Here is a 54,099-nt window from a genome sequence, read left to right on the forward strand (position 1 = left end):
TTCGGCATCGATGCGCTGGTCGCCCTGCTTGATCAGGATGCTGGCGCGCAGGTAGCACGCATTGCGGTTTTCGCGGCGATTGTTGAGCATTCACGCTTCCCTTCTGGATCGGACCCCGAGGGCTATCCTGCCCTCGGATGCGCATGGCCTTTCAGGTCATGCGGACTTCTTTTCGCGCAGCACGGTGTCGAGCGCCGCGCGCATTTCCGCGAGCTGCGCCCGGAGCCGGGCGGTTTCCGCCTCGATCTCCAGCATGCGCATGCGGATCTCGGTGCCGATCTCGTCCGGCGCGGCCGCCGGGCCGGCCTGAACGGGCTGGACCAGGAAGGCCACGCCGATCTCCGCCCCGTGCCGCCACACCATCCGCGCGCGGTGGTGGACGTTACGCTGCGGAATCGACAGCTCGAAATGCTCGGGCACCGTCACCGAGACCGGCGCCTCGATCCGCGCGCCGGTCTCCGACAGGTCGCGGATCGTGCATTCCGTGCGCGAGGCGCCGTTGGAGTGCAGAATCTCGCCGCGCAGGAAGCTGCGCACCCGGCTGCTTCGGCGACGATCATTCGGCAACGACATCGGTGGCACTCGCTCATGGCGCGCGAACCGGAATGATCCGCGCGACATTGATGCGTTATAGCGCCGAGGAATTAACGCTTCCTCGCGGCGATTCTCGAGGCTTCGGGATTTTGCGCGAATCCCGCCGGCGGGCGTCAGCGCCGCGGGCGCCGCTGCACCTGCTCGCGATGGATGAGATAGATGCCCGAGGCGATGACGATCGCCCCGCCGGCCAGCGTCCAGGAATCGGGCAGGTCGCCGAAGACGAAATAGCCAAGCGCCGTCATCCAGATGATCTGGGTATAGAGGAAGGGCGCGAGGATCCCCGCCGGCGCGTGCCGATGCGCGAGGATCAGCAGCCAATGGCCGAGCGCGCCCCAGAACCCCATCGCCAGCATCAGCGCCAGCGTCAGCGCCGTTGGTTCGGCATGCCAGGTGAAGGGCATCACCGGCGTCAGGATGATGATGCCGGCGAGGCCGGAATAGAACATCGTCGTCTCGGAGGAATCGTGCCGGGCCAGGAGCCGCGTCATCAGCGAATAGGCGACATAGCAGCCGACGCCCAGGAAGGAGAAGATCGCCGCCCAATGGATGCCGCCGGCGCCGGGCCGCGTCACCAGCACCACGCCGAGGAAACCGACGCCGATCGCCGCCAGCCGGCGTGGCCCCACCCATTCGCCCAGCAGCGGTCCCGCGATCAGCGCCACGAGCAGCGGCTGGAGGAACATGATCGTCATGGTCTGGGTGAGCTGCAGATATTGCAGGGCGAGGAAGTTGAGCGCCGTGGAGGCGAACAGCACCAGCGAGCGGCTCGCCTGCATCCAGGGCCGCCGCGTCGTCGTCAGCCCCGGCCGCGTCCAGGGATTGAGCAGCAATGTCACGAACAGGATGCTCGACACATAGCGCGCCCAGGTCGTCTCCAGCACGCCGATATGCGGGGTCAGCCATTTCGCGGTCGCATCGAGCCCGGCGAAACAGGCATAGGCGCCGATGATCAGCGCGATGGCAACGAGGCGCTTGCGGCTATCCTCCGCCGGCGGGGCGACAGGCGGCATCGCTCAGGCGCCGATCACACGCGCGTCATGCGCGAAGATCCAGGCATAGCGCCGGAGGAGGAGCGTGCCGGGCAGGAGACGGAGCGCGGCGTCGCGTGCCCGCCCGCCGAGCCCGGAGAGGTGATAGATCGTCCCCTGCCGTCGCGCCTCGGCCTGGATGCGCGCGGTGCGCGGGATCCGCAGCGCGTCGTAGCGGCGCAGGGCGGCGGCGATCCGGGCGCCGTCGCGCGTCGCGGGGAGGAGGGCGGCGAGCGCCGCCGCGTCCTCGATCGCCTGGCTCGCCCCTTGCGCAAGGAAAGGCAGCATCGGATGCGCCGCATCGCCGAGCAGCGTCATCCGTCCGCGCGACCAGCGCGATTCCGGCGGCCGGTCAAGCAGCGCCCAGCGGTTCCAGTGTTCGGCGGCGGCGGCGAGGTCGCGCAGGCGCGGAGCGAGGCCGCGCATCCGGCTCGTGATCACGTCCGGGTTTCCGGGGGCGGACCAGCCCTCTTCGCGCCATTCATCCTCGATGATCGCGACGAGATTGACGAATTCCCCGCCGCAGACCGGGTAATGCACCACATGCACCCCCGCGCCGAGCCAGAGATGGACCTCGGCCTCGCGGGCGAAGATCGGCGCCTGCGCGCGCGGCACCAGGGTTCGCCAGGCGGTCCTGCCCGAATAGCGCGACGGGCCGGGCAGCCCCGCGATCCGCCGCCCGCGCGACCACAGCCCGTCGGCGGCGACGAGCAGATCGGCCGCGATCGGCAGGGCCGCGCCGGCACCATCCTCGAAAAGCCCGGTGACGGCCTCGCCGCTCTCGCGGAGATCGGCCAACGCAAGCCCGAGCCGGATCGTGATGGCGGGGTTCGCCGCCGCCCGGCGCAGCAGCGCGCGCTGGAGATCGGCGCGGTGGGCGACCAGGAAGGGCGCGCCGAACTGCGCCGCCGCCGAGGCCCCCAGCGGGGTGCGGCTCAGCCGATCGCCGGTCTCGCCGTTGCGGATGCAGAGCGCTGCCGGTTCGACCGCCAGATTGTCGAGCGCGTCGAGAATGCCGAGCGGTCCGAGCAGGCGCGTCGCGTTGGGGGCGAGCTGGAGCCCGGCGCCGACCTCCTGGAGACGGGGTTCGCGATCCGCTAGCGTCACTTGCCACCCGGCCTCGGCGAGTGTGAGTGCCGCCGTCAGGCCCCCGATGCCGGCGCCAGCGATCAGGGCGTGCGGCGTCCCGTTCTCTCTCTGCGCGTGCGGTTCCGGGTCCTCGGGCATGGGCGAGGTCGTGGCGTCAGGCGGCTTCGGTCCAGAGCGCGTCGGCCGGCGCGCAGATCGCGGTCCGCAGGGCCGGGTCGTAGCGGTAGAGCGTCGAGCAATAGGGGCAGATGATCTCGTCGCCGCTGCCCATGTCGAGATAGACATGCGGATGATCGAACGGCGGCTTCGCGCCGATGCACATGAACTCCCGGGCATGGACCCGAATGCTCTGAAGCCCCGCCGAATTCTGGAAATGGGGGATCGAACCCGCGGCCATCACCTCGCTCCTCTCAACCCTGAAGCTGGATATGCGCGCCGAAACGGCCCGCTTCGCCTGAATAGCCCTCCCTCCGGGGGCTTCCAAGGAAAATCCTGGGCGCGGCGCGCTTTTTCAGCGTCCGCTGGCACCCGGCGGCTTGCATCCTGCGACGCGGCGCGGCAAGGGGCGGGGATGGTCGATCTTCCCGCCTCCGGTCCCGATCCCCTCGCGCGCGCCAGCTTCACGCATGACGACCTGCGCCTGAGCTATCTCGATTGCTCGAATCGCGACGGACACCGTACGCCGGTGCTGCTGATTCACGGCTTCGCCTCCTCGATTGCCGTCAACTGGGTCGGTTCAGGGTGGACGAGCATGCTGCTCGAGGCCGGGTATCGCGTCATCGCGATCGAGAATCGCGGTCACGGCGCCTCGGACAAGCCGCGCGACCCGGCGAGCTACCACACGTTGCGGATGGTGGAGGATGCGCGGGCGCTGCTGGATCATCTCGGCGTGCCGCGCGCCTTCGTCGCCGGCTATTCGATGGGGGCGCGCATCGCCGCCTTTCTCGCGCTGCACCACCCGCGCCGCGTCGCGGGGCTGGCGCTCGGCGGGCTCGGCCTGCATCTCGTGGACGGGGTCGGCCTGCCGCTCGGCATCGCCGAGGCGCTGGAGGCGGAAAGCGGTGCCGGGATCACCGATCCGATGCAGCGCATGTTCCGCACCTTCGCCGAGGCCAACCGCCAGGACATGCTGGCGCTGGCGGCCTGCATCCGCGGCTCGCGGCAGAGCCTGACGGAGGCGGAGGTGGCGCGGATCGAGACCCCGACCATCATCGCGGTCGGCACGCGCGACCTGATCGCCGGCCCGCCGGAACCGCTCGCGGCGATGATGCCGTACGCGCGGGTCTTCCCGATCGAGAACCGCGACCACAATCCGGCGGTGGGAGATCGGAGCCATCGCGCGGCGGTGCTGGCCTTCTTCGAGGAGTTGCGGCACGCGGGCGCGATCATCGCCTGAGACGGCGGGCTTCCTGAAGCGGCCCGCAAAGCGAGAAGGATTTTCTCTCTTTACCCTGTTTCCGGCCGCCCCACTTGCCGCGGATCGCCTGCCCGCGTCATATCTGCTAGAATTCATCCGGTCTTTTCGGCCAGGGAGCCCGTTCATGCCCTCGTTTTCCGCCGAGCGCGCCGAATTTCCCGCCAAGCTCGATCCCGTCTGGGCCCGGCTGCGGCAGGAGGCGGAGGCCGTCCGCGCCGCCGAGCCCTCGCTGGCCGGGCTCGTCCTGGCGACGATCCTCCAGCAGAAGAGCCTTGAGGCGGCGGTCGCGCATCGCATCGCCGAGCGGCTCGACCATGCCGATCTCTCGGCGAGCCATATCCGCCACGCCTTCGCCGATCTTGCAGAGGCGGAGCCGGGCTATCGCGACGCCTTGCGCGCCGATATCGTCGCGGTGCTCGACCGCGATCCGGCCTGTGAGCGGGTCATCGAGCCGGTGCTCTATTTCAAGGGCTTCCACGCGATCGAGACGCACCGGCTCGCGCATTGGCTGTGGGCACGCGGACGGCAGGATTTCGCGCTCTACCTGCAATCGCGCGCCTCCTCGGTGTTCCAGACCGACATTCATCCGCAGGTGCCGATGGGGCGCGGCATCTTCCTCGATCACGCGACCGGCCTCGTCGTCGGGCAGACGGCCCGGATCGACGATGATGTCTCGATCCTCCAGGGCGTCACGCTCGGCGGTACGGGCAAGGAAGACGGCGACCGGCATCCCAAGGTGCGGCGCGGCGTGCTGATCGGCGCCGGCGCCAAGATCCTCGGCAATATCGAGATCGGCCATTGCGCGCGCGTGGCCGCCGGTTCGGTGGTGCTGAAGGCGGTGCCGCCCTGCGTGACCGTGGCAGGCGTGCCGGCGCGGATCGTCGGCGAGGCGGGCTGCGCCGAGCCCGCGCGGGCCATGGACCAGGTGATCGATCCCGGTCTTTGAGCGGGGATCGCCGCCGGCGCGGGTTGTCTCGCCCCGCGGACCATGGCAATCGAGGCCGGGGCCGCTGGCGATTCCCGGCTGGCCCGGTCAACAAAGAGGGGGCTCTCGCCATGGAAAAACCGGAACTTGCCAAGGTTGAGGCCTATCTCCGCCGGACGTTCGCCAATGCCGCGATCCGCGTCGTCGCGCGGCCGAAGAAGAAGGATTCCGCCGAGGTCTATATCGGTGAGGAGTTCATCGGCGTCGTGTCGGAAGACAACGAGGACGGCGACAAATCCTACTTCTTCGAGATGGCGATCCTCGATACCGATCTCGAATGATCATCCCCGCGCGGCGAAGCCCGCCACGAGCCGCGTCGCGCCGGCGGTGATCCGCCGCCATTCCGGCAGATCGGCGGGGGCGAAGCGCAGTTCGATCTCGAGCCCGTCCTGCCGCAGCGTCGCGCGGCAGGGTTCGGCATCGTCGAGGCTCTCGCGCGGGCACAGGGCGACGAAGATCCCGTGCCCGCCGGCGCCGAGATAGAGTTCGCGGTCCTCGTACGGCGTGCCGGGCCGGAAGCGTCGCATCACCAGCCCGCCGGGATTGGACCAGGCCTCGCGCGCGAGGAAGCGCGCATGGACATTCTGGAACAGGGTCGCGGCATCCGGCTCCGGCCCCGCCGGCCGCACCACGATGGCAAGCCGCCCCGGCTGCGGGCCATGCGCACCCGACCTGGCGGGGGAGGGGGGCGGCGCGGCGAAGTCCGCGATTCCCACCACGAGATCGAGCCGATCGAGCCGCCCGCCCGCCATCTGCGCCCGGTCGCGCATCAGCTCGCGCGGCACCGCGAGGATCCGGCCCGCGAGATCGACCCGCGCATCGCCCTCCGGCGCTGCGGGCTGGAGCGGACGTCCGGTCAGGAGCAGCGCATGGGTGCCGCCGACCAGCATGAGCAGGAGCAGGGACAGGGCAAGGCGTTTCATCGCGGGAAGCCTGCGCCGCCATGGTTAACCAAACGTAAAGAAACCGACCAATCCTGACCCATTCCGGGGCGTTTCCGTCTTGCATGACGCTTGCAGCCCGGCAAACTCGGCAGGCGTTCAAACCGCCGCCCAGGCGTATCGGGAGGATCGGACCATGTCGCCCCAGCAGATCGATTCGCTTCTCGCGCTGGCGCTCGGCTTCGCGCTGGCCGGCTTCGTCGCCGCGCTCTACCGCGCGCTGCGCGATCAGCCGCCGAGCTTCGGGCTGCTTCTCCACGGCGGCCCGGCCAGCGTCGCGGCGATTCCGCTGATCGCCGTCGCCGGGCCGGCGATCATCATGCGCAACACGCTCCGCGGCCGCAAATATGAGCGCCGCAAAGTGCATTTCGTGGCGCTCGCGACGATCATCGCCTCGTTCTGGGCGATCGGGATCGGTTTCCAGTTCCTGCGGCTTGTGGCAGGCTTCGCCCCCTGACGCAGTTCGGAGGAACCATGCCGCTCTACGCGCTCGACGGCCAGGCGCCGCACTATCCGGGAGAGGGCCGCTTCTGGGTCGCGCCCGGCGCCCATGTCATCGGCCGGGTCGTCATCGGCGAGGATGTCGGCATCTGGTTCGGCGCGGTGCTGCGCGGCGACAACGAGCCGATCGTGCTCGGCGCCGAGACCAATATCCAGGAGCATGCGATGCTCCACACCGATCTGGGCTTTCCGCTGACCCTCGGGCGCGGCTGCACGATCGGCCACGGCGCGATCCTGCATGGCTGCACGCTCGGGGATCATGTGCTCGTCGGCATGGGCGCGACCGTGCTCAACGGCGCGGTGATCGGCGCGGGCTCGCTCGTCGGCGCCGGGGCGCTGGTGACCGAGCGCAAGGAATTCCCGCCGCATTCGCTGATCGTCGGCGCACCGGCGCGCGCGGTGCGGCAGCTCGACGAGGCGGCGCTCGCCGGCCTGCGCGCGTCCGCGGCGGGCTATGCGCGCAACTGGAAGCGTTTCGCGGCGGGCCTGAAGGAAATCGCGCCCTGAAATGGGGCGGGCCGGCCCCGCGTGATCGGCGCGGAACCGGCCCTTTTCGCCTGAAGCCAGTCCAGGGGGGACGGGGTGGGGTGGGGACCTGACCAGCCCTCAGCGAAATTCCATGATGCGCCCTCAGCGTGAGGAGGCGACGTTCGGGCTGCCAACTCCGCCGAGCGACACCCATTGCGCGGGATTCTCATCCGATTGCCGCTTGATGAAGCGGTAGCCGGTATCCTTCCAGGCGAGGATCTGCCCCTCCTGGTTGTCGAGGACGAAATCGCCCCGATCGGTCTTGATCGTCAGCACCGCGTGCCCGTCGCCGCGCTTGTCGCGCACCACCGTGATCAGCAGCGCCTGCTCGGGGAACCCGGCGCGGATCAGCCGCCGCCGCTTCTCGAGCACGTAATCCTCGCAATCGCCGCGGCCATCCTCGGGATAGGACCAGAGTTCGGGCACGCCCCAATGGTCCTGATCCGTCACCGCGATGATCTCGCGGTTGACATCGGCGTTGATCTTCACGATCCGCCGCCAGCTGCCTTCGTCGAGCGCGATGGCGCGCCTGGGCAGCGTGCGGCTCACGCACTCCGCCGGATTCTCGCGGCAGAACTGCATGAAACCGATTGGCGCGGTCGTCGCCTGACCGATCGAGGCAACCTGCTGGGCGGATACTGGCGAAACGCCAAGTATTCCGGATGCCATTCCGGTTGCGAGCATTCCAAAGACGACGATGACCTTTTTATTCATCGACCCCTCCCGTTCGTCACGGAAAGAGATCGCACACGGATTTTCATATCCGGCGATTTTCGGTGCTCAGATTTTGAGGATCCGCGTAAGGTTTTTCTAAGGATGATTTTGAGGTTGAGTGCTGCGCGAACCGAACGAAAAAACCGTTAATCATTCAGTCTTTTGAAATAACAATGAAAATTTCAGGGTTCGGAGTTTTTCTCTAAAAGACGCAGCATCGCCGTTAACCTGGCTTTACTATCGGCGTTAGTCCGCCGTTCAGGCTGCCGCGAAAGGGCGTGGCGTAGTCTTGCCGCCGGACGCGAAACACCCCCGGCGAGAGGCCGGGGGCGCGAGGACGGAACGGTGCAGGGAAGCGGTTCGGGGCTCAGAGCCGGATGTCGACGTCGAACATCGCGTCGGGCACGGACCCGTGGAACTCGACCGCGATTCCGCCCTCGAAGGCGCGGACGACGCGGGCCGGCGTCGTGCCGAGCATGATCTCGTCGCCGCGCGCGAAATCACCCCGCACCGCGACCGCCGCGCCGGAGCGCGAGACATCGATCAGATGCGCGGGGATCGGCGCGGCGGGGGAGGCGAGATTGGTGACGGTGATGCGGGGGTCGCGCGGCACCACGCGGTCATGCCGCCGATCCTCCGGCAGGTTGAGGATCTCGCGGTTGGCGAGCCAGGTGAGCTGGTTCGCGAGCTTGTCGCGCTTGACGAGCGTCGTCACCATCTCGATCGCGAAGCCGCCGGGCATCAGCCGGACGACCTGCCCCTCGACGCGGCCGATCGAGTAGAAATAGCCGACGACCCGCTCGCCGATCCGCGGCGTGCAATCGGCCTCGACCACGAGAGCCTGGAGCGACGCCTCGGTCGCCGTGCCGCCATATTCGGTGCGGTTCTCGAGCATGAAGCGGCCGCCGATGGAAATCCGCACGCGCGGCGCCACGCGGCGTTCCGCGCTGAGGCGGAACAGACGCTGTGAAGCGGTCGATTCAGGCGTAATACGAAGCGCTCGCGGCATGGCTCGCCCCCGAAGGGAGATTCCTTCTCCCGCCCGAATGTCGCAGCCAGCACCGAAGGAATGGTTAACCTGGCCCGGAAGAGGCCGCGTTCCGCCAGGCGGGCGGCTACCCGATGCCGCCTATTCGGTATCCTTGCGACCGCGCATCACGATGAGATGTCCGCGCCGGCCGATCACGCTCTCCGCCATGGCGGCCGGGAGCAGTCCCGGTCCGCTCGCCGGCCGGGCGGCGCGGCCGAGCATCCGGCTGCCGGTCAGGTCGAGCCGCTCGGGGATCCGGGCGGGCTCGGCCGGCGGATCGAAGAAGGCGAGGGCGCCGATCAGCCGATCGCCGATGCCGTTGCGGTGCGAAAGCGGCAACAGCAGCAATTCGCCGGCCGCGGAATGCGCCTGGCGGCGCTCGGGCTTGGGAATGCCGCCCGCATCGCGGAAATTGAGCCAGGCCGGGCGGGGCGCGCCGGGCTTCGCGGCGCGCGGGGCATCATCCTCGGCCCGGCCGGCCTTGCGGATGCCGATCAGCATCGGCTCGCCGTCCTCGGCGGCAATCCACAAGGCGGAGAGGGCGGCGAGCTTGGTGCGGTCGGCGAAGATGTCCTCGAACGGGCGGCCGGTGAGCGATTGGCCGAGGCTGTCGACGATGCGCGAACCGGCAAGCCGGAAGCGGAACTCACCCGCCGGCCCCTCGATCAGGAACACATCGCGCAGTTCCGGCGCAATCGCGCGCGGCTCGATCTCGATGCGGCGCGGGGCGGGCCGGTCGCCGCGCAGCGTGTTCCAGTAGCGGAACAGCGCGGCTGTCGATGGGTGGCGCATGGGACCCTCCCGTCCGTTTCGGGACATGACGTCCCGGTCTGAACCAAGCGGGCGGCGCCGGGGCCGCCCATGCCGCTGCCGACGCGAAGGGCATGCCGGACGGAAGGTTAAGCGCGGGCGTCCTGTTTCTGCCGTCGCGTTAAGCTTAACCGGGGATGGAGATTGTCGCGCACGCGCCGCCATGTCATGGTCAGAACGCTCCAAGGATTTTGCGCCGCGCCCCCGCTCCGGGCGCGGCGTTTTTCTGCGCAGGGCCCGAACGCCGTCTTTGCGCCGCGTTCCCGGCCCATCCTGCATGATTGCGGAGCGCGCGCATTTCCGCGACACTCCCCCGAGCCGCCGCAGAGCGGTGGGAATGGAAACGTCCGATCAGAGCAGGAGCGCAACCATGACAGTTGCCAGAATCCTCGACGCCAAGGGCAGGGCGGTCGTCACGGCCGAGCCCACGATCAGCATGCATGCGGTGGCGCGGATGCTCGCCCAGCACCGCATCGGCGCGGTGGTCATCGTCGGGCCGGGCCAGAGCGTGGCCGGCATCCTTTCCGAGCGCGACATCGTCCGCGCCGTCTCCGAGCGGGGCACCGCCGCCCTCGACGATCCGGTGGCCGCGCATATGACGAAGCGCGTCATCACCTGCCTCGGCTCGACGCCGATCCGCGAGGTGATGAGCATCATGACCACGGGCAAGTTCCGCCACATCCCGGTGGTGCGCGACGGCCGGCTCGACGGCATGATCTCGATCGGCGATGTGGTGAAGCAGCGTCTGGCCGAGCTTGAGCACGAAAGCCAGACCCTGCGCGAATACATCACCGCGAGCTGAGCCGGCAGCTCATTCCGTCGCCGTCAGCACCGGCCGGCCGCCTTCCAGGTGCACGCGGCGATAGAAGCAGGAGGGGCGGCCGGTATGGCAGGCTGGCCCGGCCTGCGTCACGCGCAGCAGCACCGCGTCCTGATCGCAATCGACGCGCATCTCGACGAGGCGCTGCGTGTGGCCGCTGGTCTCGCCCTTGCGCCAGAGCGCGTTGCGCGAGCGCGAGAAATACCAGACATCGCCGCTTGCGAGCGTGCGCGCCAGCGCCTCGGCGTTCATATGCGCGAGCATGAGAATGTCGCCGCTCGCATGGTCGACGGTGATCGCGGTGATCAGGCCGTCCGGACCGAATTTCGGCGTGAGCGCGCGCCCCTCCTCAAGCTCCAGCTTGGTTCCGGGCGGCGCGAAGGGGGTTGTCGGGGTCCACATGCTGCCTTCTTTGGCATGTCGCCCGAGGATTTCAAGTCATGGCGGATCTGCGCGCGGTTGAGCCGGCCGCGCGCCCTATCCGCGCACGCGGTTGAGCATGGTGAAGAACCGCACCTGTTCGCTCGGATCGTCGCGGAACACGCCGGTGAACTGGCAGGTCGTGGTCGAGGCGCCGGGTTTCTGGATGCCGCGCATCGTCATGCACATATGCTCGGCCTCGATCAGCACCGCGATGCCGCGCGGGTTGAGTGCGGCATCGATCGCCTGGACGATCTCGGCGGTCATCGTCTCCTGCGTCTGGAGGCGCCGCGCGAAGATATCGACGACGCGCGCGAGCTTCGAGAGCCCGACGACGCCGCCCTCGGGGTAATAGGCGATATGCGCCACGCCGGCGAACGGCACCATGTGGTGCTCGCAATGCGAATGGAAGGGAATGTCCTTGACCAGGACCAGGTCGTCGTAGCCCTCGACATCGCGGAAGATTTTCGAGAGCGCCTCGGAGGCATCTTTCCGGTAGCCGGAAAACAGTTCCTCATAGGCCTTGGCGACGCGCTTCGGCGTTTCGAGGAGGCCCTCGCGGCTGGGATCGTCGCCCGCCCAGCGGATCAGCGTCCGCACGGCGGCCTCGGCTTCTTCGCGGCTCGGCCGCTCGATCGGGGAGTTCCCGGCGCTGCGGGCGGGAAAGGTCTTAACCACGGCATCCATGTGGTGCCTCCTTTGATGCTCAGGCGATCTACGGGCGGGGCGGCGGGCTGGATCCACCCGCCGCAGGAATTTCGCATCGGCCCATCCGGCCATATCACGGTGTCAGGTGCTGTCAGGAGCGGCGCTCTGGCCAAGCGATGCGTGAAAACCTATCTTCCTCTTCGGGTGGAGGTGCCCATGCTTGACGATGTGTATAATCGCCGCATCCTCGAACTCGCCGGCAATATCCCGCGCCTTGGCCGGCTCGCGGCGCCGGACGCGAGCGCGACCGCGCATTCGAAACTCTGCGGCTCCACCGTGACGGTGGATCTGACGATGACGGGCGATGTCGTTACCGATTTCGCCCATGAGGTGAAGGCCTGCGCGCTCGGGCAGGCCTCGTCCTCGATCATGGCCCGCAACGTGGTGGGCGCCAGCGCAGACGAATTACGCGCCATCCGCGAGGTCGTGCGCAGGATGCTGAAGGAGAACGGGCCGCCGCCGGCCGGGAAATGGGAAGACCTGCGCGTGCTCGAACCGGTGCGCGATTACCGGGCCCGGCACGCCTCCACCCTGCTGACCTTCGACGCGGTGGTGGAGGCCATCGGCAAGATCGAGGCGCAGCGGAAGCCGGCGGAGCAGGAAACGGGCGCCTTGAAATGACCCGAAGGCTGCATTACGCGGTGCGCCGTCCGCCTGGAGAACGCCCATGACACGGATTTCCGAAGGCTGGGGTGGCTTATAACCGTTGCATTCGTGGATTTCGTCCAGCTCGGCAGAGCTGAGCCCCCTTTATCCCGGATAGGGGCATTCTTGTCGTTACGCAGGCTCTGTATCCAATGGGAAGCCCTGGCGCAGACATGGAACCGGAGGAACGGCGCGTGATGCTGCGCCGGCTTTTTCTCGCGCCGGTCCATCTCTACCGCTACACGTTCTCGGCCGTTCTCGGCCGCACCTGCCGACACCTGCCCACCTGCTCGGAATACATGATCGAGGCGGTGGAACGTCACGGCATCTGGCCGGGAGGCTGGATGGGGTTTGCACGCATCTGCCGCTGCCGGCCGGGAGGCAGCGCGGGGCTCGATTTCGTCTGCGAGGAATTGCCGAAAGCGGCGCGCTGGTATACCCCGTGGCGCTATGGCCTGTGGCGGGGCACCCATGTGCCCGCGCGGCTGCGTGAGCCGGGATCGTAACCCGGCATTCACCATCCGCGCGCCACAAGCGGCCGATCGAGCCAGCAGCCTACCCGCCTTGTTCGCGGGAGTGGGCAGGAGATACGACATGACGATCACGCTCACCTTCCCCGATGGCGCGCGGCGCCCGTTTCCCAGGAATATCACCGGCAGGGAGATCGCGGGCGGCATCTCGCCCTCGCTCCTCAAGCGCACGGTCGCGATGGCGATCGACGGCGCGGTGCAGGATCTCGCCGACCCGATCGCCACCGATGCGCGCATCGAATTCCTGACCCGCGAGGACCCGCGCGCGCTGGAACTGATCCGCCACGATTGTGCGCATGTGCTGGCCGAGGCGGTGCAGGAGCTCTGGCCCGGCACGCAGGTGACGATCGGCCCGGTGATCGAGAACGGCTTCTACTACGATTTCCATCGCGAGACGCCGTTCACGCCCGAGGATTTTCCCGCCATCGAGAAGAAGATGCGCGAGATCATCGCCCGCGACACCGCCTTCACCAAGGAATTCTGGAGCCGCGAGCAGGCCAAGGATTTCTTCCGCGCCAAGGGCGAGACCTTCAAGGTCGAACTGGTGGACGCGATCCCGCCCGGCGAGGATCTGAAGATGTATCGCCAGGGCCAGTGGATCGACCTCTGCCGTGGCCCGCACATGACCTCCACCGGCAAGATCGGCAATGCCTTCAAGCTGATGAAGGTCGCCGGCGCCTATTGGCGCGGCGATTCCACCAAGCCGATGCTCACCCGCATCTACGGCACCGCCTTCGCGAAACAGGAGGAGCTTGACGCCCATCTCCGCCAGATCGAGGAGGCGGAGAAGCGCGACCATCGCAAGCTCGGCCGCGAGATGGATCTCTTCCATTTCCAGGAGGAGGGGCCGGGCACGGTCTTCTGGCATTCGAAGGGCTGGACGATGTTCCAGCAGCTCGTCGCCTATATGCGCCGCAGGCTGCGGCGCGATTACGAGGAGGTCAACGCGCCGCAGGTGCTCGACAAGAGCCTGTGGGAGACCTCCGGCCATTGGGGCTGGTATCAGGAGAACATGTTCGCGGTGAAAAGCGCGCATGCCTTCATGAACCCGCAGGACCCCGAGGCGGACCAGAAGGTGTTCGCGCTCAAGCCGATGAACTGCCCCGGCCATGTGCAGCTCTTCAAGCATGGCCTGAAATCCTATCGCGATCTGCCGATCAGGCTTGCGGAATTCGGCCTTGTGCATCGCTATGAGGCATCCGGCGCGCTGCACGGGCTGATGCGCGTGCGCGGCTTCACGCAGGACGACGCCCATGTTTTCTGCACCGATGCGCAGATGGAGGCCGAGTGCCTCAAGATCAACGATCTCATGCTCTCGGTCTATGCCGATTTCGGCTTCGAGGAGCTGGTCGTGAAGCTCTCCACCCGGCCGGAGAAGCGGGTTGGTTCCGACGCGTTGTGGGACCGCGCGGAAGCGGTGATGACGCGCGTGCTGGAGACGATCGAGGCGCAATCCGGCGGCCGGATCAGGACGGCGATCAACCCCGGCGAGGGGGCGTTCTACGGTCCGAAATTCGAATATGTCCTGCGCGATGCCATCGGTCGCGACTGGCAATGCGGCACGACGCAGGTGGATTTCAACCTGCCGGAGCGGTTCGGCGCCTTCTATATCGGCGAGGACGGCGAGAAGCATCAGCCGGTGATGATCCACCGCGCGATCTGCGGCTCGATGGAACGCTTCCTCGGGATCCTCATTGAATCCTATGCCGGGCATTTCCCGCTCTGGCTGGCCCCCGAGCAGGTCGTCGTCTGCCCGATCACCTCCGAGGCGGACGATTATGCCGAGCGGGTGACGGAAGCGCTGTTCGCGGCCGGCCTGCGCGCCCGTGCCGACCTGCGCAACGAGAAGATCAGCTACAAAGTGCGCGAGCACAGTCTCGCCAAGGTGCCGGTGATCTTCGCCGTGGGCAAGCGCGAGGCCGAGGAGAAGACGGTGACCATCCGCCGGCTCGGTTCGCAGGAGCAGAAGACGATGCCGCTCGACGCGGCGCTGGCTGCCTTGGAGAACGAGGCCGTGCCGCCGGATGTGAGGCGCGCGAAAGCGGGGTAAGCCAACGCATCGCGTAAATTCGGCGCAAGAAGATTCGCAATGATGTAACGTTGCAAGATCGCGCGCTTGTGAATTTGCCGCGACGCAAACATGGTCAGTCGAAAAGGCGCGCTACGCTTGATGCGTATCGCGCTACTTTTCTCATGCCCCGTAAACACGGGTCAATTGAGGGGAGAAGCGACGTGGCCAAGGTTTCAACGGTGTTGTTTTCGACCGCGTTGTCGGTTGGCTTCGCGACGATCGCGGCCGCCCAGGCGCCGCAATTCCCGAACATGACCTTCTTCATCACCTCGCAGCCGGGTCCGGATGGCGCGAATTTCGGCGGGATCGAGGGCGCCGACGCGCATTGCCAGCGCCTTGCGACCAATGCCGGTGCGGGGGCCAAGACCTGGCGCGCCTATCTCAGCCAGCAGGCGATGGGCGGCAAGCCTGCGATCAACGCGAGGGACCGCATCGGCAAGGGGCCGTGGGTGAACACGCGCGGCGTCACGATTGCGGCGAATGTCGCGGATCTGCATGATCCGGCCAAGGCGAACATCAATGTCGAGACCGGCATCACCGAGACCGGCCGCATGGTGATGAGCCGGCTCTTCGTGGTGAACTACCACGATATCCTCACCGGAACCCAGGCCGACGGGACCGCCTTCGCGGCCGACAAGGACATGACCTGCAACAACTGGACGAGCGGCGGCCAGGGCTCGGCGTTCGTCGGCCATCATGATCGGATGGGGCTGCGCGACGATGCGCCGTCGAAATCCTGGAACGCCTCGCATCCATCCCGTGCCTGCGACAGCACCTCGCTCCGCGCGACGGGCGGCAACGGGCTGCTTTATTGCTTCGTGGCCAACTAGGCGAATGAGGCGGAAGGGAGCTGTTCCCGTTCGCGCCGCGGCGGCGCGCGACCTTCCCGGCGCGCCGTCAGAACGCCCGGCTCTCAGAATGCCTTGAAGGTGATCACCGTCCGCGTGTCCTGGATGCCGGGCAGCACCTGCACCTTTTCGCCGACGAAATGGCCGATATCGTGGGCGTCATCGAGGTGGAACTTGGCGAGAATGTCGAAATCGCCGGCGGTCGAGTAGATTTCCGAGGCGATCTCGGCATCGGCGAGGGCGGTCGCGACCGCATAGGTCTTGCCGAGCTGGCATTTGATCTGGACGAAGAAGGTCTGCATGTCGTGATCCCTGCCGCTTCGCGGCGCTCCGGGCTGACCGCCCGGCGCGCATTCGCGCTACGGAAGGATCAGAACCAGGTTTACGGGGCCAGTAAATACCCCTCGGGCGATCGGCCGCCGCGCCCGCTTGAGCCGTAAAAGAACCGACACCCCGATTTCGCGCTCAAGAATAGCCGAGCCAATCGCGGCAGCAACTGCCTATTCCACCACGATCTCGAAATCGCGGTTGATCCCGCCCTCCACCTTCATCTGCCCGCGATAATCGCGGTCATTGTGGCGGGCGAGGACATTGTAGGTGCCCTCCGCGACATCAACCGAGGGGAAGGCGCCGGCGGCCTCCGCGACGATATCGCCGCCGGGGGTCTCGATCGTCCATTCGGCGCCGGCAAGCGCGACCCCGCCGCGCTCGCGCACGAGCTTGAGCGTCATGGTCGCGGCGCGATGGTTGACGATCGCCTCGGTGACGCGGCCGGTCTCGATCCGGACATCCGAGCGCACGACCGAATTCGATCCGGAATAGGTCGAGACGAGGTGATAGGTGCCCTCGGGCAGCATCAGCCGCGCGCCGGCGCGCAGCGCGTCGGTCACGAACTTGCCTTCCGAATTGTTGGCGGTGGGGATGAAGACCTGGAGCTTCTGCCGCGCTGGCGCGATCGGCCGCTCCGGCACGCCGAGATAGCCGGAAACGGTCAGGGCCCCGGCATTGATGGCGATGGTCGAGACCGCACCGGTCTCCCCCACATTGAACTGCCGCGTCGCCGTGGCGAGGCCGTGGCTGACATGCACGGCGTAGAGCCCGGCCTGGAGCACGAAGCTCGGGCGCGGCGCGGCGGTTTCCTGCACGAGCTGGGCATCGGTTCCGCGCACGGCATAGACGCGCCAGACGAGATCATCGGGGATCTCGGTGCCGCGCTCGCCATAGGTCGCGCGCAGGGCGAGAACGCCGGTGCGCGGCGCCGCGAAGGATTGCGCCCGCGCGTCATGCGCCGCGGCGAGCGCAAGAAGCGCGCCGAGAAACGCCGTCCGAAGCGCGGGAATCGCTGCCATCGCCATGCGCTCTTGTCCTTCACGCCGGGCCGGGCTGCAAGTCCGGAGCCCGTATCCGGCTCTTGAGCCACGCGATCTTGCCCGAAAGGTGGCGAAGCGCCATGTGCTGGGCTGCTCTTCGCCAATCCCGGAACCCCGCATGTTCTACGAGCCTCGCCTGCGCAATCACGGTCTTCCGCATGATCCTTTCAAGGCCCTGGTGGCGCCGCGCCCGATCGGCTGGATCTCGACGCTTTCGGCGGAGGGCAGGCCCAATCTCGCGCCCTATTCATTCTTCAACGCCTTTTCCGAACGGCCCGCGATCGTCGGCTTCTCCTCGCAGGGCATGAAGGACAGCGCCACCAATGCGCGCGATACCGGGGAATTCGTCTGCAACATCGTTTCGGAACGCGATGCGGCGGCGATGAACGCCTCCTCCGGCGCCTATCCGCCGGGGATCAGCGAATTCGAGAAGGCCGGGCTCGAAATGGAACCGTCGCGGCTTGTCCGCCCGCCGCGCGTGAAGGGCATCCTGGCCGCGCTCGAATGCCGGACGACGGCGTTGATCCCGCTCGCCGGGCTCGACGGCGTGGCCGGCCCCTACACGCTGGTTCTGGGCGAGGTGGTGGGCATCCATGTCGACGATGCCGTGCTGAAAGACGGGCAGGTCGATCCGCTCGCCCTGCGCCAGCTCGCCCGGCTCGGCTACATGGATTACGCGGCGGTCGAGCGCGTCTTCGCGCTGGATAGGCCGCGCATCGGCTGAAACCCGCCGGGCGCGGCGCTCAGACCGGCAGCCCCGCCGCCCGCGCGCGGGCGAGGATGCGCTCGGCCTGCACGAGATGCGGCCGGTCGACCATCTGGCCGTCGAGGCCGATCACCCCCTGGTCCGGGTTGGCCGCGAACAAGGCCACAATCCGCGCCGCATGCGCGATCATCGCCGAATCGGGGGTGAAGACCGCGTTGATGATCGCGATCTGCGCGGGGTGGATCGCCATCTTCGCGGTGAATCCGTCGCGCCGCCCGGCTTCGGCCTCGGCGCGCAGGCCGGCCTCATCGCGGAAATCGACATAGACCGAATCGATCGCCGGCACCTCGGCGGCGGCGGCGGCGAACAGCGCCAGCGACCGCGCGAGCTGGAACGGCGCCGTATACGCGCCCGCTTCGCCCCGGTTCCGCTCGGCGCCGACCGCGCCGGCAAGGTCTTCCGCGCCCCAGGTCAGCCCCTGGAGCCGCAGCGACGCACCGGGGATCGTGCCAAGCCTGAACAGCGCCAGCGGCGTCTCGGTGGCGATCGCGATGATGCCGGTCGCGCCGTCGCCGATCGCGTGCTCGGCCTCGCGCACCGCGATGAGCGCGCCGAGATGCTGGATATCCGCGCCGCCCTCGCATTTCGGCAGCATCACCGCATCCGGCCGGCCCGGCATGACGCCGTCGAGATCGGCGGCGATCTCGCCGGAGCGCAGGGCGTTGACCCGCACCAGGAGCCGCGGCCCGTCGGGCTGCCGGGCGGCAAGCGTCTCCCGGACAAGCCCGCGCGCCGCCTCTTTGCGCGCGGGCGCCACCGAATCCTCGAGATCGAGGATCAGCGCGTCCGCGCCGGAAGCGAGCCCCCTGGCGATCTTCCGAGCATCGTCGCCGGGAACGAAGAGAAGCGAGCGCAAGGTCGGGCTCCTGTCTGGGGGAATCAGCCGGCGGGCGCCCGGCGCATGAAGGCCTGGCGCCGGCATTCCGCCACGAGAACGCCGTCCTGATTATAGGCGCGGTGATGGAGTTCGACGATCCCCGCATCGGGACGCGATTTCGATTCGCGCTTGCCGAGCACCTCGGTCGTCACATGGATCGTGTCGCCCTCGAAGACCGGCGCCGGGAATTTCACCTCGCTCATGCCGAGATTGGCGATCGTCGTGCCCACGGTCGTGTCCGAGACCGAGATCCCGATCATCAGCCCGAGCGTGAACAGCGAATTCATCAGCGGCCGCCCCCATTCCGTCTCCTCGGCGCAGAAGGCGGCGTCGATATGCAGCGGCTGCGGATTGAGCGTCATGTTGGAGAACAGCATGTTGTCCATCTGCGTCACGGTCCGCACCAGGCCGTGCCGGATCAGTTCGCCGGCTTTGAAATCCTCGAAATAGCGGCCGCCGCGCGGGTGCCGGGTGCCGGGCTGCCAGGGTGCGGCCGGCGCGGGGAAGGGCGATGGCATGGGATCCTCCGGGCTTTCCGGCCCGCCGCGCGGCGGGCGGATTAAGGGCTCGTTTACCATAACCGAGGAAAGTTCAAGAGCGGGCACGGCGAGGAACGGCGCCCGGCGGGGGGCGAGGGACCATGTTCCTGTTTTCGAAGCAGCCGACGCAGGGCGCTGCCGCCGTGCCGCCCACACCGCAGGCGGACCATCCGCTCGCGCAGCCCCTGCGCTCGGCGGCGGACGCGACCGGGGTCTCCTTCGATTATCTCGTCAAGACGGCGAAGCGCGAATCCAATCTCAACCCGGATGCGCGGGCCTCGACGTCGAGCGCCACCGGCCTGTTCCAGTTCATCGAACAGACCTGGCTCGGGCTCGTCAAGCGGCAGGGGCCCGATCTCGGGCTGACCGATCAGGCCAACGCCATCCAGCGCGACGGCTCCGGCCGCTATGTCGTGCCGGAGGCGGAGGCGCGCCAGCAGATCCTCGCCCTGCGCAAGGATCCGGCGCTGTCGGCCAAGCTCGCGGGGCTGTTCACCCGCGAGAATCGCGCCTCCCTGCGCGAGGCGCTCGGCCGGGAGCCGAGCGGCGGCGAACTCTATATCGCGCATTTCCTCGGGGCGGGCGGCGCACGGGAGCTGATCACCATGGCCTCCGGCAATCCCGAGCGCGCCGCGGCGAGCGCGTTCCCGGATGCCGCTTCCGCCAACCGGCCGATCTTCTTCGACCGCAACGGTCGGGCGCGCTCGGCCCGCGAGGTCTATTCCCGGCTCGTTTCCTACCATGACGGCGCCGATACCGCGCTGCCCGTCGTGGCGCAGGCTGGTGGCGTGACCGCTTCGGCGCAGGCCGAGGCCGGCCCGGCCACCCGCTCACCGCTCGCCATCGCCCCGGCGCGCAATGTGACGATGACCGGCCAGATCCGCCGCGAGGCCACGGCCACGGGCTTCTTCACCTCGGGCGGCAATACGGCGGCGGCCGGCAACCTGCGCAAGACCTGGATGACGATCGCCGAATCCCGCCTCAACCCGAACGCGCCCTCGTTCTTCCCGCGCGGTGACGGCGTTAAGGTCGCGGCGATCGGCCCGATCTCGGCGCCGCCCTCCGAAACCGTCGAGGACCTGCCGACGAGCCCGCTTGCAGCCTTCGAGGCGCGCGCGGACGAGGAGCCTGCGAGCCCCAGGCCGATCGGTTCCCGCCGCTACGAGGCGGTCGAGGCGCCGCTGCCGCCGGTGCGGCCGTCCTTCCTCGGCAAGGCCGGGCAGGCGCTCGAACTCGGCCGCATGCTGCGCAAGAGGGGCTGATGCGCGCCGGACCGGGACTTGTTTCCGCCTTTCTCGGCTGGATGGACCAGGCCGGCCCGCGCGAGCGCGCCGAGGCGGTGCGCCTTTTCGCGGAGACGGTGTTCGAGGGCGCCGCCGGGGCGGAGGATCCGCGCGCCGTGGATGCGGCGCTGACGCTGGTGCTCGACGATCCCGCGCCGTCGGTGCGGCGTGCGCTGGCGCTGGTGCTCGCATCCCGCGCCGATGCGCCGCGTCATCTTGTCCTCGGTCTCGCCGGCGACGAGCCGGAGGTCTCGGCGGTGCTGGTCGCGCGGTCGCCGCTCCTGACCGAGGCAGACCTCATCGAACTGGCCGCCCATGCCGGGCCGCTCGCCTGCATCGCCATCGCCTTGCGGGCGGCGGTGCCCTCCGCCGTCTCAGCTGCGCTCGTCGCGCGCGGCGATTTCGAACCCTGTCTGGCGCTGGTTGGCAATCACGGCGCCGAGATCGCCGAGGCCGATCTTCTCGCCATCGCCGCAAGGTTCGGGGACAGGCCGCGCCTGCGCACGATCCTGGCCGCCCGCCCCGAACTGCCGCCCGCGGTGCGCCACCGGCTGATGCTCGGCCTCGCCGATGCGCTCGGGCGGTTTGCGACCTCCGGCGGGTTCCTGAGCCCGGCCCGCAGCGCCCGCGGGCTTGATGAGGAGCTGCTCGCCGGCACGCTGGCGATCGCCCGGCGCGCGGGGCGGGAGCTTCCCGGCTTCGTCGCCTATTTGCGCGACAACGGCTTCCTCACGCCGATGCTGCTGTTCCGGGCCGTGCTCGCCGGCGATCTCGCGTTGTTGGGGCTGGCGCTCGCGGATCTGACCGGGCTCGGCGCCGCGCGCGTTGCCGGCATGCTGCGCGGCCGATCCGAAGCGGCGCTGGCGGCGCTGATGACACGCGCCGGGCTGCCCGGCTATCTCGTCCCCGTGCTGGTGGCGGCCACCCGCGCTGCTGCTGCGCAGCCCCGTCAGGAGGGGGATCGGGCGGAGTTCCTGCTGCCGGTGATCCGCGCGGCGGAAGCTGCCTGCCTTGCCGCGCCCTCGGAGGAGACGACGCGGCTCATCGCGCTGCTCCGCCGCTTCGGCGCCGAGGCGGCGCGCGCCGATGCGCGCCGGCTCGGCGAGGCATTGCGCCGCGAGGCCACCCGGACCCTGCCGAGTCTGCTGCCGCCGGAGATCGGCCCTGCCATGCTGGCCCTTGCCGGGTCGGATGCGGCAGAAGCGCCTCCCGCCGATCGCCGCATCCTGCGCGCGCGCGGGCTGGTGCTCGACGAACCGATCCCCGATCTCGCGACGATCATCGCCGATTGGAAGGCGGAGCGGGATCCCTCGCGCGTGCCGGCGGTGCCGGCGCGCAATGCCAACGAAAAACCCGGCCGGAGCCGGGCTGCCTGACGGGCGGAACCGGATCCGGCTCAGCCGGAGCGACGGATCCGCATCTCTTCCATCATTGCCTTCTGGCGCGCCTCGACGACGCGGTCGATGGCGCGGCGGAGATTGTGGATGATCTGCGTCGCGACCGGGTTGGCATAATCGCGGATATTGTTGCGGTAGATCGCCTTCACGGCATCCACATGGTGCGAGATCAGCTGGATCGGCAGGTAATCCGGCTCGATCTTGTCGAGAAGCTTCGAGAGCGAGCCCGCGATCTCCGCCGCGATCGGGTAGCCGAACACCGCCGCCTGGCCGCGGATATCATGCGCGGCGCGGAAAAGCTTGGTGACGTCGCGATTGTCGGAGGGCGAATCGCGGAACACCTCGTAGGCGGCGATCAGCCGGTTGACCTCGTCGCCCATCCAGTTCTGGAAATCGGCGGAGAGATCCTTCATCGCCGCATCGGCCGCCGCGACCGACATCTCGTCGACGCCACCGGCATCGGCCGAACGCACTGCCGCCTTGGCGCGCAGGGTGCCGCCGAGATGGATGACGCGGGTATCGCCGAAATCCTGTTCGATATTGGCGTCGACAGGGGCGTTCTCGTCCTGGGGATTGCTCATGTCGATCCTCACGCGTTACCGGAATTCATGTAGTTCGCCGCCATGCCGCGGGACTTGTACTGGTCCGCCTTGACGAGATGGCGCCGGTCCGGGCCGAAATAATTCTCGGTGCGGATGAAGGGGCGCGGATTGAGCACCACCTTGGCGATGCGCTGGTAGAGCCCCTTGGCCGAGATCGGCTTGACCAGCATCTCGGAAACGCCGGCATCGCGCGCTTCGAAAACCCGGTTCCGCTCGGCATAGCCGGTGATCATGATGATCGGCACGAACGGGTTCGGGCTGGTATCCGGCTGCCGGATCATCTTGGTCAGCTCGATCCCGTCGAAGACGGGCATCGACCAATCGGTGATCACCACATCGGGGAGATGGGTGGCGAAGGCCTCGAGCCCGGCCGCCCCGTCCTCCGCCTCGAACACCTCGCGCGTGCCGAACCCGTGCAGCAGGGTGCGGATGATGCGGCGCATATAGGCGTTGTCATCGATGATCAGGAAGCGCAGGCGGCTGCAATCGACGCGAAACATCACGAGCCCTGGTCTCGCGTCACGGATTCTGCCGTCGGCCGGGGATCCGCGACGCGAAACTGAACGATCCCGACCGGTGCCGCTTCTGCGACGCGGCAACCATAGGCAAAGACCGTTAACGCCCGCTAAAAACGGCCTCCGCCGCGCCGCTATCCCGGCCCGGACCTCAATGGCCGAACTGCTCGTTGAGGATCCGCTCCTCGAGGCTGTGGCCTGGGTCATGGAGCATGACGAGATTGACCTCGCGCTCCATGCCGACCACCACCTCCGCCGTGTCGCGCTGCTCGAAATGATCCGCCACCGCCGCCACCGGGCGTTTGTCGGGCTCGCGCACGCGGATGGTGATCCGCGCCGTGTCCGGCAGGATTGCGCCGCGCCAGTGCCGCGGCCGGAAGGCGGAGATCGGCGTCAGCGCCAGCAGGGGCGCGTTGAGCGGCAGGATCGGGCCGTTGACCGAGAAATTATACGCGGTCGAACCGGTCGGTGTCGCGACGAGAACCCCGTCCGCGACCAGTTCCGCGAGGCGGATCTTGTCGTCGATCGCGATTTCGAGTTTCGCCGCCTGGTAGGATTGCCGGAGCAGCGAAACCTCGTTGAACGCCCGCGCCTCGATCGTGCGGCCCCGGATGTCGGTGGCGTGCATCGTCAGCGGGTGGACAACGGAGCGCCCGGCCGCGACGATCCGCTCGATCAGCCCGTCCTCGCGGAACTCGTTCATCAGAAACCCGACCGAGCCGCGATTCATTCCGTAGATCGGCTTCTCGGTGCCGAGGAACCGGTGCAGCGTCTGGAGCATGAAGCCGTCGCCGCCGAGCGCCACGATCACATCCGCCGTCTCGGGCGGCTCGGCGCCGTAGAACCGCGTCAGCCGTTTCGCGGCAAGTTGCGCATCCGGGGCGTTGGAGGCGAGGAAGGCGAGGCGCGGCGCGGGCCGGGGCCTGTCGAGGGCCGGTCCGCGTTCCGGTTGTTGGTCATCCGCCACGAAAAGGCCCCCGAGTCAGGTCGATCCCGGGGGCACGATGCTATGCGGGGGCCCCGAGCGCAAGGCGCGCGGGCGCAACCGCCTCACGACCATTGCGCGGGCACGAAGCGGTAGCCGCCGCCGTCCTTGGCGATGAAGCCCGTGGCCGGGAACGAGGCATGGTAGAAGGAGAGGCGGAGCTTGTCGGCCGCCGCCATGTCGAGAATGCGCTTGCGCGTCGCCACCGCCTTGTCGGCCTCCATGTCGAACATCACCTTCCAATCCGGGTTGCGGGCGAAGAGCACCGGGGTGTTGGTGACATCCGCGACATACATCATCCGCTGCCCGCCCGAGACGATCGCGAAGGCGGTGTGGCCCGGCGTGTGGCCGGAGGCATCGATGGCGGTGATGCCGGTCACGACCTCGTCGCCCCATTTGAAGCGTTTCACATCGGCGGCATTGGGCTTCAGCACCCGGTGCACGCCCTGGAAGGCGCCCTTCATCGCCTCCGGCGCGGCGGCCATGCGCGCGTCATCCATCCAGAAGGCCCATTCCTGTTCCGGGACCATGATCTCGGCATTGGGATAGACGATCTGGCCGGCCTTGTTGCGCAGGCCCTGGAGATGGTCGGCATGGAAATGGCTGATCAGGACGGTGTCGACCTGGCCCGGCTCGATCCCGGCCGCTTTCATCGCCGCGACGGCGCGGCCATTGGTCGGTCCGCCATTGTCGTTGAAGCCGGTATCGATCAGCACCAGCTTGCTGCCGGTGTTGACGAGCAGCGCCGTGAAGCTGATCGTCAGCCGGTCGGTCGGCAGGAAGCTCTCGGCGAGCACCTTCTGGACCTCGTCGAGCGGCGTGTTGCGGACGAAGCCGGCATCGAGCGGGCGCGTGAATTCGCCCTCGTGCAACGCCGTCACCTCGAACTCGCCGAGTTTGAAACGGTAGAAGGCCGGCGCGCTGGTGCCGGCGATCGGTGCCCGGGCGAGGGCCTCGCGGCGGGTTCCGGGCAGGATGGCCGGGGCAGCGACGAGCGCGGTGCCACCGGCGGCCGCGCTGATGAAGAACGAACGGCGGGATTGGGTCATCGTGATCTCCTCGGGCTGGCACGCCGGCGAGCCTGATGCGCAATCGGCTCGACGGACAGAGCGCATGATTCGTTTTCGCGCTGACGGTCACATTGGGCGCCGGCCGATTTCGCCAAGAGGACAGGGCAGAGACAAACAACGACTACAGCGTGATTCTGCGGTAAAAACCCGCCCAGATTGCGCCGAAAGCGTGCCGGAAGCGGGCGATAACGGCGCATTCACCGCTTCTAAAGCTTTGGATGCAACCGTCTTCGAACGGGGTCGGCAGAAGCTGGCCAATCGCGCATGGGCGGGGGAGCCGACATGGTTCGTCATTGGAGCAGTCGCGTGTTCGGGCGTTTCGGAAAGTCGATCGCCTGGAAGATCGCCATGATCGTCATCGGTCCGATTCTCGGGCTGCTGCTCACGCTGGCGCTGAACACCTATTCGCAAGGCATCCTCCACGACGCCGATGCGGTCTATGAGCGGGCACGACAGGAGCAGGAACTCGCCGATCAGGCCAACAGCGCGCTGACGCTCGCCAATGCCCAGATCAATTCCTATCTCGAAAGCCGTTCGGCGAATGTCGAGCGTTCGATCGGGGTTGATCTCGGCGCGGCGCAGAAGGCGCTCGACCAGCTCAAGGCCTCGGACGATCCGCAGATGCGCGAGAGCGTCACCGTGCTCGATACCCGCCTGCAGAAGATCAAGGCCGGCTTCGAGAAGCTCCGCCAGGAGGTCGAGACCGTCGGCCGCACCAGTTCCGACGGCCTGACCGACGATCTCGACAAGATGACCGAGGTTCTCTCGGCGCTGTTTGACGGCGCGGTCTCCACGCATGAGGGCTTCCGTCCCATCTCCGCAGCCTATGCGGAACTGCGCGGCGTCGAACTGCGCTACCGCTGGAAGCGTGATCCCAAGCTCGAAACCCGGATCGACTTCATGCGCTCGGGCCTGACAGAGCGGCTGAAGATGGCCGATTTCGATCGCGGCCAGGCGGATATGCTCCTCGATTCGGTTGGCAAGCAGAGCAGTGCCTTTAGCGCCTGGCGCCGGGGGGTTGAGAACGAGCGCGCGGCCCGCGATGCCGTCGTCGCCGATGCGCGCGGTGCGATCGGCGCGGTGGCGGCCCTGCGGGAGCGGGCGGAGGCCCGCCAGGCCGCAGCGCGGCGGGAGAGCGCCGCCGCCGAGGTCCAAGCCGCGAATTTCGCGCTCGCCTCGGCGGCCTTCGCGGCAATGCTTTCGATCGCCATGGTGCTGCTGATCGGTCGTTCGATCGGCAAGGCGCTGATGCATCTCGCCGCCACGATGCGTCGGGTGGCGGATGGCGAGAGCGATGTCGAGATTCCCTTCCGTGCGCGCGGCGACGAGATCGGCGACATGAGCCGCGCGCTGGAGGTTTTCCAGGCCTCGATCGTCGAGCGGGCCCGGCTCGCCGAGACCGCCGAGCGCGAGGGTGCCGAGCGTCTGGCCCGTGCCGAGCGCGTGGAGGCCGCCATCTCGCAATTCGGCACCGCGATCGGCGCGGCGCTCGACCATCTCAAGGGCAGCGCCGCCGCGATGCGGAGTGCTTCCGAGACGCTCGACGAAGATTCGCGCAGCCTGACATCCCAGGCCGAGATCGCCGGCAAGGCGACCGCCACCGCCTCGCGCGAGGTTTCCTCGGTTGCGGTGGCGGCGGAACAATTGTCGAAATCGGTCGAGGAAGTGTCGCGTCAGGCGGTGCGTTCGACCGAGGTCGCCGACAGCGCGGTCAAGCAATCCGAACGCGCGACCAGCATGATGACCGAGCTTGCAAGCGAGGCGGACCGCATCGGCGATGTCGTCGAACTGATCCGCTCGATCGCCGGGCAGACCAATCTGCTCGCGCTCAACGCGACCATCGAGGCGGCGCGCGCCGGCGAGGCGGGCAAGGGCTTCGCGGTCGTCGCGAGCGAGGTCAAGGCGCTCGCGAGCCAGACCGCGCGCGCCACCGAGGATATCGTGCAGAAAATCACATCGATCCAGGCTTCGTCGGGGGATGTCAGCCAGGCGATCTCGCAGATCGGCGGCATCCTGTCCGAGATGAGCACCATCGCCGCCAGCGTCGCCTCGGCGGTCGAGGAGCAGTCGAGCGCCATCGCGACGATCAGCGAGAATGTCAACGAGGCGGCCCGCTCCTCGGCGGAGGGGGCCACGGCGATCCGCGATGCCGAGACCCGCGCCGGTTCGAGCCGCCAGGCGGCGGCCGAAGTCGCCCAGGCGGCGCAGACCGTGGCGTCCGAGGCAAGCTCGCTCGAAACGGTGGTCTCGCGATTCCTTGAGGATGTCCGCGCGGCCTGACGGTCCCGATCCCGCGCCTTCGCTGTCGAGCCGCCGCGCCGTTTGCGCGGCGGTTTCCGCTTCGGGCGGGCCGAACACTGGGCGGGCCGAGGGCGGCTGGTGCCGGCGGAGGGGATCGAACCCCCGACCTTCGGTTTACAAAACCGCTGCACTACCGCTGTGCTACACCGGCATGCGCCCTCTATCTCGCATTCGCTTCCGCCGCGCAACCATCTGCCACGCGGCGGGGAAGGGATCCGCGGGGCCGCAGAAACCCGCGCGGCGCGTCTCCCGCGGTGCTTGTTCCGCCCTCGGGAGGATCGGCCAGCCGTCCGGGCGGGTCACCCGCCGCGCGCGAGCCCCTGCGTCACCGCGTAGAGCGCGATCGCGGCGGCGTTCGAGACATTGAGGCTCCGGATCGCGCCGGGCAGGTCGAGCCGCGCCAGATGGTCGCAGAGCGCCCGCGTCGATTGCCGGAGGCCGCGCCCCTCGGCGCCGAGCACCAGCACCAGCGGCAGGCGCGGCACCAGCGCGTGCATCGGTTCGGGCGCCTCGGAATCGAGGCCGATCACCTGGTAGCCGGCGGCGCGCAGCTCCGTCAGCGCCCGGCCGAGATTGGTGACGCCGGCGATCGGCACATGTTCGAGCGCGCCGGAGGCCGCCTTGGCGAGCACGCCGGAGAGTTCCGGCGAATGGCGGAAGGTGGTGAGCAGTGCCCCGACGCCGAAAGCTGCCGCCGAACGCAGGATCGCCCCGACATTGTGCGGATCGGTCACCTGATCGAGCGCGACGATGATCCGGTCCTGCGGCAGCCGCTCCGGGCGGAGATAGGGAAGGCGCTCGGTTTCAAGCCAGGCACCCTGGTGCACCGCATCCGCCGGCAGCAGTCGGTTGATCGCCTCAGGCTTCACGATCTCCGGGGCGAGCGGCAGCGTGATCCCCTCCGCGAGGCGCTGGAGCGCGTTCTCGGTGGCGAGCAGCCGGCGATGGCGCCGGCGCGGATTGAGAAGCGCCTCGCGCACCGAATGGATCCCGTAGAGCACGTCCGAATCCTCGGCCATGGCCGGTTTCGGCGGTCTCGGTTTCGGCGCGAAACGGCTCTTGTCGCGTGGCCGGTCCTTGTCCTGCTGCCTGCCTTTATCCTCGGGCCTGCCCTTGACCATTGCGCCGGGTGCGGTGTCCGGCGTCTGCATAGGCGCCGGCGCGCGCGCGCGCTTCGGGGGGCGGGGCGGGGCGGGGCGGGAGCGTGCGGGCGGCTTCATGAGCATCCGCTTAGGCCGAAGCGCGCGCCTTGTCGATGATTGCGGCCCGCCCCGCCGCGCGTGGTGCGAAAATGCAGCGCCGGCTCCGCGAAAAGATTGACACCTCGGGCCGCTCTGGCCATAACGCCGCCTCGCGCGCGGCCGATCGTCGCTTGCGAAGGGGGAATGTCCCGAGCGGCAAAGGGGGCGGACTGTAAATCCGCTGGCTATGCCTTCGTAGGTTCGAGTCCTACTTCCCCCACCACCTTATTCATTCCCTTATTTATCAATGGCTTAGAGGTCACTTTTTGGTCTCTGCGTCCCCGCTGCGTACCCCAATTGCGTACCCAGATCAACGGTCCATGTCATTGATTCTGTTGATATACAGGCACTTAGGTGTGGTGGTTTCGAGGTTCCTACTTCCCCCACCATCCCGCATCTTCTGCACGTCCTGCCGTCCATTCGCTGCTTTTCCGGCGAGCCTCCGAGGCGTGCGAGCAGGGGCGTGCCGCGCCGGCGGCGGACCGGCGCTGTCATCAATCTGTCATTAAAACATGATCCGGACGGGCAGGTTTTCGAGGGAGGCTACCGATGATTTCGCGACGCATTGTCCTGACTGGCGCCTTTGCCGTTTCGATGGGGGCCAGCGCGCTGGCGCTCGATGCCCGCTTCAAGGATGCGGACGGCGATCTTCTCGCCGATATCCCGACCAATCCGTCCGAGCAGATCGATCCGCCGGTGCTGGTCTTCGCCTACACCCCGGTCGAGGATCCCGCCGTCTACGCCAAGGTCTGGGACGGGTTCCTGAAGCATATGGAGAAGGTCACGGGCAAGAAGGTGCAGTTCTTCCCCGTCCAGTCGAACGCGGCGCAGATCGAGGCGATGCGCGCCGGCCGCCTGCATGTGGCGGGCTTCAACACCGGCTCGAACCCGATCGCAGTCAATTGCGCGGGCTTCCGCCCCTTCGCGATGATGGCCTCGCTCAAGGACGAGTTCGGCTACAAGATGGAGATCATCACCCATCCGGGTTCGGGCATCGAGAAGATCGAGGATATCAAGGGCAAGAAGATGGCCTTCACCTCCGAGACCTCGAACTCGGGCTACAAGGCGCCGTCCGCCCTGCTGCGCGACCAGTTCAAGATGGAAGCCAAGAAGGATTTCGAGCCCGTCTTTTCCGGCAAGCACGACAATTCGATCCTTGGCGTCGCCAACAAGGATTACCCGGCCGCGGCGATCGCCTCCTCGGTCAAGGACCGGATGATCGCGCGCAATGCCGTGAAGGCCGACCAGATCAAGGTCATCTATGCCTCGGCCGCGTTCCCGACCACGGGCTACGGCACCGTCTACAACCTCAAGCCCGAGCTGCAGGCCAAGATCAAGGAAGCCTTCTTCACCTTCAAGTGGGAAGGGTCGGAGCTGCTCAAGGAGTTCGAGAAGTCGGATCCGCCGCAGCAGAAGTTCATGGAGATCTCGTTCAAGGACAAATGGCAGGTCGTCCGCGATATCGACAAGGCCATGGGCATTTCCTACGAGTGCAAGTAAGCGCGCTTGCCGTTTGCCCCGCCCGGCGTAACGTGCCGGGCGGTTCTTTTTGGGGGGAGGCCGGCCATCGTGCTCGTCATCGATCATCTCGAGAAGCGCTACAAGACCGGTGACCGGGCGCTGAAGGGCGTTTCGCTCGAACTGGGGCGCGGCGATATCGTCGGGCTGATCGGTCCCTCCGGCGCCGGGAAATCGACGCTGATCCGCTGCGTGAACCGGCTTGTCGATCCGAGCGCGGGGCGCATCCTGCTCGGTGATGTCGATCTGACGGCGCTTTCGGGCGGCGCGCTGCGCCGGGCGCGGCGGCGGATCGGCATGATCTTCCAGGAATACGCGCTGGTCGAACGCCTGACGGTGATGGAGAACGTGCTCTCCGGCCGGCTTGGCTATGTCGGGTTCTTCGCAAGCTGGTTCCGGCGTTTCCCCGAGGCGGATGTCCAGCGCGCCTTCGCGCTGCTCGACCGGGTAGGGCTCAGCGACCATGTCGACAAGCGCGCCGATGCGCTTTCGGGCGGGCAGCGCCAGCGGGTCGGCATCGCGCGCGCGCTGGCGCAGGATCCGGAACTGCTTCTCGTGGACGAGCCCACCGCGAGCCTCGACCCCAAGACCTCGCGGCAGGTGATGCGGCTCATCACCGAGCTGTGCGCCGAGCGCAGCCTTGCCGCGATCGTCAATATCCATGACGTCGCGCTGGCGCAGATGTTCCTGCCGCGGATCATCGGTCTGCGCGCCGGGGAGATCGTCTATGACGGCCCGGCCGCCGGGCTCACGCCGGAAGTGCTGACCCGGATCTACGGCGAGGAGGACTGGACCCGGACCTCGCCGCGCGAGGAGGAAGAGGACGAGGAAGCCGGGCTGCCGGCCGGGGAAGCGGCATGACCGGCGCGGCGATCGCCCCGCCGCGCGTCTGGAAGCGGCCGCGCCTTGTCGAGGGCGCCGCCCTGCGGCTTGCGATCTTCGCCGGGCTGGTGCTCTATCTCGTGCTGGCCTTCGCGACCATCGAGGTCAATTGGCAGCGCGTCTCCGAGGGGCTGGTGCGTGCGGCGCGGCTTTTCGCCGGGTTCTTGACGCCGGATTTCACCTCGCGCTGGACGGATATCCAGCAGGGGCTGATCGAGAGCCTGACGATGACCGTCTGCGCCACGGTGTTCGGCATCGTGCTCGCGCTGCCGATCGGGCTCGGCGCGGCGCGCAACGTCGCGCCGTTCTGGCTCTATGCAATCTGCCGCGCCGTCATCGCCGTGGCACGCGCCTTCCAGGAGATCATCGTCGCGATCCTGTTCGTGGCGATGTTCGGCTTCGGGACCTTTGCCGGGTTCCTGACGCTCTCGATCTCGACCATCGGCTTCCTGTCGAAGCTGATCGCCGACGATATCGAGGAGATCGATCCCGCCCAGGTCGAGGCCGTGCGGGCGACCGGCGCGGGCTTCTGGCAGGTGCTCGATTACGCGGTCGCGGCGCAGGTCATGCCGCGCTTCGTCGGGCTGACCGCCTACAAGGTCGACATCAATTTCCGCGAAAGCTCGGTGATCGGCATCGTCGGCGCCGGCGGCATCGGCGCGACGCTCAACACCGCGCTCGACCGGTATGAATTCGAATCCGCCGCGGCGATCCTGCTCATCATCATCGTGATCGTGATGCTGTGCGAATACGCCTCCGGCTGGATCCGCAAGACGATGGCCTGAGGATCTGCCATGGCGATCACGATCGGCGAGACGGGCGCGCGGCACTGGCGCCTGCTGACCCCGGGGCAGCAGCGGCTGCGCTGGCTCGGCTGGCTCGCGCTTGTCGCGCTGACGATACTCTGCTGGCGGGTGATGACCGCCGACACGATCTGGGCCTTCGTCTCCGACGCGCCGCGCCAGGCGCAGGATATTTTTGGCCGCATGCTGCCGCCGCGCTGGCGCTATATCGATCAGCTCTGGATGCCGCTCTGGGATACGATCAACATCGCGACCCTCGGCACGCTGATCGCCATCCTCCTTGCCACGCCGCTCGCCTTCCTCGCCGCGCGCAACACCACCCCGAGCGCGGCGCTGATCCGCCCGGTGGCGCTGTTCATCATCGTCGCCTCGCGCTCGATCAACGCGCTGATCTGGGGGTTGCTGCTCGTGGCGGTGCTCGGGCCGGGCGTGCTCGCCGGCATCATCGCCATCGCGCTGCGCTCCATCGGCTTCATCGGCAAGCTGCTCTACGAGGCGATCGAGGAGATCGACGAGAGCCAGGTCGAGGCGATCCGCGCCACCGGGGCGAGCCAGGCGCAGATCATGGGCTACGGCATCTGGCCGCAGATCATGCCCGCCTTCGCGACGATCAGCGTCTTCCGCTGGGACATCAATATCCGGGAATCGACGGTGCTGGGGCTGGTCGGCGCCGGCGGGCTGGGGCTCGCGCTCGAAAGCTCCCTGAACACGCTCGCCTGGCCGCAGGTCTCGCTGATCCTGCTGCTGATCCTCGTCACCGTCGTTGTGAGCGAATGGGTGACGGCGAAGGTCCGCAAGGCGATCATCTGAGCGCGCCGCGCGCCGGCCGGGATTGTCGCGGAACTGTCACCTGCCGCGGCTATCGGGGGATGGCTGAAGCTACACTCAAGAGGTCGGTCATGCGCTCCATCCTGTCGTCTGCGGCGCTCGCCGCGCTCACGCTTGCCGGTCTTGCGGGCCAGCCGGTGCAGGCGCAGGGCGAACTCGTCGTTTATTGCACCGTCCAGGAGGAATGGTGCCGGCCGATGATGCAGGCCTTCGAGCGCGCCACCGGGATCAAGGTCGCGATGACGCGCAAATCCTCCGGCGAGACCTTCGCGCAGATCAAGGCCGAGGCCGCCAATCCGCGCGGCGATGTCTGGTGGGGCGGCACCGGCGATCCCCATCTCCAGGCGGCGGAGGAGGGGCTTACCCTCGAATATCGCTCGCCGCGCCTCGCCGATCTCCAGCCCTGGGCGGTGCGGCAGGCGGAGCAATCGAAATTCCGCACCGTCGGCATCTATGCCGGCGCGCTCGGCTATTCCTACAACACCCAGCAGCTCGCGCGCCGCAACCTGCCGGAGCCGAAATGCTGGGCCGATCTCACCCGGCCCGAATATCGGGACGAGATCCAGGTCGCGGACCCGAATTCCTCCGGCACCGCCTATACCAAGGTCGCGACGCTGGTGCAGCTCCTCGGCGAGGACAAGGCCTTCGCCTTCCTCCGCGAGATGCACCGGAACGTGAACCAGTACACCAAATCCGGCGCCGCGCCGGCGCGCGCTGCCGCCACCGGCGAGAGCCTGATCGGCATCACCTTCCTGCATGATGCGGTGACGCAGGCCGTGGCCGGCGCCCCGGTCAAGATCGTCTCGCCCTGCGAGGGCACCGGCTACGAGATCGGCTCGATGTCGATCATCAAGGGCGCGAAGAATCTCGAGAACGCCAAGAAATTCTACGATTGGGCCCTGACCCCCGAGGCGCAGGCGATCGGCGCGCAGGCCAAGGCCTATCAGGTTCCCTCGAACCGCAATGCTCCGGTTCCGGAACAGGCGCCGAAACTCTCCGAGATCAAGCTGATCGATTACGATTTCGCGAAATACGGCTCCTCGGCGGAGCGCACCCGCCTGCTGGCGCGCTGGGATGCCGAGATCCGCAACGCGCCGAAGCGCTGAGGCGGCAGGCGGATCTTCATGCGCCGCGGCGGCGAAACCATGCGCGCCGCCGCCGGGACAGGCCTCCGGGCGGAGGCCCTGCCGGCGGGCCTCGCGGCGCTTGCCTTCCTCGCCCTGCCTTACGCCTTCACCGGCGGCGCGAGCGGTCTCGGCCTCGCGCTGTCCGGCTACTGGAGCCTGGCGCTGGCAGCGCTCTGCCTGCTCGGCGCGGCGCTGGCGGGCATGCTGCGGCCGGCGCAAGGCCCTGTGCGGGCGGTGCTCGCCGGGCTGGGGCTTGGAGCCTTGTTTGCCGTCGGCTTTGCCGAAGGGCTGCCGGTTCCGCCCTGGGGGCTTGGGGCCGCCCTGCTCGCGGCGGCGCTGATCCTGCTGCTCGCGCGCGGCTGCGCGGCGGCCGGCGCCTTCAAGGCCGATCCTTGGGTCGCGACCGTCACGGTGACGATCCTCGCGCTCGTCCTGCTCTTCGTGTTCTTCCCCGTGGCGCGGGTGCTGCTCGGCGCCTTCGTCGATCCGGCGGGGCGGCCGGATTTCGCGCTGTTCCTGCGGCGGATCTCGGCGCCGGACATCTGGTCCGCCGGCTGCCTGCTCGGCACGCGCGAATGCGGCGTCGTCCTCAACACGATCTGGCTCGGCATCCTGACCGGCATCCTCTCCACCGCGCTGGGCCTTGCCTTCGCGCTGCTTGCCACGCGCGGCGGCATCCGGCATGCGCGGCTCTTCGACGCGCTGTCGATCCTGCCGATCATCACCCCGCCCTTCGTGATCGCGCTGGCGCTGATCATCCTGTTCGGACGCACGGGAATCGTGACCTCGGCGCTCGACGGCTGTTTCGGGATCGGCCGCTCGCGCTGGATCTACGGCCTGCCGGGCGTGCTGATCAGCCAGGTCCTGTCGCAGACGCCGCTTTCCTATCTCATCCTGCGCGGCGCCATCCGCGGCATCGCGCCGGCGCTGGAGGAGGCGGCGCAGATCCTCGGAGCCTCCCGGCTGCGGCTGTTCCGGACCGTGACCTGGCCATTGCTGCGGCCGGCGGTCGCGGCGGCCTTCCTGCTCGCCTTTGTCGAGAGCCTGTCGGATTTCGGCAATCCGCTGGTGCTCGGCGGCTCGTTCGAGGTGCTCTCGACCAAGATCTTCTTCGCGGTCGCCGGTGCGCAGCATGATCCGGGCCGGGCGGCAGTGCTGGCGCTGATCCTGCTGGCGCTGACGCTCGCCGCGTTCTGGCTCCAGACCGTCTGGCTCGGCCGCGCCTCCTATGTCACCGTGACGGGCAAGGGCGATGCCGGCATGCCGGCATCGCTGCCGTCTCCGGTGCGCGCGCTGGCGCTGGGGGCGGTGCTACCCTGGCTGCTCCTCACCGTGGCGGTCTACGGGATCATCGCCGCGGGCGGTTTCGTGCAGGATATCGGGCGCGGGGACATGACGCTGACCTGGGCGCATTTCCACACCGGCTTCGAGATCGAATGGCGCGGGCAGGGGCTGTTCCTCGCGGGTTCGGCCTGGGATTCCTTCCTCGTGACCCTTGCCGTCTCGGCGATCGCCGCGCCGCTGACCGCTGCTGTCGGGCTGCTGACGGCCTATGTGCTTGCGCGCCATGATTTCGCCGGCCGGCGGATCTTCGAATTCCTGACGCTGCTTTCCTTCGCGATTCCCGGCACGGTGATCGGCGTCGCCTATATCCTCGCCTTCAACGTGCCGCCGATCGAGATCACCGGCACGGGGCTGATCCTCATCCTGTGCTTCGTGTTCCGCAACATGCCGGTCGGGGTGCGCGCCGGCATCGCGGCGCTGGCGCAGATTGACCGCTCGCTCGACGAGGCCTCGACCACGCTCGGCGCCAGGACCGGGACCACCGTGCGCCGCGTGATCCTGCCGCTCCTGAAACCGGCGATCATCTCGACGCTCGTCTATTCCTTCGTCAACGCGATGACGGCGGTGAGTGCGATCGTCTTTCTCGTCACGGCCCGGTTCAACATGGCAACGGCCTATATCGTCAACCGCGTCGAGGCGGGCGAATACCCGCTCGCCATCGCCTATTCGACGCTGCTGATCCTGTTCATGCTCGCCGTCGTGCTGCTGATCCAGCGGGTCGTCGGCGAGCGCAAGCCGGGCCGGCTGGCCGCGGCGCCCGCCGGCGCGCCGGTCACCGCCCGTTGAGGAGCCTCCCGTGTCGTCATCCCGCGCCGCCTCCGTCGAGTTCCGCAATGTCTGGAAGCGCTGGGGCGAGGCCGTTGCGGTCCGCGATGTCTCGTTCCGGATCGAGGCCGGCACGCTGACGACGCTGCTCGGCCCGTCCGGCTGCGGCAAGACGACGACCCTGCGGCTGGTGGCGGGGCTCGAGATCGCCAGCGCCGGGCAGGTGCTGATCGGCGGCGAGGACGTGACGCGGCGCGGCGCGGCGGAGCGCGACGTCTCCATGGTGTTCCAGTCCTACGCGCTGTTTCCGCACATGAACGTGCTGGAGAACTGCATGTATGGCCCCCGTGCTGCGGGCGTGCCGCGGGCGCGGGCCGAGGCGATGGCGCGCGAGAAGCTCGCGCTGGTGGGGCTCGCCGGGCTCGAGAACCGCCTGCCCTCCGAGCTCTCCGGCGGCCAGCAGCAGCGCGTCGCGGTGGCGCGGGCGATCGTGCTCGAACCGCGCGTGCTGCTGTTCGACGAGCCGCTTTCCAATCTCGATGCCCGCCTGCGCCGCGTGGTGCGCGACGAGATCCGCGAGCTTCAGAAGCGACTCGGCCTCACGGTGCTCTATGTGACGCATGACCAGCAGGAGGCGCTCGCGGTGTCCGATCGGGTGATCGTGATGGACCGGGCCGTGATCGCGCAGGAGGGCGCGCCGCAGGAGCTTTATCACCGCCCGGCGAGCCGCTTCCTTGCGGATTTCATCGGCGAGGCCAATCTCATCGACGGCGCCTTCCGGACGGCGGGTGGCGAGGTGCTGTTCGAGCGCGAGGGCGTCGTGCTCGCGCTCGGCGCGCTCGCGCTGCCCCCGGAGGCACGCTGCCTCGCCATCCGCCCGGACCGCATCGCCCTGCGCGCGGCGGCGGGCGGCGCGGCGTGCCGCGTCGCGCGGGTCGCCTTCGTCGGGCCGAGCCACGAATACGTGCTGACGGCGCCCTGGGGCGAGGTTCTGGTCGTCCGGCCCTCGTCGGAGCCGGTCCTGTCGCCAGGCAGCGCGGTCGAACTGGTGCCCGATCCCGGCGCGGCGATCCCGCTCGCCTGAGCCCTATGGCCGGCCGAAATGGCGCAGCAGCGCGCGGCCCGTCGCGTCGGCGGGGCGGCACGGGTGATCCTCGACGGCCCGACCATGCGCCGGGCCATTCCTCCTTACCGCATCCGGCGCCGGGCGGCAGGGGGCACACGCGGATGTGCGCGATGCGTGTCCGGCTCAGATCAGCGCCCGGCGGATCCGGTTCGAGACCTGCTCGACCGCCACCACCAGCACGAAAATCGCGATGATGATCGTCGCCGCGGTGTCGTAATCAAAGAGGTCGAACGCGACCTTCAGTTCGACGCCGATGCCGCCGGCGCCGACGAGCCCGAGGATCACCGAGCCGCGCACCGCCTTTTCGAGGCTGAACAGCGAGGTAGCCACGAAGGAGGGCAATGCCTGCGGCACGATCGCCGAGACGATCACCCCGAGCCGCGTGGCGCCGATCGCCGCGAGCGCCTCCTGCGGCCCCTTGTCAACCTCCTCCATCGCCTCGGCGAAGAAGCGGCCGGCGAAGCCGATCTTGTCGACCATGATCGCCATCACCCCCGCCGCCGGCCCGAGCCCGACCGCGATGACGAAGAGCAGCGCCCAGACCAGATCCGGCACGGTGCGGAACAGCGCGATCAGCCCGCGCGCCAGGAGCCGCACCGCCGGATGCGGGGAAAGTCCCTCCGCCGCGAGGATCGCGATCGGGAAGGCGAGCACCAGCCCGAGGGCGCAACCGACCAGCGCCATCTGGAACGTGACGAGCAGCGACCACAGGATCTGCGGCAGGCGCTCGAGATCCGGCGGGAACATGCGCTGGAGCATCGAGCCGAGCGCGGGAATGCCGCGCAGCATCCGCTCCCAGGAAAGCCCGACGCTGGTGAAGGACCAGATCAGGAAGGCCAATGCCAGCACCCAAAGCGCGAAGGTGATGGCCCCTGGCCGCTCCCAGCGCGGCACGGCGGTGGAGGAGGTCGCAGCGGAGGAGGGCATGGCGGTGCTCATGCGGGCGTCTTCATGCGGCAGCGCTCGCCGCCGGGCGGATCTCCGGCGCGGCTTCGTCGTTCCGGCCGAAGAAATCGAGGAGATCGCCGGCGCTGGTCGTGCGCGAGGCGGTGTCGAGCGTGATCCGCCCCTCGGCCAGCCCGACGATCCGGTCGGAGAAGCGGATCGTGTGTTCGATCCGGTGCGAGATCACCACCAGCGTCGCGCCCTTGCGCTTGGCGAGGTCGTAGAGCAGCCCCATCACCTCCTCGCCGGCGCGCGGGTCGAGGCTGGCATCGGGCTCGTCGGCGAGCACGATCCGCGGCCTTTGCATCAGCATCCGCGCGATCGCCACGCGCTGCGACTGGCCGCCGGAGAGCGAATCGGCGCGCTGGCGCGCGCGATCGGCGAGGCCGACGGCATCGAGGCAGGCGAGCGCTTCCTCGCGGGTCTCGCGCGTCGCGAGCGCCTGCAGCCAGGTGCGCGGCCCCCGCGCGCGCCTGGACGCCGTGGACGACATTGGTCAGCACCGAGAGCCGCCCCACGAGGTTGTGGCGCTGGAACACCATGCCGACCTGCGCCCGGAAGGTCTTCAGGGCGGCACGGTTCAGCGCGGTCACTTCGGTGCCGAGCATCGTGATGCGCCCGGAATCCGGCTCCACGAGCCGGATCAAGGCTTTGAGCAGGGTGGATTTGCCGGCGCCATTGGCGCCGATCAGCGCCACGGCGGCCCCATCCGCGATCGTGAGGCCGACCCCGTCCAGAACGCCGCGCGCGCCGTAGCGTTTCGTCACGCCTTCGATGCGGATCGCCGCTCCGTCCGGCGGGGACCCCGCGGCCGGGGGCGGCGAGGGCAGCGCCGGATTCATGTCAGTTGCCGATGAACTTGGTGAATTCCTTCACGCCGACATTGACGAACATCTTCCGGACCGGATCGTAATCCTTGTCCGAGACCGAATAATGGAAGCGGCCGCCGGAGAACTTCTTGTTCTCCGGGGTCGAGACGATCGCGGCGAGCAGCGCCTCGCCATGGTCGCGGAAGGCGTTGCGGAACTTCTCGACCACCTTGGGATCGACCTTCGCCGAGGCGAGGACGAGGTCGTTCGGCAGCGCGGCGCCATCGCCCAACGTGCGGAACTTGCGCTCCGGGAAGGCCTTGCGGACGCGCTCGAGATGCGTCTGGTTCATGCCGATCGCGGCGATGTCTCCGCGCAGCAGCGCCTCTGCCGCGACATTGACCTTGAGGAAGACCGGCTCGTAATCCTTGCCGTAGACGAGCCCGGCATCGGCGAGGATCGTCGCCGGCGCGAGATGCTGCGAGGTCGAGCCGATCTCGCCGAACGAGATCTTGCGGCCCTTGAGTTCGGACAGCGCCTTGATCGGGCTCTCTTCCGTCACCACGATCGACGAGCGGTAATTCGGCCGCTCCCACACCACCACCGGCTGCGCCTTGAGTCGGGCGTTGAACACCACGTATTCCGCCGGGCCGGTCAGCACGAAATCGACCTGATCGGCGTTCATCGCCTCGACCGCCGCCGTGCGGCCCGAGACCGCGAAGAACTCGACCTTGAGGCCGGACGCCTTCTCGAACGCCGCCTTGAACGGGCCGAATTCGCGCTGGAGGCTCTCCATCCCGTCGACATCGGTCACGGCGAAGCGCACGCGCTCCTGCGCAAGGGCGGGCATCGCGACAAGGCCGGCTGCCAGCGCGAACGCGGCGGCGAGGACGGGGCGGCGGGCAAGCATGGGCGTTCCTCCGGATCGGTTTCCGGGCGATTCCGCTACCTGTGCTTGACGACAGGCGCGTGACAATCGCGCCCGCCGTTCACGCCACCGGGCGGCAGAATTGCGGCAGCACGAACGGCATCGGCGGCGGCCCCGCGGGCATCGCCATCGCGACGCGGAAGACGCGGCGCAGCAGCGCCGGATCGAGCACCGCCGCCGGCGGGCCGGCCGCGACGATCGCTCCCTGATCCATCACCACGAGATGATCCGCATAATGCGCGGCGAGGTTCAGATCGTGCAGGATCGCCAGCACCGCGACCGGCGCATGCCGGGCGAGATCGCGGGCGGCGTCGAGCAGCGCAAGCTGGTGGCAGAGATCGAGGCTGGCGATCGGCTCGTCAAGGAACAGCGCCTGCGCCGCCTCGACGGAGGCGCCCGCCCGGAGCTGGCAGAGCGCGCGGGCGAACTGCACCCGCTGCTGCTCGCCGCCGGAAAGCGTCTGGTAATCGCGGCCGGCGAGCGCCAGCGCATCGGCGCGTTCGAGCGCCTCGGCGACAAGGCTCAGTGCCGCTTCGGGCGCACGGGCGCGGCCGATCCCCTCGATCCCGAGCCGGACGACCTCGTGCACCGCGAAGGGAAAGGCGAGGCGGGTCGATTGCGCCATCACCGCGCGCCGGCAGGCGAGCCGCCAGGCCGGGATCCGGCCGAGCGGCGCGCCGAGGCTGCGGATCGCGCCGGCATGCGGGGTGAGTTCGCCGGTCATCAGCTTCATCAGCGTCGTCTTGCCGGCGCCGTTGGGGCCGACGATTGCCACCACCCGGCCGGGTTCGAGCGCGAGGTCGGCCTCCCGCACCAGCATCCGCCCGCCGGCGGCGTAGCCGGCATCCTCGGCTTCGAACAGCGCGCTCATGCGGAGAGCCCCGCGTCGCGGCGCAGCAGCAGCCAGAGGAAGAACGGCGCGCCGAGCGCCGCCGTCAGGATGCCGATCGGCAGCTCGGCCGGCACCACGAGCGTGCGCGCCAGCAGATCCGCGCCGGTCAGCAGCGTCGCCCCGCCGATCGCCGAGGCCGGCAGCAGCACGCGGTGATTGGCGCCGAGCACCAGCCGGACGAGATGCGGCACCACGATGCCGACGAAGCCGATGATGCCCGAAACCGCCACGCTTGCCCCCACCGCCAGCGCCACGAGCAGGATCGCCGCATTCTTGATGCGCTGCACCTTCATGCCGAGATGGAACGCCTCGGCCTCGCCGAGCGCCAGCGCGTTGAGCCCGCGCGCGAGGAACGGCGCCGCGGCGATGAGCGGCAGGATGATCGGCGCCACCGCCGCGAGCTTGACCCAGCTCGCCCCGCCGAAACTGCCGAGCGACCAGAAGGCAAGGTCGCGCAATTGCCTGTCGTCGGAGAGATAGGCAAGGAACCCGGACAGCGCGCCCGAGAGCGCCCCGAGCGCCACGCCGGCGAGCAGCATGGTCGCGATCGAGGTGCGGCCGTTCCGCGTCGCGATGGCGTAGAGCGTCAGCGTCGAGGCGAGCCCGCCGAGAAAGGCGCCGAAGGGCAGAATTGCGAAGGGCAGGGCGCCGATCAGCGGCGCGAGATAGCGGTCGCCGAGCACGATCGTCGCCCCCGCCGCAAGCGCCGCGCCCGCCGAAACGCCGACCAGGCCGGGATCGGCGAGCGGGTTGCGGAACAGCCCCTGCATCACCGCGCCCGAAAGCGCCAGCGCCGCGCCGACGAGCATCGCGAGCAGCACCCGCGGCAGCCGAACGCCGAGGATCACGAGCGCGTGCCGCCCCTCGGGCGTCTCGCCCGTGGCGGCGGCGAACAGCACGCCGAGCACCTCGCCGGCGGGGATCGGCACTGCCCCGCGCGCGATGGCGAGCGCGCCGAGCCCCGCCAGCAGCGCAAGGCTCGCAGCGAGCACCAGCCCTACGCGCCGCCGGCCTGCGGTGGCGAGCGCGGCGAGCGTTCCGGCGGCGATGGCCGGATGCGCGGCGCTCACGGCGCCGTAGTCCGGCGGCCGGCATCGGGGCCGAAGGCCGCGATGGCCCGCATCAGGTCGCGCGCCGCATCGGGCGTGCGCGGCCCGAACCCGAGCAGATAGAGCCCGTCCATCGTCACCAGCGCCCGCGGCCCCGCCGCCGGCAATGCCTTGAACGACGGCCGCGCGAACAGATCCTCGGCGCCGATGGCATGGTCGCCCGTTTTCATCATGACGATCACCTCCGGCGCCGCGGCGATCAGCCCCTCATCGGAGATCGGCTTGTAGCCCTCGATGGAATCGGCGGCATTGTGCGCCCCGGCGAGCGCGATCATCGCCGCGGCGGCGGTGTTGCGGCCGCCGGCGAGCACCCGGCCGTTCTGGAGCGAGAGCACGAACAGCACCCGCTTGCGCACCGGGATCGCCGCCCGCTCGGCCGCGAGCGCAGCGAGGTCCCGGTCGACCCGCGCGGCGAGCGCCTCTGCCTCCGCCGCTGCATCGATCGCGGCGCCGACAGCTCGGATGCGCGCCGCGACGCCGCCCTCGGAGAGATCCTCGGCAATCATGGTCATCGGCACGCCGGCCTGGCGCAGCAGCTTCAGCGCATCCGGCGGGCCGGCGCCTTCGACCGCGAGGACCAGATCGGGGTTCAGCGACAACACGCCCTCCGCCGACAGCGCCCGGACATAACCGATGCCGCGTTTGGCCCGCAGCGCTTCCGGCGGATGAAGGCTTGTCGAATCGACGCCGACCAGCCGGTCCTGGCGGCCGAGTGCGTAGATGATCTCGGTGATGACGCCGCCCGCGGCGACGATCCGCTGCGGCGGCGCTTCGGCGCGCGCCCCACCTCCGGCCCCCGCCAGCAGCAGCCCGGCGGCGAGTGCCGTCACGAGCCCGAACGGCGAACGGGTGGCGCGGCGCGCGGCGGCGGGGTTCGGCGAGGCAGGCGCCAACATGGCGGCGGTCATCATGGCGGGCCTCACTTCGTCAGGATGAGCTTGTTGTTGGCGGTGACGCGCAGCCGGTAATGCTCGCCGTTATGGACGAGGATCGCCTCGCGCGCCGGGCCGAGCAGCGCGCGGACATCGATGGCCGCGCCGGTGCCGGAGGCGGGGGGCAGGGGCGAGCCGACCGGAGGCCGGCCCGTGGCCGCGAAGCCCTTGTCGTCGTTCGGGGAGTTCTGCATTTTGGATTGACTCCAGAGAGACGCCCAGTTTAGAACCGATAAAAACTGAGCAATTTCAATGCGATAGATCATTGACTTGGAGTGTCAGAATTATTACCCACGGTCAAGAGCCGCGGCCGGGAGGGTCTCGCGGCACGCAATCGTGAGCCAGCCAGCCCCCGGGTCCGCCCGCCGTGCCAGCCAGCCAACCGAACAGGTTCGGGGCATAGCATGGGTCATCTTTCCGCCGCGGCGCGTCTGGCGCCGGTTTCCCTTTGGACACTCGCACTGGCGAGTGTTTCTGCCGTCGCGCAGAATGCGCCGGTCGCGCCGCCGGCACCGGTTGCCGGCCAACTCGACGAGATCACGGTTACCGCGACCCGCACCGAGGAGCGGGCGGTCGACGCGCTCGCCTCGGTTTCGGTGCGCAGCCGGCAGGAGATCCGCGCGCAGCAACCGCAGCGGCTCGGCACGATCCTCAGCCAGATCCCCGGTGTCACGACGCAGGAAAACCCCAACGATCCCGCTACCGCGGTGAATATCCGCGGCTTGCAGGATTTCGGTCGCGTCGCGGTGACGGTGGACGGGGCACGGCAGAATTTCCAGCGCTCCGGCCACAATGCCAACGGCGCCTTCTTCCTCGATCCGGCCTTCCTGCGTTCGATCGACGTGACGCGCGGCCCGGTCGCGAACATCTACGGCTCCGGCGCCATCGGCGGCGGCGTCTCGTTCGAGACGGTCGATCCGAAGGATATCCTGCGCGGCGGCGAGCGGTTCGCCACCGAGCTGGGCGCCACCGCCGCGGTCGGCGGCCGGCAAACCGGCGTCTATGGCTCCGGCATCGGCGCGGTCCGCGCGACCGATTGGGCCTCGGGGCTGATCGGCATCGCCGGGCGCAACCTCAACCGCTACAAGGATGGCGGCGGCAATGCGATCGCCGATAGCGGCCAGGATCTGGTGTCCGGCATCGGCAAGATCGTCCTGACGCCGGGCGACGGGCACATGCTGAAGCTCTCCGCGCAGGTCCAGCGCTACGAATTCGCGAACGGTGTCGGCACCAGCACCTCGCCGCGCCGCGCCAATGAGGTGACGACCTCGAATCTCGTCGCGAAATACAGCTTCTCGCGTCCGGACAACGATTGGCTGAACCTCAACGCCTCGCTCTACCGCACCACGACCGAAACCGATCAGGTCCGCATCTCCGGCACCCCGGCGCAGATCGGCCAGAGCCGCTATTTCAACATCGAGACCACCGGTTTCGACGTGAACAACACCACGCGCTTCCGGATCGGCCCGGCCACCATGGCCGTCACCTACGGCTTCGACATGTTCGAGGACCGGGTGCGCACCTCGGACCCGTTCAGCAACGGCGACGAGACGACGCCGGGCGGCCGGCGGCGCGTCTATGGTGGCTTCATCCAGAACCACGTCAAATGGTCGATCGTCGACGTGATCGGCGCCTTCCGCTACGATGCCTACGAGCTTGAAGGCGCCACCACGCGCTCTGACGGCCAGCGCGTCTCGCCGAAGATCACGGTCGGCGTCACGCCGATCCAGGGCATCCAGCCCTATGTCACCTATGCCGAGGGTTATCGCGCGCCGGCCATCACCGAGACGCTGGTCAACGGCCTTCATCCCGTCCCGGCGAGCTTCACCTTCGTTCCCAACCCGAATCTCAAGCCGGAAGTGGGCAAGACGGTCGAGGCCGGGCTCAACCTCAAATATGACGGGCTGCTCGCGGCCGATGACCGGTTCCGCGCCAAGTTCGCGGTGTTCGAGAACCGCGTGCGGAACTTCATCGAGGGCGTCTACACCGATCCCGGCGCGCCCTGCGGCGCCGGCCCGGCGGCCAATTGCGCGGATGCCACCTATACCTACAAGAACATCGCCCGCGCCCGGCTGCGCGGCTTCGAGGGCGAGGTTACCTATGACGCGCGGCGCTGGTTCGTGGCGCTCGCCGGCTCGGTGACGCGCGGCGACAACAAGACCAACGGCCAGCCGCTCGAATCCGTCTATCCGGACCGGCTGGTCCTGTCCGGCGGGCTGCGCTTCTTCGACGAGCGCCTCGTCGTCGGCGGGCGGCTGACCCTTGTCGACGAGCAGCGCCGCCTGCCGGCTGCCTCGCTCGCCGCCAATGCCAGCAAGGCCTATGCGCTGGTCGACGCGAACGTGACCTACGAGATCGCCAAGGATACCCGCATCTTCGCGATCGCGGAGAATCTCGGCGATGTCCGCTATCGCCGCTACCGCGACAGCGATCGCTCGCCGGGGCTCGTCACCAAGTTCGGGCTGACGACCCGGTTCGGGATGTAACCGATGGCAGGCGGGGCGGTGATGCGCACGGATCGGCAGGCCGGCCGGGATTTCTCCCTGCCGGAGCCGGACCGCGCGGTCGGCGCCGGATACCCGCCGACACCGGGCCGGGTGGGCCTCTGCCCGGCCATCGCCGGGGCGCGGCGGCTCGGTCCCGGCATCGCGCTGTCGCTGGTGCTGCATTTCGGCGCCGCAGCGGCGGCCATCGTGCTGCTGCCGGCCCGGCCCGCGCCCGAGACGCCGCGCGGGGGCGAGGCGGCGGCGATCGAGATGGCGGTGATCGGCGCCGAGGAGCGCGATTCCGCCCAGGAGGGCGCCCAACCGGCGATGACCGAGCCGGACATGCCCGAGATTGCCCCGCCCGATGCGGTCCCGCCGCCCGAACTCGTGGCAATCGCCGTTCCGCCGCCGGAACCGCCCATGCCGGTTGATATGCCCCCGCCGCCTCCGGTTCAGGAGCCGCTGGCGCCCGTACCGGTCGACCCGGTCGTGGCGCTGCCGCCGCCGGCGCCACCCCGCGTGGAACCGAAGACGGAACCCGCGCCGAGGCCTGCGGCCCGCCCTCAACGCGAGAGCAGGATCGCGCCGCGTGAAACCAGGGCCGCGCCGCGTGAAACCAGGGCCGCGCCGCGTGCGGCCGATGAGGCGCGCGGGCGCCAGGGGGCCGGCCAGCAGGCGGTGACGCGCCAGGCTTCGGCCGCGGGGGGCTCGGGCGGCGCAGCCGCCAGCGCCGGCACCGCCGAGATCGCCTCCTACCGTTCGCGGCTTGTCGCGCATCTTTCGCGCTACAAGACCTATCCGGAAGCCGCGCGCGACCGCGGCATCGGCGGCCGCAACGTGGTCACGATCACACTGCGCCGCGATGGCCGCGTCGCCAATGCCGCGCTGGCCGGCGGCTCGGGGCAATCGCTTCTCGATGCCGCGACGCTTGCGGCGGTGCGCCGCGCCGAACCGTTCCCCGCCGTGCCGGAGGGCGCCCCGGCGCCGTTCACCGTCACGATCGGGATGCGCTACGACCTCCGGGACTGACGGGCCGGGATGCCCGCCATCGCCCGGAGTCACAACAGGAGAGACCCATGTATGTCGCCATGAACCGCTTCCGCGTCGCCAAGGGGCGAGAGGCCGATTTCGAGACGATCTGGCGCACGCGCGAGAGCCTGCTGCACGAGCTCGAGGGCTTCGTGTCCTTCGCGCTGCTCAAGGGGCCGGAGCGCGAGGATCACGTGCTCTATGCCTCGCACACGATCTGGGCCAGCGAGGAGCATTTCCGCGTCTGGACGCGTTCGGAGCAGTTCCGCAAGGCGCATGCCAATGCCGGCAAGGGGCCGTCCCAGACGCTGCTCGGCCATCCGGAATTCGAGGGGTTCTCGGCCGTGCTGGTCGAGGAGAACCGCGCGGCACCGCAGGCGGCGGAGTGAGGCGATGGGCGCGGAAGCCAGTGCTGCCGTCCCGCACGGCATCAGTCCCGCAGCGATGAGCGACCGGCTGGCGCTCGTCGCCGAGCGGATCGCCGCCAAGCCCGACGGCGTGATCGAGGCGGTGGCGCGCGAGGCCGGGGTTCCGACCCAGCTCGTGCTCGAGATGCTGCCGGCCCGCGAGCGCGTCTTCGTGCCGCCGGAGGATTTCGAGCGGCTCTGGGAGCGGCTCACCGGCTGGGGCGAGGTGCTCTTCATCGTGCACACGCCCGATATCGTGCTCGAATGCGAGGGCGCGCTGCCGAAAGGCAGTTTCGGTGCCGGCTATTTCAACATCCATGGCGACAGCCCGATCGGCGGGCATATCCGCGCCGGCAATTGCCGGGCGATCTACCTGGTCGATCGGCTCTTCCATGGCCGGCGCTCGTGCTCGGTCCAGTTCTTCAACGGCGACGGCGAGGTGATGTTCAAGGTCTTCGTCCGCCGGGACAAGGCCCGTGACCTGCTGCCCGACCAGCTCGCGGCCTTCGAGGCCCTCCGGACGGACTGGACCCGCGCCCATTGAACCAGATTCGGCCGGGCTCCCCATCCGGCCGTTTCCCGAAGGGTGTCCGGCGTGCCGGCCCCTCCGGACCCCGGCGGATCGCGGTCAATCCTCGACCGCGATCCGAACGCCGTGCGGCGCGCCTTGCGGGCCGTCGAGCCGCCAATCCGAGGCCGCAGGCATCGCGAGCCGCCCCGCGCGGCGGGTGATCCGCAGATCCGCGCCGGACGGCGACCAGGCGAGCGCGAAGCCGAGATCGAGAAGCCCGCCGTCGCGATAGGCGAAGCTCACCCCGTCATCCTCGACATGCCGGCCGGTTCCGGTGCCGCTCGCGCCGGCCATGGCGAGATAGAGCCGCCGCGCCGGCGCGTCATGCGGCTTCACATCCGGCGTCGCGGCCGCCAGCGCCAGAACCGCGCCCGCCCGGATGAAGACCGGCGGGCGGCCGAGCGGCGCCGCGACCGTGACCAGAGTTCCCGCGGGATGGTGCAGGCCGGTCGCGAACTCGATCCAGCCTGCCGGTCCCGCCGGCAGATATTGCGTCTTCTCGCGCGCGCCCTCCGTGACGACCGGGGAGAACAGCACATCCGGCCCGAGCATCATCGCATCCTGGTCGGCATAGGCGCCGGGATCGTCGGGAAAATCGTAGAAGAGCGGCCGGATGATCGGCACACCCTCCGCGCTCGCCGCATGGGCGAGGCTGTAGATGAGCGGCAGGAAGGTGGTGCGCAGGTCGAGCGCGGCGCGGATTTCCGGCAGCACCTCGGGATGGAGCCAGGGCGTGGTCGCTGCCGCTGCGCCATGGGCGACATCCGGCTTCCAGGAATTCATCACCGCGCGCGGATGCAGCGCCATCATCTCGACCGAACGGCACAGATATTCGGGCGAGGGGCGGGGGCCGGTGAAGCCGCCGATATCGTGCCCGACCTTCGACTGGCCGGACAGCGCCAGCGACAGCCCGTTGCGCAGGTTCCATTTGAGCGTGTGCCAGGAGGTCGAATTGTCGCCCGACCAGGTCTCGGCATAGCGCTGGAGCCCGGCCGGTCCGGCGCGGGTGATGGTGAATGGCCGCCGGTCCGGCCGGTGCGCCCGCGTCGCCTCGTAGGTCGCGCGGGTCATCAGCAGCGCGTGCAGCGGCCGCGCGGCCGGGGCGGGGAAGGGCCGGCCGAACCCGGTCGCCATCGCGTCCTCGCGGCCGATTTCGTATTCGTTGTTGTCGTTCCAGCCGGCATCGAAGCCGGGATCGAGCACCTGCTTGCGGAAGCGCGCCTGCCACCAGCGCACGGTTTCCGGATTGGTGAAATCGAGATAGGAGCCCATCCCGTCCCAGAATTGTTCGACGACCGGCGCCCCCGCTCCGTCCTTGACGAAGCCGCCCGCCGCCCTGACCTCGGCGTAATCCGGATGGTCGTCGATCAGAACCGGCTTCAGGTTCGCGACGCTCGGGAAGCCGAGTTCGCCGAGCTTCGCGAACAGCGCCTGCGGATCAGGGAATTTCGCGCGGTTCCAGGTGAAGACATAGCGGCGCTGGCCGCGGCTCGAATAGCCGGAGCCGAGATGGATGGCGCTGATCGGGATCTTCTCGGCGCGGCAGCGCGCGGCGAAGGCCTCGATCACCGCCTGGGCCTCGGGATCGTCGGCATGGTGCATGGTGGTGAAGGCAAAGCCGAAGCTCCAGCGCGGCTGGAGCGCCGGCAGCCCGGTGAGCCGCGTGAAGCGCTGCGTGACGGCGGCGAGGTCCGGCCCGGCGATCAGCCAGAGATCGAGCCCGCGCTCCTCGATTTCGACATAGCGGTAGATGCCGTGGTAGTTCGAGCGCTCGCAGCCGAGATCGAAGGTCATGGGCGCGAGGCTGTCATAGAACAGCCCGCCGGTGACGCCGCCCGATTGCACGGCGAGATAGGGCACATGCTTGTACATCGGGTCGCCGATCTCGGCATCGTAGCCGAGCGCGTCGAGCTGGAGCACGCGGAAGCGCCGGCCGGTGCGGTCGAGCGGGCCGGATTTGTCGCCGAGGCCAAAATGCCGGTCGCTTTCCGGCCGCTGATGGAAATGGCGGATGCGCTGGCCGCGCTCGGCGAGGGCGAAGCCGCCGGTCGCGCGATCCTCGATCCAGGGTCGCCATTCCCCGCCGACCTTCTGCTCCACGGCGAGGCGGAACGGCGCCGGGCGCAGCGTGACGCGGAAGGCCCCGGCGGTGAGGATCGTCGCCGCGTCTTGGGTCGCGATCGCGGTCGCCGGCGGGGCGAACCCCGCGAGATCGTCGCGATGGCGCCCTTCCCAGGACACGTCGCCCTGCGGCGCGATCATCCAGCTCCGGTCGAGCGGAAGACCCTCCGCCGGCTCGACGACGATGCGCAGCAGCGTCTCGTCCATGGCGCGGATGCGCAGCCGCCAGCCGCCTTCAAGCGTGGCGTCGAGCCCCTGCGGATGCGGCGCAGGTGCGGAAACATCGGTCAGGATATGCATGGAACCCTCAGGATAGTGCCGGATAGGCGGCGCCGCTGGCGCTGTCGAAGAGCCGGCGCGCGGCCGGCTCGCCGAGCCGCAGCCCGATCGTTTCGCCGCGGCGGACGCGCGTCTGGCCCGGCAGGCGGATCGTCAGCGTCTCGCCGGAGGCGAGCGTGCCGTGGAGATAGCTCTCGCCGCCGAGCTGCTCGGTCACCTGGACGGCGAGCGTCGCGTCGCCCTGGCCGGCCTCGATCGGCGTGATATGCTCGGGGCGGATGCCGAGCGTCACGGCATCCCCCGGCTTCGCCGCGCCGGCTTCGCAGGGCAGGGCGAGGCGCCCGCCCGCCGCGAGCGCGACCGTCGCGCTGCGCGCATCGGCCGCCTCGAGCGTGCCCTTGAGGAAATTCATGCGCGGCGAGCCGATGAAGCCGGCGACGAACAGGTTCGCAGGATGGTTGTAGAGGTCGAGCGGCCGGCCGAATTGCTCGAGCCTGCCATCCTTCAGCACCGCGATCCGGTCGGCCATCGTCATGGCCTCGACCTGATCATGCGTGACATAGATCATCGTGTTGCCGAGGCGCTGGTGCAGGTTGCCGATCTCGACGCGCATCTGCACGCGCAGTTCCGCGTCGAGATTGGAGAGCGGCTCGTCGAACAGGAAGATCTTCGGCTCGCGCACCACCGCGCGGCCGATCGCGACGCGCTGGCGCTGGCCGCCGGAAAGCTGGCCTGGCCGGCGTTCGAGCAGGTGCTCCATGCGCAGCATGCGCGCCGCCTCGGCCACGCGCCGCGCGATCTCGGGTTTCGGCGTGCGGATGTTCTCGAGCCCGAACGAGAGGTTCTGCCGGACGCTCATATGCGGATAGAGCGCGTAGGACTGGAACACCATCGCAAGCCCGCGCTCGGCGGCGGGGATGTCGTTCACGACCTGCCCGTCGATCTCGACCGCGCCGGTCGTGACGCTCTCGAGCCCGGCGATCATGCGCAGCAGCGTCGATTTCCCGCAGCCCGAGGGCCCGACGAAGACGATGAACTCGCCATGGCCGATCTCGAGATCGATGCCGTGGATGACCCGGGCCGGGCCGAAGGACTTGGTGACCGAGCGGAGCGTGAGCGTTGCCATCACTTGAGCCCCGTATTGGCGATGCCGGTGGTGATGTGCTTCTGCAGGAAGACGAAGACGAGCGTCACCGGCAGCAGGGTGAGGACGGTCATGGCGAGGAGGTAATGCATGTTGTCGTTGAGTTCGCCCTTGAAGGTCGAGAGGCCGAGCTGAAGGGTGAACACCTCGGATTGCGTGAGCACGATCAGCGGCCACATGAAATCGTTCCAGCGCCACATGACCGAGAGGATCGCCAGCACCGACAGCGCCGGCAGCGAGAGCGGCAGCATGATCCGCCAGAAGATCTTCCATTCCGAGGCGCCGTCCATCCGCGCCGCCTCGAGGAGTTCGTCGGGGATGGTCAGCATGTATTGCCGGAGCAGGAAGACGCCGGTCGGCGTCGCGATTGCCGGGATGATCACGCCCCAGAGCGAGTTGAGCATCCCCAGCGACGACACCGTCATGAACAGCGGCACCAGGATCACCGTCGGCGGGATCAGCAGCGTCGAGACGATGACGATCACCATGAAATCGCGGCCGCGGAACCGGTATTTCGAGAGCGCGAACGCCGCCATGGCGTTGACGACGAGCGTGAGCAGGGTCGCCACGATCGTCACGAAGGTCGAGTTCCAGAAATAGCGCAGGAAGTTGAAGGTGCGCGATTGCGTCGAGCCGAGGGTCGGCTCGGTATAGTTCTCCCAGCGCGGGCTCAGCCGGTCCTTGCGCTCAAGCTGGGCGCGGGGCACCTCGATGATCTGGTCCGGCCGGCCGAGTTCGAAGACCCTCGCATTGAGGCCGCGCGGCCCGACAAAGGCGACATCGGCCTTCGTTCCGTCCGGCTTCGTCCAGACGAACACGCCGAGCTGCCGCGCGCCGTCCGGCGCCGGAACCTGGACCTGCTCGTAGGGCAGCATCCGCGGATCGTTCTCGACCAGCGCGCGCGGCGATTTGATCGAGGACAGGAACATCCACAGGATCGGCATCAGCACGATCAGCACGCCGAGCACGAGATAGGAATAGGCGAGCCAGTCGGTCCAGTGCAGCCCGGCGCGGCCGCGCCGGCGGCCGAGGAAGGCCGAGAGATCGGCTGTGTTGATCATCCGCCGGCCCTCCTGCGCGTCGCGGCGAGCTGTCCGAGCGTCAGCACCAGCAGCACCGCCGCCACCAGCACCGAGGAGGCCGAGGCGATGCCGTAGCGCTTCGCGTCGCCGATGAACGCCATCTCGTAGACATGCTGGATGATGAGCTTGGTCGCCTGTCCCGGCCCGCCGCCCGTCAGCACGTAGATTTCATCAAAGGCCTGGAACGCGCGGATCAGCGAGAGCACCAGCACCACCACCATCGTCGGCATCAGCAGCGGCAGCGTGATCCGCCAGAACTGACGCGCTTTCGAGGTGCCGTCCATTTCCGCCGCCTCGTAGAGATCCTTCGGGATCGCCTGAAGCCCGGCGAGCAGGATCAGCATGTAGAAACCGAGATGCCCCCAGGTATAGACGAAGATCACCCAGAACATCGGCCAGCCGGAACGCACATCGATCAGCCAGTTGACCGGGCGGTAATCGGGAAGGGTCAGGAATTCTCGAAAGGCCGTCGAGAACACGAGCAGCAGCGCAAGCCCGATGCCGACGCCCGCTCCCCAAATCTCGCTGCGCGGAACCTTCATCAGGCGAAACAGCCGCGCCATTATGAGATGAAGGAATGCCGCAAGAACAAAGCCGCCAACGAACGGAAACCAGCCGCTGGTGACGAAGGCGTTCCAGCCCGTCACGGCATCATCGATCAGCGCGTTGAGGATGCCACGGCGCTTGAGCACCCAGTCCCAGATCACCGCGACGACCACCGGCGAGAGCATGACGGGGTAGAAGAACACCGCGCGCCAGAAGCCGCGTCCCGCGATGTCGCGGTTGAGCACCAGCGCCGTCGCGAGCGCGACCACGATCATCACCGGCACCTGGACGAGCGCGAAGAACAGCGTGTTCCAGATGCCGGTCCAGAACGAGAACCCCGCGACGGGGCAGGATTTCGGGTCGAGCCAGCTGCCGCAATCGAGCAATTCGCGGAAATTCTCGAGCCCAACGAAGGGCCGCTCGGCGAGGATCGCCGATTGGCCACCCGTGAAGGCGATGTAGAAGTTCAGCATCATCGGCCAGAAGGAGAACAGGCCGAAGACCAGCACGTTGGGGACCAGGAAGACATAGGCCATCCGGTTTGCCCCGATATGCCGCTGGAGGGCCCGGAAAGGGCCGTCCAGGGCATCGCCGAGCTTGCTCCAGAGCCAGCCGGCGAGATCGCCGGCCGACCGGGCGCCCGCGGGCGCGGAAGGATCGGGGAGGGAGGCCATGACGCGCCGTCCCGCCGCTTACTTCTTCACGGCGTTGTCGATTTCTTCCTGGATCTTGACATAGGCCTGCTGAAGCGTCAGCGGTCCGGTGATCGCTTGGGCGATGTAGTTCACGGTGGCGTTGTAGATCGCGACATTGCGCTGGTAGCCCTGAAGGGCATGCGCGACCGGCGAGATCTTCTGGAAATCGGCCGTGAACTGCTTGAGCGCAGCCTGCGTCTGCGCGCCGACTTCCTTGCCGTAGGTGAGCCCCTTGGCCGCGAGGCCCTTATGCGCGGGGATCTGCACGGTGCGCTCGTAATATTCCTTCAGGATCGGCTCCGAGACCATGAATTCCATGACCTTGGCCACTTCCTTCGGGTGCTTGGTGGATTTGAACGCCACCATCGCCGCGCCGCCGGGCATGGCCGAGCAGCCGGCCGGCCCGCAGGGCTGCGGCGGCACGATCCATTCGAACTTGTCGCCGATATCGCTCTGGAATTTCTGGATCATCCACGAGCCCGCGATATGCATCGCGGTGTCGCCGTTGATGAACATGTCGCCGGCATTCTTCCATTTCGCGCCGGCAGCACCCGGCCAGATATCCGGCGGCATCAGCCCGTCCTTGTGCCATTGCACGAGGCGCTCGGCCACCGCCTTGAAGCCGGCATCGACGACGGCGCTCGGGTTGCCGTTGGCGTCGAAATACTGGGCGCCGTAGGAGATCGACATCCCGGCGAAGCGATGGCCGGTGCGGTCGAGCGCCATGCCGGAATAGATCTTGCCCTTCTTCTGCACCTCGGCGAGGGCCTTGGCCCAATCGTCCCAGGTGGCGCCGGCGGCCGGCATCTTGACGCCGGTCTGGTCAAACATCGTCTTGTTGACGAACGGTCCGGTGACGGTGAGCTGGGTCATGAAGCCGTAGATGCCCTTGTCGTCCTTGCCGACGCGCATCCAGGGCAGGGTGGAGGCAAAATTCTCTTCCCAATAGGCCGCGTTTATGTGCGGGCGCAGGTCGAGATAATATTTGTTGAGGCCGCCGAGATTGGTGACGCGCGCCATGTCCGGCGCCTCGCCGCCCTGCAGACGGGTTTCGAGCTGTTCGCGGATCACGGCAAACCCGACCTTGTCGACCGTGACCTTGA

General features: G+C 68.6%; 57 protein-coding genes, 2 tRNA genes and 1 pseudogene (2 of these 60 only partly in view). 26 read left to right on the forward strand and 34 right to left on the reverse strand.

All coding sequences use genetic code 11. The annotated features are described in order from the left end of the window. The 5 genes from FWJ24_RS06000 to FWJ24_RS06020 form a co-directional block, all read right to left on the reverse strand. Positions 1 to 90, reverse strand: partial view of a PilZ domain-containing protein gene (locus FWJ24_RS06000; RefSeq protein WP_150286889.1) — the 5' portion only. The gene continues 168 nt to the left of window position 1, outside the view; the window shows 90 of its 258 coding nt (coding positions 1–90); its start codon is at positions 88 to 90; its stop codon lies beyond the left edge, outside the window. A 66-nt stretch (positions 91 to 156) separates the two neighbouring features. After that, a complete protein-coding gene (locus tag FWJ24_RS06005; protein ID WP_166443601.1) occupies positions 157 to 573 on the reverse strand; it encodes a PilZ domain-containing protein in 417 nt (138 codons plus the stop codon). Between the two features lie 134 nt (positions 574 to 707). Beyond that, positions 708 to 1,607, reverse strand: coding sequence for a DMT family transporter (locus FWJ24_RS06010; protein ID WP_150286891.1), 900 nt, complete (start codon positions 1,605 to 1,607; stop codon positions 708 to 710). Positions 1,608 to 1,610: 3 nt separating this feature from the next. Then, entirely contained in the window at positions 1,611 to 2,852 is a 1,242-nt protein-coding gene (locus tag FWJ24_RS06015) for an FAD-dependent monooxygenase (RefSeq protein WP_150286892.1), read from the reverse strand. Positions 2,853 to 2,868: 16 nt separating this feature from the next. Continuing rightward, positions 2,869 to 3,111 (reverse strand): zinc-finger domain-containing protein, encoded by a 243-nt coding sequence (locus FWJ24_RS06020; protein ID WP_150286893.1) that lies wholly within the window; start codon positions 3,109 to 3,111, stop codon positions 2,869 to 2,871. A 174-nt stretch (positions 3,112 to 3,285) separates the two neighbouring features. Between FWJ24_RS06020 and FWJ24_RS06025 the strand changes: the two genes are divergently transcribed. The 3 genes from FWJ24_RS06025 (at position 3,286) to FWJ24_RS06035 (ending at position 5,397) form a co-directional block, all read left to right on the forward strand. After that, positions 3,286 to 4,110, forward strand: coding sequence for an alpha/beta fold hydrolase (locus FWJ24_RS06025; protein WP_150286894.1), 825 nt, complete (start codon positions 3,286 to 3,288; stop codon positions 4,108 to 4,110). A gap of 145 nt (positions 4,111 to 4,255) precedes the next feature. After that, positions 4,256 to 5,077 (forward strand): serine O-acetyltransferase, encoded by an 822-nt coding sequence (cysE, locus tag FWJ24_RS06030; protein ID WP_150286895.1) that lies wholly within the window; start codon positions 4,256 to 4,258, stop codon positions 5,075 to 5,077. Between the two features lie 110 nt (positions 5,078 to 5,187). Beyond that, entirely contained in the window at positions 5,188 to 5,397 is a 210-nt protein-coding gene (locus FWJ24_RS06035; protein ID WP_150286896.1) for a DUF3126 family protein, read from the forward strand. Here FWJ24_RS06035 and FWJ24_RS06040 read toward each other — a convergent pair whose 3' ends face one another. Continuing rightward, positions 5,398 to 6,039, reverse strand: a complete 642-nt coding sequence (locus tag FWJ24_RS06040; RefSeq protein WP_150286897.1) for a hypothetical protein — start codon at positions 6,037 to 6,039, stop codon at positions 5,398 to 5,400. Between the two features lie 154 nt (positions 6,040 to 6,193). On the opposite strand from FWJ24_RS06040, the gene FWJ24_RS06045 reads away from it, so the two are divergent. Then, positions 6,194 to 6,514 (forward strand): DUF6949 family protein, encoded by a 321-nt coding sequence (locus tag FWJ24_RS06045; RefSeq protein ID WP_150286898.1) that lies wholly within the window; start codon positions 6,194 to 6,196, stop codon positions 6,512 to 6,514. Positions 6,515 to 6,531: 17 nt separating this feature from the next. Then, complete coding sequence (locus FWJ24_RS06050) at positions 6,532 to 7,065, forward strand: gamma carbonic anhydrase family protein (protein WP_150286899.1); 534 nt, start codon at positions 6,532 to 6,534, stop codon at positions 7,063 to 7,065. Positions 7,066 to 7,188: 123 nt separating this feature from the next. Here the strand turns inward: FWJ24_RS06050 and FWJ24_RS06055 are convergent, their stop codons facing one another. From FWJ24_RS06055 to FWJ24_RS06065, 3 genes are all read right to left on the reverse strand, one after another. Continuing rightward, positions 7,189 to 7,800: a transglutaminase-like cysteine peptidase gene (locus FWJ24_RS06055; protein ID WP_246155562.1), complete on the reverse strand. Its 612-nt coding sequence runs from the start codon at positions 7,798 to 7,800 to the stop codon at positions 7,189 to 7,191. 367 nt (positions 7,801 to 8,167) lie between these two features. Further along, on the reverse strand, positions 8,168 to 8,734 hold the full coding sequence (locus FWJ24_RS06060; protein WP_246155563.1) for a PilZ domain-containing protein: 567 nt from the start codon (positions 8,732 to 8,734) through the stop codon (positions 8,168 to 8,170). Positions 8,735 to 8,929: 195 nt separating this feature from the next. Further along, positions 8,930 to 9,622, reverse strand: coding sequence for a PAS domain-containing protein (locus FWJ24_RS06065; protein ID WP_166443602.1), 693 nt, complete (start codon positions 9,620 to 9,622; stop codon positions 8,930 to 8,932). A gap of 388 nt (positions 9,623 to 10,010) precedes the next feature. Here FWJ24_RS06065 and FWJ24_RS06070 point away from each other — a divergent pair, with 388 nt between their 5' ends. Then, a complete protein-coding gene (locus tag FWJ24_RS06070; protein WP_150286902.1) occupies positions 10,011 to 10,442 on the forward strand; it encodes a CBS domain-containing protein in 432 nt (143 codons plus the stop codon). Positions 10,443 to 10,451: 9 nt separating this feature from the next. Here FWJ24_RS06070 and hisI read toward each other — a convergent pair whose 3' ends face one another. Further along, on the reverse strand, positions 10,452 to 10,862 hold the full coding sequence (gene hisI, locus FWJ24_RS06075; RefSeq protein ID WP_150286903.1) for a phosphoribosyl-AMP cyclohydrolase: 411 nt from the start codon (positions 10,860 to 10,862) through the stop codon (positions 10,452 to 10,454). A gap of 75 nt (positions 10,863 to 10,937) precedes the next feature. Then, positions 10,938 to 11,567 carry a GTP cyclohydrolase I FolE gene (folE, locus tag FWJ24_RS06080; RefSeq protein ID WP_150286904.1) on the reverse strand — a complete coding sequence of 210 codons (630 nt, stop codon included), beginning with the start codon at positions 11,565 to 11,567 and terminating at the stop codon, positions 10,938 to 10,940. A gap of 177 nt (positions 11,568 to 11,744) precedes the next feature. Here folE and FWJ24_RS06085 point away from each other — a divergent pair, with 177 nt between their 5' ends. The 4 genes from FWJ24_RS06085 (at position 11,745) to FWJ24_RS06100 (ending at position 15,664) form a co-directional block, all read left to right on the forward strand. Further along, the gene (locus tag FWJ24_RS06085; protein ID WP_150286905.1) at positions 11,745 to 12,209 is read left to right on the forward strand and encodes an iron-sulfur cluster assembly scaffold protein; all 465 of its coding nucleotides are present in this window, start codon (positions 11,745 to 11,747) and stop codon (positions 12,207 to 12,209) included. Positions 12,210 to 12,430: 221 nt separating this feature from the next. Beyond that, positions 12,431 to 12,739 carry a membrane protein insertion efficiency factor YidD gene (gene yidD / locus FWJ24_RS06090; RefSeq protein ID WP_150286906.1) on the forward strand — a complete coding sequence of 103 codons (309 nt, stop codon included), beginning with the start codon at positions 12,431 to 12,433 and terminating at the stop codon, positions 12,737 to 12,739. 88 nt (positions 12,740 to 12,827) lie between these two features. Then, a complete protein-coding gene (thrS, locus tag FWJ24_RS06095) occupies positions 12,828 to 14,813 on the forward strand; it encodes a threonine--tRNA ligase (RefSeq protein WP_150286907.1) in 1,986 nt (661 codons plus the stop codon). A 182-nt stretch (positions 14,814 to 14,995) separates the two neighbouring features. Further along, the gene (locus tag FWJ24_RS06100; protein ID WP_150286908.1) at positions 14,996 to 15,664 is read left to right on the forward strand and encodes a lectin; all 669 of its coding nucleotides are present in this window, start codon (positions 14,996 to 14,998) and stop codon (positions 15,662 to 15,664) included. A gap of 83 nt (positions 15,665 to 15,747) precedes the next feature. Here FWJ24_RS06100 and FWJ24_RS06105 read toward each other — a convergent pair whose 3' ends face one another. Continuing rightward, complete coding sequence (locus tag FWJ24_RS06105) at positions 15,748 to 15,984, reverse strand: Lrp/AsnC ligand binding domain-containing protein (protein WP_150286909.1); 237 nt, start codon at positions 15,982 to 15,984, stop codon at positions 15,748 to 15,750. Between the two features lie 198 nt (positions 15,985 to 16,182). Then, complete coding sequence (locus FWJ24_RS06110; RefSeq protein ID WP_150286910.1) at positions 16,183 to 17,037, reverse strand: hypothetical protein; 855 nt, start codon at positions 17,035 to 17,037, stop codon at positions 16,183 to 16,185. 133 nt (positions 17,038 to 17,170) lie between these two features. Here FWJ24_RS06110 and FWJ24_RS06115 point away from each other — a divergent pair, with 133 nt between their 5' ends. Beyond that, a complete protein-coding gene (locus FWJ24_RS06115) occupies positions 17,171 to 17,776 on the forward strand; it encodes a flavin reductase family protein (protein WP_150286911.1) in 606 nt (201 codons plus the stop codon). A 19-nt stretch (positions 17,777 to 17,795) separates the two neighbouring features. Here the strand turns inward: FWJ24_RS06115 and FWJ24_RS06120 are convergent, their stop codons facing one another. Together FWJ24_RS06120 and FWJ24_RS06125 are read right to left on the reverse strand one after the other, a co-directional pair. Then, entirely contained in the window at positions 17,796 to 18,674 is an 879-nt protein-coding gene (locus tag FWJ24_RS06120; RefSeq protein WP_150286912.1) for an HpcH/HpaI aldolase/citrate lyase family protein, read from the reverse strand. Positions 18,675 to 18,697: 23 nt separating this feature from the next. Continuing rightward, positions 18,698 to 19,213, reverse strand: a complete 516-nt coding sequence (locus tag FWJ24_RS06125; protein WP_150286913.1) for a MaoC family dehydratase — start codon at positions 19,211 to 19,213, stop codon at positions 18,698 to 18,700. 122 nt (positions 19,214 to 19,335) lie between these two features. Between FWJ24_RS06125 and FWJ24_RS06130 the strand changes: the two genes are divergently transcribed. Further along, positions 19,336 to 20,496: a PABP-interacting PAM2 motif-containing protein gene (locus FWJ24_RS06130; RefSeq protein WP_150286914.1), complete on the forward strand. Its 1,161-nt coding sequence runs from the start codon at positions 19,336 to 19,338 to the stop codon at positions 20,494 to 20,496. Next, complete coding sequence (locus FWJ24_RS06135; RefSeq protein ID WP_150286915.1) at positions 20,496 to 21,893, forward strand: DUF2336 domain-containing protein; 1,398 nt, start codon at positions 20,496 to 20,498, stop codon at positions 21,891 to 21,893. The genes FWJ24_RS06130 and FWJ24_RS06135 overlap by 1 nt, the downstream gene beginning before the upstream one ends. A 20-nt stretch (positions 21,894 to 21,913) precedes the next feature. On the opposite strand, the gene FWJ24_RS06140 is transcribed toward FWJ24_RS06135, so the two are convergent. The 4 genes from FWJ24_RS06140 to FWJ24_RS06155 all read right to left on the reverse strand — a co-directional run bounded on the left by FWJ24_RS06140 (position 21,914) and on the right by FWJ24_RS06155 (position 25,065). Beyond that, entirely contained in the window at positions 21,914 to 22,495 is a 582-nt protein-coding gene (locus FWJ24_RS06140; RefSeq protein ID WP_150286916.1) for an Hpt domain-containing protein, read from the reverse strand. Between the two features lie 8 nt (positions 22,496 to 22,503). Beyond that, positions 22,504 to 23,016: a response regulator gene (locus FWJ24_RS06145; protein ID WP_150286917.1), complete on the reverse strand. Its 513-nt coding sequence runs from the start codon at positions 23,014 to 23,016 to the stop codon at positions 22,504 to 22,506. Positions 23,017 to 23,182: 166 nt separating this feature from the next. After that, the gene (locus tag FWJ24_RS06150; RefSeq protein WP_150286918.1) at positions 23,183 to 23,998 is read right to left on the reverse strand and encodes an NAD kinase; all 816 of its coding nucleotides are present in this window, start codon (positions 23,996 to 23,998) and stop codon (positions 23,183 to 23,185) included. Positions 23,999 to 24,081: 83 nt separating this feature from the next. Continuing rightward, complete coding sequence (locus FWJ24_RS06155; RefSeq protein WP_150286919.1) at positions 24,082 to 25,065, reverse strand: MBL fold metallo-hydrolase; 984 nt, start codon at positions 25,063 to 25,065, stop codon at positions 24,082 to 24,084. 327 nt (positions 25,066 to 25,392) lie between these two features. Here FWJ24_RS06155 and FWJ24_RS06160 point away from each other — a divergent pair, with 327 nt between their 5' ends. Beyond that, positions 25,393 to 27,366 (forward strand): methyl-accepting chemotaxis protein, encoded by a 1,974-nt coding sequence (locus FWJ24_RS06160; RefSeq protein ID WP_166443603.1) that lies wholly within the window; start codon positions 25,393 to 25,395, stop codon positions 27,364 to 27,366. Positions 27,367 to 27,463: 97 nt separating this feature from the next. Here FWJ24_RS06160 and FWJ24_RS06165 read toward each other — a convergent pair. Continuing rightward, positions 27,464 to 27,538, reverse strand: a tRNA-Thr gene (locus tag FWJ24_RS06165). A 148-nt stretch (positions 27,539 to 27,686) separates the two neighbouring features. Further along, positions 27,687 to 28,406: a TrmH family RNA methyltransferase gene (locus tag FWJ24_RS06170; RefSeq protein ID WP_342788602.1), complete on the reverse strand. Its 720-nt coding sequence runs from the start codon at positions 28,404 to 28,406 to the stop codon at positions 27,687 to 27,689. 360 nt (positions 28,407 to 28,766) lie between these two features. Here FWJ24_RS06170 and FWJ24_RS06175 point away from each other — a divergent pair. The 8 genes from FWJ24_RS06175 to FWJ24_RS06210 all read left to right on the forward strand — a co-directional run bounded on the left by FWJ24_RS06175 (position 28,767) and on the right by FWJ24_RS06210 (position 36,979). After that, positions 28,767 to 28,851: transfer RNA gene (locus tag FWJ24_RS06175), tRNA-Tyr, on the forward strand. 326 nt (positions 28,852 to 29,177) lie between these two features. Further along, on the forward strand, positions 29,178 to 30,128 hold the full coding sequence (gene phnD / locus FWJ24_RS06180) for a phosphate/phosphite/phosphonate ABC transporter substrate-binding protein (protein WP_150286922.1): 951 nt from the start codon (positions 29,178 to 29,180) through the stop codon (positions 30,126 to 30,128). 69 nt (positions 30,129 to 30,197) lie between these two features. Continuing rightward, positions 30,198 to 31,007 carry a phosphonate ABC transporter ATP-binding protein gene (gene phnC / locus FWJ24_RS06185; RefSeq protein ID WP_150286923.1) on the forward strand — a complete coding sequence of 270 codons (810 nt, stop codon included), beginning with the start codon at positions 30,198 to 30,200 and terminating at the stop codon, positions 31,005 to 31,007. After that, positions 31,004 to 31,813 carry a phosphonate ABC transporter, permease protein PhnE gene (gene phnE, locus FWJ24_RS06190; RefSeq protein WP_150286924.1) on the forward strand — a complete coding sequence of 270 codons (810 nt, stop codon included), beginning with the start codon at positions 31,004 to 31,006 and terminating at the stop codon, positions 31,811 to 31,813. The genes phnC and phnE (FWJ24_RS06190) overlap by 4 nt, the downstream gene beginning before the upstream one ends. Positions 31,814 to 31,822: 9 nt before the next feature. Further along, positions 31,823 to 32,641: a phosphonate ABC transporter, permease protein PhnE gene (gene phnE, locus FWJ24_RS06195; RefSeq protein WP_150286925.1), complete on the forward strand. Its 819-nt coding sequence runs from the start codon at positions 31,823 to 31,825 to the stop codon at positions 32,639 to 32,641. Positions 32,642 to 32,730: 89 nt separating this feature from the next. Beyond that, positions 32,731 to 33,765, forward strand: coding sequence for an ABC transporter substrate-binding protein (locus tag FWJ24_RS06200; RefSeq protein ID WP_150286926.1), 1,035 nt, complete (start codon positions 32,731 to 32,733; stop codon positions 33,763 to 33,765). Between the two features lie 18 nt (positions 33,766 to 33,783). After that, positions 33,784 to 35,916 carry an ABC transporter permease gene (locus tag FWJ24_RS06205; protein WP_246155565.1) on the forward strand — a complete coding sequence of 711 codons (2,133 nt, stop codon included), beginning with the start codon at positions 33,784 to 33,786 and terminating at the stop codon, positions 35,914 to 35,916. 10 nt (positions 35,917 to 35,926) lie between these two features. Further along, positions 35,927 to 36,979 (forward strand): ABC transporter ATP-binding protein, encoded by a 1,053-nt coding sequence (locus FWJ24_RS06210; RefSeq protein WP_150286927.1) that lies wholly within the window; start codon positions 35,927 to 35,929, stop codon positions 36,977 to 36,979. 165 nt (positions 36,980 to 37,144) lie between these two features. On the opposite strand, the gene phnE (FWJ24_RS06215) is transcribed toward FWJ24_RS06210, so the two are convergent. From phnE (FWJ24_RS06215) to FWJ24_RS06245, 8 genes and pseudogenes are all read right to left on the reverse strand, one after another. Further along, a complete protein-coding gene (gene phnE, locus FWJ24_RS06215; RefSeq protein WP_246155566.1) occupies positions 37,145 to 37,960 on the reverse strand; it encodes a phosphonate ABC transporter, permease protein PhnE in 816 nt (271 codons plus the stop codon). A gap of 10 nt (positions 37,961 to 37,970) precedes the next feature. Next, complete coding sequence (locus FWJ24_RS14715) at positions 37,971 to 38,459, reverse strand: ATP-binding cassette domain-containing protein (RefSeq protein WP_206110807.1); 489 nt, start codon at positions 38,457 to 38,459, stop codon at positions 37,971 to 37,973. A 16-nt stretch (positions 38,460 to 38,475) separates the two neighbouring features. Next, positions 38,476 to 38,808: pseudogene (locus FWJ24_RS14955) on the reverse strand (ATP-binding cassette domain-containing protein); the annotation flags it as partial. 1 nt (position 38,809) lies between these two features. Next, positions 38,810 to 39,685: a PhnD/SsuA/transferrin family substrate-binding protein gene (locus FWJ24_RS06225; protein WP_150286928.1), complete on the reverse strand. Its 876-nt coding sequence runs from the start codon at positions 39,683 to 39,685 to the stop codon at positions 38,810 to 38,812. 79 nt (positions 39,686 to 39,764) lie between these two features. Further along, a complete protein-coding gene (locus FWJ24_RS06230) occupies positions 39,765 to 40,574 on the reverse strand; it encodes a heme ABC transporter ATP-binding protein (RefSeq protein ID WP_150286929.1) in 810 nt (269 codons plus the stop codon). Next, on the reverse strand, positions 40,571 to 41,665 hold the full coding sequence (locus FWJ24_RS06235; RefSeq protein WP_425468905.1) for a FecCD family ABC transporter permease: 1,095 nt from the start codon (positions 41,663 to 41,665) through the stop codon (positions 40,571 to 40,573). Before FWJ24_RS06235 ends, FWJ24_RS06230 begins: the two co-directional genes overlap by 4 nt. Continuing rightward, on the reverse strand, positions 41,662 to 42,615 hold the full coding sequence (locus FWJ24_RS06240) for a heme/hemin ABC transporter substrate-binding protein (RefSeq protein ID WP_246155567.1): 954 nt from the start codon (positions 42,613 to 42,615) through the stop codon (positions 41,662 to 41,664). The genes FWJ24_RS06235 and FWJ24_RS06240 overlap by 4 nt, the downstream gene beginning before the upstream one ends. A gap of 8 nt (positions 42,616 to 42,623) precedes the next feature. Continuing rightward, the gene (locus FWJ24_RS06245) at positions 42,624 to 42,830 is read right to left on the reverse strand and encodes a hemin uptake protein HemP (protein ID WP_150286930.1); all 207 of its coding nucleotides are present in this window, start codon (positions 42,828 to 42,830) and stop codon (positions 42,624 to 42,626) included. A 210-nt stretch (positions 42,831 to 43,040) separates the two neighbouring features. Between FWJ24_RS06245 and FWJ24_RS06250 the strand changes: the two genes are divergently transcribed. The 4 genes from FWJ24_RS06250 to hutX are packed head-to-tail and all read left to right on the forward strand — an operon-like array spanning position 43,041 to position 47,102. Beyond that, positions 43,041 to 45,122, forward strand: coding sequence for a TonB-dependent hemoglobin/transferrin/lactoferrin family receptor (locus tag FWJ24_RS06250; protein WP_150286931.1), 2,082 nt, complete (start codon positions 43,041 to 43,043; stop codon positions 45,120 to 45,122). Positions 45,123 to 45,125: 3 nt separating this feature from the next. Beyond that, positions 45,126 to 46,151, forward strand: coding sequence for an energy transducer TonB (locus tag FWJ24_RS14910; RefSeq protein WP_150286932.1), 1,026 nt, complete (start codon positions 45,126 to 45,128; stop codon positions 46,149 to 46,151). A gap of 47 nt (positions 46,152 to 46,198) precedes the next feature. Further along, entirely contained in the window at positions 46,199 to 46,540 is a 342-nt protein-coding gene (gene hmuQ, locus FWJ24_RS06260; protein WP_150286933.1) for a heme-degrading protein HmuQ, read from the forward strand. A gap of 4 nt (positions 46,541 to 46,544) precedes the next feature. Beyond that, entirely contained in the window at positions 46,545 to 47,102 is a 558-nt protein-coding gene (gene hutX / locus FWJ24_RS06265; RefSeq protein ID WP_425468906.1) for a heme utilization cystosolic carrier protein HutX, read from the forward strand. Between the two features lie 84 nt (positions 47,103 to 47,186). Here hutX and FWJ24_RS06270 read toward each other — a convergent pair whose 3' ends face one another. The 5 genes in view from FWJ24_RS06270 to FWJ24_RS06290 are tightly spaced (at most 18 nt apart) and all read right to left on the reverse strand, a layout consistent with a single transcriptional unit that may run on beyond the window. Beyond that, on the reverse strand, positions 47,187 to 49,550 hold the full coding sequence (locus FWJ24_RS06270) for a TIM-barrel domain-containing protein (RefSeq protein WP_150286934.1): 2,364 nt from the start codon (positions 49,548 to 49,550) through the stop codon (positions 47,187 to 47,189). A gap of 7 nt (positions 49,551 to 49,557) precedes the next feature. Beyond that, positions 49,558 to 50,655: an ABC transporter ATP-binding protein gene (locus tag FWJ24_RS06275; protein ID WP_150286935.1), complete on the reverse strand. Its 1,098-nt coding sequence runs from the start codon at positions 50,653 to 50,655 to the stop codon at positions 49,558 to 49,560. Continuing rightward, positions 50,655 to 51,734, reverse strand: a complete 1,080-nt coding sequence (locus FWJ24_RS06280) for a carbohydrate ABC transporter permease (protein ID WP_150286936.1) — start codon at positions 51,732 to 51,734, stop codon at positions 50,655 to 50,657. Before FWJ24_RS06280 ends, FWJ24_RS06275 begins: the two co-directional genes overlap by 1 nt. Further along, positions 51,731 to 52,975, reverse strand: a complete 1,245-nt coding sequence (locus FWJ24_RS06285; protein WP_150286937.1) for a carbohydrate ABC transporter permease — start codon at positions 52,973 to 52,975, stop codon at positions 51,731 to 51,733. Before FWJ24_RS06285 ends, FWJ24_RS06280 begins: the two co-directional genes overlap by 4 nt. An 18-nt stretch (positions 52,976 to 52,993) precedes the next feature. Next, positions 52,994 to 54,099, reverse strand: partial view of an ABC transporter substrate-binding protein gene (locus FWJ24_RS06290; protein WP_150286938.1) — the 3' portion only. 181 nt of this gene lie beyond the right edge of the window; only the last 1,106 of its 1,287 coding nucleotides appear in the window; its start codon lies beyond the right edge, outside the window; the stop codon is at positions 52,994 to 52,996.

Source organism: Rhabdaerophilum calidifontis (genome assembly GCF_008641065.1).
GTDB classification, from domain to species: Bacteria; Pseudomonadota; Alphaproteobacteria; order Rhizobiales; family Beijerinckiaceae; genus Rhabdaerophilum; species Rhabdaerophilum calidifontis.

Bases quoted from the DNA above. Each gene is read 5' to 3' on its own strand.
- FWJ24_RS06005 (WP_166443601.1), bottom strand. From the start codon at position 573: ATGTCGTTGCCGAATGATCGTCGCCGAAGCAGCCGGGTGCGCAGCTTC.
- FWJ24_RS06010 (WP_150286891.1), bottom strand. From the start codon at position 1,607: ATGCCGCCTGTCGCCCCGCCGGCGGAGGATAGCCGCAAGCGCCTCGTT.
- FWJ24_RS06015 (WP_150286892.1), bottom strand. From the start codon at position 2,852: ATGCCCGAGGACCCGGAACCGCACGCGCAGAGAGAGAACGGGACGCCG.
- FWJ24_RS06020 (WP_150286893.1), bottom strand. From the start codon at position 3,111: ATGGCCGCGGGTTCGATCCCCCATTTCCAGAATTCGGCGGGGCTTCAG.
- FWJ24_RS06025 (WP_150286894.1), top strand. From the start codon at position 3,286: ATGGTCGATCTTCCCGCCTCCGGTCCCGATCCCCTCGCGCGCGCCAGC.
- cysE (WP_150286895.1), top strand. From the start codon at position 4,256: ATGCCCTCGTTTTCCGCCGAGCGCGCCGAATTTCCCGCCAAGCTCGAT.
- FWJ24_RS06035 (WP_150286896.1), top strand. From the start codon at position 5,188: ATGGAAAAACCGGAACTTGCCAAGGTTGAGGCCTATCTCCGCCGGACG.
- FWJ24_RS06040 (WP_150286897.1), bottom strand. From the start codon at position 6,039: ATGAAACGCCTTGCCCTGTCCCTGCTCCTGCTCATGCTGGTCGGCGGC.
- FWJ24_RS06045 (WP_150286898.1), top strand. From the start codon at position 6,194: ATGTCGCCCCAGCAGATCGATTCGCTTCTCGCGCTGGCGCTCGGCTTC.
- FWJ24_RS06050 (WP_150286899.1), top strand. From the start codon at position 6,532: ATGCCGCTCTACGCGCTCGACGGCCAGGCGCCGCACTATCCGGGAGAG.
- FWJ24_RS06055 (WP_246155562.1), bottom strand. From the start codon at position 7,800: ATGAATAAAAAGGTCATCGTCGTCTTTGGAATGCTCGCAACCGGAATG.
- FWJ24_RS06065 (WP_166443602.1), bottom strand. From the start codon at position 9,622: ATGCGCCACCCATCGACAGCCGCGCTGTTCCGCTACTGGAACACGCTG.
- FWJ24_RS06070 (WP_150286902.1), top strand. From the start codon at position 10,011: ATGACAGTTGCCAGAATCCTCGACGCCAAGGGCAGGGCGGTCGTCACG.
- hisI (WP_150286903.1), bottom strand. From the start codon at position 10,862: ATGTGGACCCCGACAACCCCCTTCGCGCCGCCCGGAACCAAGCTGGAG.
- folE (WP_150286904.1), bottom strand. From the start codon at position 11,567: ATGGATGCCGTGGTTAAGACCTTTCCCGCCCGCAGCGCCGGGAACTCC.
- FWJ24_RS06085 (WP_150286905.1), top strand. From the start codon at position 11,745: ATGCTTGACGATGTGTATAATCGCCGCATCCTCGAACTCGCCGGCAAT.
- yidD (WP_150286906.1), top strand. From the start codon at position 12,431: ATGCTGCGCCGGCTTTTTCTCGCGCCGGTCCATCTCTACCGCTACACG.
- thrS (WP_150286907.1), top strand. From the start codon at position 12,828: ATGACGATCACGCTCACCTTCCCCGATGGCGCGCGGCGCCCGTTTCCC.
- FWJ24_RS06105 (WP_150286909.1), bottom strand. From the start codon at position 15,984: ATGCAGACCTTCTTCGTCCAGATCAAATGCCAGCTCGGCAAGACCTAT.
- FWJ24_RS06110 (WP_150286910.1), bottom strand. From the start codon at position 17,037: ATGGCGATGGCAGCGATTCCCGCGCTTCGGACGGCGTTTCTCGGCGCG.
- FWJ24_RS06115 (WP_150286911.1), top strand. From the start codon at position 17,171: ATGTTCTACGAGCCTCGCCTGCGCAATCACGGTCTTCCGCATGATCCT.
- FWJ24_RS06125 (WP_150286913.1), bottom strand. From the start codon at position 19,213: ATGCCATCGCCCTTCCCCGCGCCGGCCGCACCCTGGCAGCCCGGCACC.
- FWJ24_RS06130 (WP_150286914.1), top strand. From the start codon at position 19,336: ATGTTCCTGTTTTCGAAGCAGCCGACGCAGGGCGCTGCCGCCGTGCCG.
- FWJ24_RS06135 (WP_150286915.1), top strand. From the start codon at position 20,496: ATGCGCGCCGGACCGGGACTTGTTTCCGCCTTTCTCGGCTGGATGGAC.
- FWJ24_RS06140 (WP_150286916.1), bottom strand. From the start codon at position 22,495: ATGAGCAATCCCCAGGACGAGAACGCCCCTGTCGACGCCAATATCGAA.
- FWJ24_RS06145 (WP_150286917.1), bottom strand. From the start codon at position 23,016: ATGTTTCGCGTCGATTGCAGCCGCCTGCGCTTCCTGATCATCGATGAC.
- FWJ24_RS06155 (WP_150286919.1), bottom strand. From the start codon at position 25,065: ATGACCCAATCCCGCCGTTCGTTCTTCATCAGCGCGGCCGCCGGTGGC.
- FWJ24_RS06170 (WP_342788602.1), bottom strand. From the start codon at position 28,406: ATGGCCGAGGATTCGGACGTGCTCTACGGGATCCATTCGGTGCGCGAG.
- phnD (WP_150286922.1), top strand. From the start codon at position 29,178: ATGATTTCGCGACGCATTGTCCTGACTGGCGCCTTTGCCGTTTCGATG.
- phnE (WP_150286924.1), top strand. From the start codon at position 31,004: ATGACCGGCGCGGCGATCGCCCCGCCGCGCGTCTGGAAGCGGCCGCGC.
- phnE (WP_150286925.1), top strand. From the start codon at position 31,823: ATGGCGATCACGATCGGCGAGACGGGCGCGCGGCACTGGCGCCTGCTG.
- FWJ24_RS06200 (WP_150286926.1), top strand. From the start codon at position 32,731: ATGCGCTCCATCCTGTCGTCTGCGGCGCTCGCCGCGCTCACGCTTGCC.
- FWJ24_RS06205 (WP_246155565.1), top strand. From the start codon at position 33,784: ATGCGCCGCGGCGGCGAAACCATGCGCGCCGCCGCCGGGACAGGCCTC.
- phnE (WP_246155566.1), bottom strand. From the start codon at position 37,960: ATGAGCACCGCCATGCCCTCCTCCGCTGCGACCTCCTCCACCGCCGTG.
- FWJ24_RS14715 (WP_206110807.1), bottom strand. From the start codon at position 38,459: ATGTCGTCCACGGCGTCCAGGCGCGCGCGGGGGCCGCGCACCTGGCTG.
- FWJ24_RS06225 (WP_150286928.1), bottom strand. From the start codon at position 39,685: ATGCTTGCCCGCCGCCCCGTCCTCGCCGCCGCGTTCGCGCTGGCAGCC.
- FWJ24_RS06230 (WP_150286929.1), bottom strand. From the start codon at position 40,574: ATGAGCGCGCTGTTCGAAGCCGAGGATGCCGGCTACGCCGCCGGCGGG.
- FWJ24_RS06240 (WP_246155567.1), bottom strand. From the start codon at position 42,615: ATGATGACCGCCGCCATGTTGGCGCCTGCCTCGCCGAACCCCGCCGCC.
- FWJ24_RS06245 (WP_150286930.1), bottom strand. From the start codon at position 42,830: ATGCAGAACTCCCCGAACGACGACAAGGGCTTCGCGGCCACGGGCCGG.
- FWJ24_RS06250 (WP_150286931.1), top strand. From the start codon at position 43,041: ATGGGTCATCTTTCCGCCGCGGCGCGTCTGGCGCCGGTTTCCCTTTGG.
- FWJ24_RS14910 (WP_150286932.1), top strand. From the start codon at position 45,126: ATGGCAGGCGGGGCGGTGATGCGCACGGATCGGCAGGCCGGCCGGGAT.
- hmuQ (WP_150286933.1), top strand. From the start codon at position 46,199: ATGTATGTCGCCATGAACCGCTTCCGCGTCGCCAAGGGGCGAGAGGCC.
- hutX (WP_425468906.1), top strand. From the start codon at position 46,545: ATGGGCGCGGAAGCCAGTGCTGCCGTCCCGCACGGCATCAGTCCCGCA.
- FWJ24_RS06270 (WP_150286934.1), bottom strand. From the start codon at position 49,550: ATGCATATCCTGACCGATGTTTCCGCACCTGCGCCGCATCCGCAGGGG.
- FWJ24_RS06275 (WP_150286935.1), bottom strand. From the start codon at position 50,655: ATGGCAACGCTCACGCTCCGCTCGGTCACCAAGTCCTTCGGCCCGGCC.
- FWJ24_RS06280 (WP_150286936.1), bottom strand. From the start codon at position 51,734: ATGATCAACACAGCCGATCTCTCGGCCTTCCTCGGCCGCCGGCGCGGC.
- FWJ24_RS06285 (WP_150286937.1), bottom strand. From the start codon at position 52,975: ATGGCCTCCCTCCCCGATCCTTCCGCGCCCGCGGGCGCCCGGTCGGCC.